At 69.1% G+C, this 56,482-nt stretch carries 54 protein-coding genes and 1 riboswitch (1 of these 55 cut by a window edge); of the genes, 34 read left to right on the top strand and 20 right to left on the bottom strand.

The window, feature by feature from the left end; translation table 11 throughout:
• The 8 genes in view from guaB to Q4P07_RS01745 are tightly spaced (at most 54 nt apart) and all read left to right on the top strand, a layout consistent with a single transcriptional unit that may run on beyond the window.
• Positions 1-718: the 3' end of an IMP dehydrogenase gene (gene guaB, locus Q4P07_RS01780; protein WP_303373176.1), read on the top strand. It extends 803 nt beyond the left edge of the window; only the last 718 of its 1,521 coding nucleotides appear in the window; the start codon falls outside the window, past its left edge; it ends in the stop codon at positions 716-718.
• A 54-nt stretch (positions 719-772) separates the two neighbouring features.
• Positions 773-1,897, top strand: a complete 1,125-nt coding sequence (locus Q4P07_RS01775; protein ID WP_303373208.1) for a GuaB3 family IMP dehydrogenase-related protein — start codon at positions 773-775, stop codon at positions 1,895-1,897.
• The gene (locus Q4P07_RS01770) at positions 1,884-3,344 is read left to right on the top strand and encodes a YncE family protein (RefSeq protein ID WP_303373175.1); all 1,461 of its coding nucleotides are present in this window, start codon (positions 1,884-1,886) and stop codon (positions 3,342-3,344) included. Before Q4P07_RS01775 ends, Q4P07_RS01770 begins: the two co-directional genes overlap by 14 nt.
• A 17-nt stretch (positions 3,345-3,361) precedes the next feature.
• Positions 3,362-4,117, top strand: a complete 756-nt coding sequence (locus Q4P07_RS01765; protein ID WP_303373174.1) for an SURF1 family protein — start codon at positions 3,362-3,364, stop codon at positions 4,115-4,117.
• Positions 4,114-4,446, top strand: coding sequence for a DUF3817 domain-containing protein (locus Q4P07_RS01760; RefSeq protein ID WP_303373173.1), 333 nt, complete (start codon positions 4,114-4,116; stop codon positions 4,444-4,446). Before Q4P07_RS01765 ends, Q4P07_RS01760 begins: the two co-directional genes overlap by 4 nt.
• Positions 4,443-6,056 (top strand): glutamine-hydrolyzing GMP synthase, encoded by a 1,614-nt coding sequence (gene guaA / locus Q4P07_RS01755; RefSeq protein ID WP_303373172.1) that lies wholly within the window; start codon positions 4,443-4,445, stop codon positions 6,054-6,056. Before Q4P07_RS01760 ends, guaA begins: the two co-directional genes overlap by 4 nt.
• A gap of 11 nt (positions 6,057-6,067) precedes the next feature.
• Entirely contained in the window at positions 6,068-7,387 is a 1,320-nt protein-coding gene (locus tag Q4P07_RS01750; RefSeq protein WP_303373171.1) for a Mur ligase family protein, read from the top strand.
• Positions 7,384-8,151, top strand: coding sequence for a type 1 glutamine amidotransferase (locus Q4P07_RS01745; protein ID WP_303373170.1), 768 nt, complete (start codon positions 7,384-7,386; stop codon positions 8,149-8,151). Before Q4P07_RS01750 ends, Q4P07_RS01745 begins: the two co-directional genes overlap by 4 nt.
• A 4-nt stretch (positions 8,152-8,155) precedes the next feature.
• Here the strand turns inward: Q4P07_RS01745 and Q4P07_RS01740 are convergent, their stop codons facing one another.
• Genes Q4P07_RS01740 through Q4P07_RS01725 form a run of 4 tightly spaced genes read right to left on the bottom strand, consistent with a single transcriptional unit; the run spans position 8,156 to position 10,981 of the window.
• Entirely contained in the window at positions 8,156-9,262 is a 1,107-nt protein-coding gene (locus tag Q4P07_RS01740; RefSeq protein ID WP_303373169.1) for a lysylphosphatidylglycerol synthase transmembrane domain-containing protein, read from the bottom strand.
• The gene (locus tag Q4P07_RS01735) at positions 9,259-10,119 is read right to left on the bottom strand and encodes a PIG-L deacetylase family protein (RefSeq protein WP_303373168.1); all 861 of its coding nucleotides are present in this window, start codon (positions 10,117-10,119) and stop codon (positions 9,259-9,261) included. The genes Q4P07_RS01740 and Q4P07_RS01735 overlap by 4 nt, the downstream gene beginning before the upstream one ends.
• The gene (locus Q4P07_RS01730; protein ID WP_303373167.1) at positions 10,116-10,589 is read right to left on the bottom strand and encodes a hypothetical protein; all 474 of its coding nucleotides are present in this window, start codon (positions 10,587-10,589) and stop codon (positions 10,116-10,118) included. Before Q4P07_RS01730 ends, Q4P07_RS01735 begins: the two co-directional genes overlap by 4 nt.
• Positions 10,586-10,981, bottom strand: a complete 396-nt coding sequence (locus Q4P07_RS01725; RefSeq protein ID WP_303373166.1) for a hypothetical protein — start codon at positions 10,979-10,981, stop codon at positions 10,586-10,588. The genes Q4P07_RS01730 and Q4P07_RS01725 overlap by 4 nt, the downstream gene beginning before the upstream one ends.
• A gap of 108 nt (positions 10,982-11,089) precedes the next feature.
• Here Q4P07_RS01725 and pcrA point away from each other — a divergent pair, with 108 nt between their 5' ends.
• From pcrA to purN, 6 genes are all read left to right on the top strand, one after another.
• Entirely contained in the window at positions 11,090-13,612 is a 2,523-nt protein-coding gene (gene pcrA, locus Q4P07_RS01720; RefSeq protein ID WP_303373165.1) for a DNA helicase PcrA, read from the top strand.
• A 53-nt stretch (positions 13,613-13,665) separates the two neighbouring features.
• Positions 13,666-14,088, top strand: a complete 423-nt coding sequence (locus Q4P07_RS01715; protein ID WP_303373164.1) for a cobalamin B12-binding domain-containing protein — start codon at positions 13,666-13,668, stop codon at positions 14,086-14,088.
• A gap of 104 nt (positions 14,089-14,192) precedes the next feature.
• Positions 14,193-15,377, top strand: coding sequence for an ADP-forming succinate--CoA ligase subunit beta (sucC, locus tag Q4P07_RS01710; RefSeq protein WP_303373163.1), 1,185 nt, complete (start codon positions 14,193-14,195; stop codon positions 15,375-15,377).
• Positions 15,378-15,412: 35 nt separating this feature from the next.
• Positions 15,413-16,303: a succinate--CoA ligase subunit alpha gene (sucD, locus tag Q4P07_RS01705; protein ID WP_303373162.1), complete on the top strand. Its 891-nt coding sequence runs from the start codon at positions 15,413-15,415 to the stop codon at positions 16,301-16,303.
• Between the two features lie 166 nt (positions 16,304-16,469).
• On the top strand, positions 16,470-17,798 hold the full coding sequence (locus Q4P07_RS01700) for a DUF6350 family protein (RefSeq protein WP_303373161.1): 1,329 nt from the start codon (positions 16,470-16,472) through the stop codon (positions 17,796-17,798).
• On the top strand, positions 17,782-18,387 hold the full coding sequence (purN, locus tag Q4P07_RS01695) for a phosphoribosylglycinamide formyltransferase (RefSeq protein WP_303373160.1): 606 nt from the start codon (positions 17,782-17,784) through the stop codon (positions 18,385-18,387). The genes Q4P07_RS01700 and purN overlap by 17 nt, the downstream gene beginning before the upstream one ends.
• 1 nt (position 18,388) lies before the next feature.
• Here purN and Q4P07_RS01690 read toward each other — a convergent pair whose 3' ends face one another.
• Positions 18,389-19,000, bottom strand: a complete 612-nt coding sequence (locus Q4P07_RS01690; protein WP_303373159.1) for a class I SAM-dependent methyltransferase — start codon at positions 18,998-19,000, stop codon at positions 18,389-18,391.
• A gap of 33 nt (positions 19,001-19,033) precedes the next feature.
• Positions 19,034-19,111, top strand: a riboswitch (ZMP/ZTP riboswitch).
• A gap of 28 nt (positions 19,112-19,139) precedes the next feature.
• Here Q4P07_RS01690 and purH point away from each other — a divergent pair.
• Genes purH through Q4P07_RS01670 form a run of 4 tightly spaced genes read left to right on the top strand, consistent with a single transcriptional unit; the run spans position 19,140 to position 22,480 of the window.
• Entirely contained in the window at positions 19,140-20,735 is a 1,596-nt protein-coding gene (gene purH / locus Q4P07_RS01685) for a bifunctional phosphoribosylaminoimidazolecarboxamide formyltransferase/IMP cyclohydrolase (protein WP_303373158.1), read from the top strand.
• Between the two features lie 22 nt (positions 20,736-20,757).
• Entirely contained in the window at positions 20,758-21,279 is a 522-nt protein-coding gene (locus Q4P07_RS01680; protein ID WP_303373157.1) for a glycine cleavage system protein R, read from the top strand.
• Positions 21,276-22,142 (top strand): bifunctional methylenetetrahydrofolate dehydrogenase/methenyltetrahydrofolate cyclohydrolase, encoded by an 867-nt coding sequence (locus Q4P07_RS01675; protein WP_303373156.1) that lies wholly within the window; start codon positions 21,276-21,278, stop codon positions 22,140-22,142. Before Q4P07_RS01680 ends, Q4P07_RS01675 begins: the two co-directional genes overlap by 4 nt.
• Complete coding sequence (locus Q4P07_RS01670) at positions 22,139-22,480, top strand: DUF3017 domain-containing protein (protein WP_303373155.1); 342 nt, start codon at positions 22,139-22,141, stop codon at positions 22,478-22,480. Before Q4P07_RS01675 ends, Q4P07_RS01670 begins: the two co-directional genes overlap by 4 nt.
• Positions 22,481-22,519: 39 nt before the next feature.
• Here Q4P07_RS01670 and Q4P07_RS01665 read toward each other — a convergent pair whose 3' ends face one another.
• Positions 22,520-23,512, bottom strand: a complete 993-nt coding sequence (locus Q4P07_RS01665; protein ID WP_303373154.1) for a malate dehydrogenase — start codon at positions 23,510-23,512, stop codon at positions 22,520-22,522.
• Positions 23,513-23,741: 229 nt separating this feature from the next.
• Here Q4P07_RS01665 and Q4P07_RS01660 point away from each other — a divergent pair, with 229 nt between their 5' ends.
• A complete protein-coding gene (locus Q4P07_RS01660; RefSeq protein WP_303373153.1) occupies positions 23,742-24,317 on the top strand; it encodes a LysM domain-containing protein in 576 nt (191 codons plus the stop codon).
• 131 nt (positions 24,318-24,448) lie between these two features.
• Entirely contained in the window at positions 24,449-24,988 is a 540-nt protein-coding gene (locus Q4P07_RS01655; RefSeq protein ID WP_368660237.1) for a 2'-5' RNA ligase family protein, read from the top strand.
• Positions 24,989-25,021: 33 nt separating this feature from the next.
• On the opposite strand, the gene Q4P07_RS01650 is transcribed toward Q4P07_RS01655, so the two are convergent.
• Both Q4P07_RS01650 and Q4P07_RS01645 read right to left on the bottom strand, forming a co-directional pair.
• Positions 25,022-26,182, bottom strand: a complete 1,161-nt coding sequence (locus tag Q4P07_RS01650; RefSeq protein WP_303373152.1) for a glycosyltransferase family 1 protein — start codon at positions 26,180-26,182, stop codon at positions 25,022-25,024.
• A 137-nt stretch (positions 26,183-26,319) separates the two neighbouring features.
• A complete protein-coding gene (locus tag Q4P07_RS01645) occupies positions 26,320-27,432 on the bottom strand; it encodes a mannose-1-phosphate guanylyltransferase (RefSeq protein ID WP_303373151.1) in 1,113 nt (370 codons plus the stop codon).
• Positions 27,433-27,474: 42 nt separating this feature from the next.
• On the opposite strand from Q4P07_RS01645, the gene Q4P07_RS01640 reads away from it, so the two are divergent.
• From Q4P07_RS01640 to Q4P07_RS01605, 8 genes are all read left to right on the top strand, one after another.
• A complete protein-coding gene (locus Q4P07_RS01640; RefSeq protein WP_303373150.1) occupies positions 27,475-28,563 on the top strand; it encodes a quinone-dependent dihydroorotate dehydrogenase in 1,089 nt (362 codons plus the stop codon).
• A 39-nt stretch (positions 28,564-28,602) separates the two neighbouring features.
• On the top strand, positions 28,603-30,186 hold the full coding sequence (locus Q4P07_RS01635; protein WP_303373149.1) for a methylmalonyl-CoA mutase: 1,584 nt from the start codon (positions 28,603-28,605) through the stop codon (positions 30,184-30,186).
• A gap of 48 nt (positions 30,187-30,234) precedes the next feature.
• The gene (locus Q4P07_RS01630) at positions 30,235-31,494 is read left to right on the top strand and encodes an amidohydrolase (protein WP_303373148.1); all 1,260 of its coding nucleotides are present in this window, start codon (positions 30,235-30,237) and stop codon (positions 31,492-31,494) included.
• Positions 31,495-31,658: 164 nt separating this feature from the next.
• Positions 31,659-32,816, top strand: coding sequence for a BMP family protein (locus Q4P07_RS01625; protein WP_303373147.1), 1,158 nt, complete (start codon positions 31,659-31,661; stop codon positions 32,814-32,816).
• A gap of 113 nt (positions 32,817-32,929) precedes the next feature.
• The gene (locus Q4P07_RS01620) at positions 32,930-34,660 is read left to right on the top strand and encodes an ABC transporter ATP-binding protein (protein WP_303373146.1); all 1,731 of its coding nucleotides are present in this window, start codon (positions 32,930-32,932) and stop codon (positions 34,658-34,660) included.
• Entirely contained in the window at positions 34,657-36,003 is a 1,347-nt protein-coding gene (locus Q4P07_RS01615) for an ABC transporter permease (protein ID WP_303373145.1), read from the top strand. The genes Q4P07_RS01620 and Q4P07_RS01615 overlap by 4 nt, the downstream gene beginning before the upstream one ends.
• Entirely contained in the window at positions 36,000-37,310 is a 1,311-nt protein-coding gene (locus tag Q4P07_RS01610; RefSeq protein ID WP_303373144.1) for an ABC transporter permease, read from the top strand. The genes Q4P07_RS01615 and Q4P07_RS01610 overlap by 4 nt, the downstream gene beginning before the upstream one ends.
• Positions 37,311-37,340: 30 nt before the next feature.
• Positions 37,341-37,781, top strand: a complete 441-nt coding sequence (locus tag Q4P07_RS01605) for a cytidine deaminase (RefSeq protein WP_303373143.1) — start codon at positions 37,341-37,343, stop codon at positions 37,779-37,781.
• Positions 37,782-37,794: 13 nt separating this feature from the next.
• Here the strand turns inward: Q4P07_RS01605 and Q4P07_RS01600 are convergent, their stop codons facing one another.
• Positions 37,795-38,442, bottom strand: coding sequence for a hypothetical protein (locus tag Q4P07_RS01600; RefSeq protein ID WP_303373142.1), 648 nt, complete (start codon positions 38,440-38,442; stop codon positions 37,795-37,797).
• A 51-nt stretch (positions 38,443-38,493) separates the two neighbouring features.
• On the opposite strand from Q4P07_RS01600, the gene Q4P07_RS01595 reads away from it, so the two are divergent.
• Both Q4P07_RS01595 and Q4P07_RS01590 read left to right on the top strand, forming a co-directional pair.
• Positions 38,494-39,258, top strand: coding sequence for a hypothetical protein (locus Q4P07_RS01595; RefSeq protein ID WP_303373141.1), 765 nt, complete (start codon positions 38,494-38,496; stop codon positions 39,256-39,258).
• Positions 39,251-40,540 (top strand): thymidine phosphorylase, encoded by a 1,290-nt coding sequence (locus Q4P07_RS01590; protein ID WP_303373140.1) that lies wholly within the window; start codon positions 39,251-39,253, stop codon positions 40,538-40,540. Before Q4P07_RS01595 ends, Q4P07_RS01590 begins: the two co-directional genes overlap by 8 nt.
• Positions 40,541-40,585: 45 nt before the next feature.
• Here the strand turns inward: Q4P07_RS01590 and deoC are convergent, their stop codons facing one another.
• Positions 40,586-41,353 (bottom strand): deoxyribose-phosphate aldolase, encoded by a 768-nt coding sequence (deoC, locus tag Q4P07_RS01585; protein WP_303373139.1) that lies wholly within the window; start codon positions 41,351-41,353, stop codon positions 40,586-40,588.
• A 76-nt stretch (positions 41,354-41,429) separates the two neighbouring features.
• Here deoC and Q4P07_RS01580 point away from each other — a divergent pair, with 76 nt between their 5' ends.
• Entirely contained in the window at positions 41,430-42,590 is a 1,161-nt protein-coding gene (locus tag Q4P07_RS01580) for an adenosine deaminase (RefSeq protein ID WP_303373138.1), read from the top strand.
• Here Q4P07_RS01580 and Q4P07_RS01575 read toward each other — a convergent pair.
• A complete protein-coding gene (locus Q4P07_RS01575; protein ID WP_303373137.1) occupies positions 42,578-43,510 on the bottom strand; it encodes an RDD family protein in 933 nt (310 codons plus the stop codon). The two genes, Q4P07_RS01580 and Q4P07_RS01575, sit on opposite strands and share 13 nt — an antisense overlap.
• Positions 43,511-43,577: 67 nt before the next feature.
• Between Q4P07_RS01575 and Q4P07_RS01570 the strand changes: the two genes are divergently transcribed.
• A complete protein-coding gene (locus tag Q4P07_RS01570) occupies positions 43,578-44,573 on the top strand; it encodes a stage II sporulation protein M (RefSeq protein WP_303373136.1) in 996 nt (331 codons plus the stop codon).
• A gap of 5 nt (positions 44,574-44,578) precedes the next feature.
• Here the strand turns inward: Q4P07_RS01570 and Q4P07_RS01565 are convergent, their stop codons facing one another.
• The 7 genes from Q4P07_RS01565 to Q4P07_RS01535 all read right to left on the bottom strand — a co-directional run bounded on the left by Q4P07_RS01565 (position 44,579) and on the right by Q4P07_RS01535 (position 51,644).
• Complete coding sequence (locus tag Q4P07_RS01565) at positions 44,579-45,511, bottom strand: cation diffusion facilitator family transporter (protein ID WP_303373135.1); 933 nt, start codon at positions 45,509-45,511, stop codon at positions 44,579-44,581.
• A gap of 127 nt (positions 45,512-45,638) precedes the next feature.
• Positions 45,639-46,955 carry a DUF58 domain-containing protein gene (locus Q4P07_RS01560; protein ID WP_303373134.1) on the bottom strand — a complete coding sequence of 439 codons (1,317 nt, stop codon included), beginning with the start codon at positions 46,953-46,955 and terminating at the stop codon, positions 45,639-45,641.
• A 40-nt stretch (positions 46,956-46,995) separates the two neighbouring features.
• Positions 46,996-48,057: a MoxR family ATPase gene (locus tag Q4P07_RS01555; protein ID WP_303373133.1), complete on the bottom strand. Its 1,062-nt coding sequence runs from the start codon at positions 48,055-48,057 to the stop codon at positions 46,996-46,998.
• Positions 48,054-49,205, bottom strand: coding sequence for a DUF4350 domain-containing protein (locus tag Q4P07_RS01550; RefSeq protein ID WP_303373132.1), 1,152 nt, complete (start codon positions 49,203-49,205; stop codon positions 48,054-48,056). Before Q4P07_RS01550 ends, Q4P07_RS01555 begins: the two co-directional genes overlap by 4 nt.
• On the bottom strand, positions 49,202-49,858 hold the full coding sequence (locus tag Q4P07_RS01545) for a DUF4129 domain-containing protein (protein ID WP_303373131.1): 657 nt from the start codon (positions 49,856-49,858) through the stop codon (positions 49,202-49,204). The genes Q4P07_RS01550 and Q4P07_RS01545 overlap by 4 nt, the downstream gene beginning before the upstream one ends.
• Positions 49,855-50,760, bottom strand: coding sequence for a hypothetical protein (locus tag Q4P07_RS01540; RefSeq protein ID WP_303373130.1), 906 nt, complete (start codon positions 50,758-50,760; stop codon positions 49,855-49,857). Before Q4P07_RS01540 ends, Q4P07_RS01545 begins: the two co-directional genes overlap by 4 nt.
• Positions 50,761-50,990: 230 nt before the next feature.
• Entirely contained in the window at positions 50,991-51,644 is a 654-nt protein-coding gene (locus Q4P07_RS01535) for a uridine kinase (RefSeq protein WP_303373129.1), read from the bottom strand.
• Between the two features lie 42 nt (positions 51,645-51,686).
• Between Q4P07_RS01535 and Q4P07_RS01530 the strand changes: the two genes are divergently transcribed.
• Positions 51,687-52,325 carry a hypothetical protein gene (locus tag Q4P07_RS01530; RefSeq protein ID WP_303373128.1) on the top strand — a complete coding sequence of 213 codons (639 nt, stop codon included), beginning with the start codon at positions 51,687-51,689 and terminating at the stop codon, positions 52,323-52,325.
• A 41-nt stretch (positions 52,326-52,366) separates the two neighbouring features.
• Here the strand turns inward: Q4P07_RS01530 and Q4P07_RS01525 are convergent, their stop codons facing one another.
• A complete protein-coding gene (locus tag Q4P07_RS01525; RefSeq protein ID WP_303373127.1) occupies positions 52,367-54,061 on the bottom strand; it encodes a phospho-sugar mutase in 1,695 nt (564 codons plus the stop codon).
• Between the two features lie 13 nt (positions 54,062-54,074).
• Positions 54,075-54,905: a purine-nucleoside phosphorylase gene (locus tag Q4P07_RS01520; protein ID WP_303373126.1), complete on the bottom strand. Its 831-nt coding sequence runs from the start codon at positions 54,903-54,905 to the stop codon at positions 54,075-54,077.
• 49 nt (positions 54,906-54,954) lie between these two features.
• On the opposite strand from Q4P07_RS01520, the gene Q4P07_RS01515 reads away from it, so the two are divergent.
• Positions 54,955-56,421 (top strand): NAD(P)H-quinone dehydrogenase, encoded by a 1,467-nt coding sequence (locus Q4P07_RS01515; protein WP_303373125.1) that lies wholly within the window; start codon positions 54,955-54,957, stop codon positions 56,419-56,421.
• Positions 56,422-56,482 lie beyond the last annotated feature (61 nt).

Raw genomic sequence — 56,482 nt, 5'->3', positions numbered from 1 at the left:
GTTGATCGACATGGTCAAGCGGCTCAAGTCGGATCCAGCGACGCGCCACGTGCAGGTCGTCGGGGGCAACGTCGCGACCGCGGCTGGTGCGCTCGCCTTCGTCGAGGCGGGCTCGGACGCGGTCAAGGTCGGGGTCGGTCCGGGTGCGATCTGCACCACCCGGATCATCACCGGTGTCGGCGTCCCGCAGCTGACCGCTGTGTATGAGTGCGCGCAGGCCACCAAGGCCGCTGGCGTGCCTGTCATCGCGGACGGGGGAATGAAGAACTCGGGCGACATCGCCAAGGCACTCGTGGCCGGGGCCGAGTCAGTGATGATGGGCTCCATGCTCGCGGGCTGCGAGGAGGGCCCGGGCGAGCTGATCTTCGTCAACGGCAAGCAGTACAAGAGCTACCGCGGCATGGGCTCGCTCGGGGCGATGAGCTCACGCGGCAAAAAATCCTTTTCCAGGGACCGCTACTTCCAGGCCGAGGTCACCAGCGACGACCAGCTCATCCCGGAGGGGGTAGAGGGCAAGGTGGCCTACCGCGGAGCAGCCAGCGCGGTGGTGCACCAGATGGTCGGTGGCCTGCGCCAGTCCATGTTCTACATCGGCGCACGCACCGTCCCCGAGCTCGCCGCCAAGGGTCAGTTCGTCCGCATCACCCAGGCGAGCCTGCAGGAGTCCCATGCGCACGACATCGAGATGACTGCCGAGGCCCCCAACTACCACCGGTGAGGCCAGCGCGGGTGTGGCGTGTCGGGATCCGCTCCCCACGCTGGGTAGCCTGTCCTGGTGAGCGAGATCGAGATCGGGCGGGGCAAACGTGGGCGGCGCGCCTACTCCTTCGACGACATCGCGGTGGTGCCCTCCCGGCGCACCCGTGATCCTGAAGACGTCTCTTTGGCCTGGCAGATCGACGCCTACCACTTCGACCTTCCGGTGCTGGCCGCTCCGATGGACTCGGTCATGTCACCGCAGACCGCGATCGAGATGGGACGTCTTGGTGGTCTGGGCGTGCTCGATCTCGAGGGCCTGTGGACCAGATATGACGATCCGACGCAGGCACTCGCCGAGATCGCGGCCCTGCCACTGGACCAGACCATCAGCCGGATGCGGGAGCTGTATGCGGCGCCGGTGCGGCCTGAGCTCATCACCGAACGTCTCCGCCAGATCCGCGAGGCAGGGGTCACCGTCGCTGGTGCGCTCTCGCCGCAGCGCACTCAGCAGTTCTGGAAGGTCGTCGTCGACGCCGGCGTCGACCTCTTCGTGATCCGCGGCACGACCGTCTCGGCCGAGCACGTGTCCGGACGGGCCGAGCCGCTCAACCTCAAGCGCTTCATCTACGAGCTCGACGTCCCGGTCATCGTCGGTGGGGCCGGCACCTACACGGCTGCCCTGCACCTCATGCGCACCGGCGCTGCTGGGGTCCTGGTGGGCTTCGGGGGCGGCTCGGCCCACCGGACACGCGTCACCCTGGGAATTCACACACCCGCCGCGAGCGCGATCGCCGACGCCGCCGCCGCCCGACGCGACTACCTCGACGAATCGGGCGGTCGCTACGTCCACGTCATCGCCGACGGAGGGGCCAGCGTGTCCGGCGAGGTCGTCAAGGCCATCGCCTGCGGCGCCGATGCCGTCATGCTCGGGGCTGCCCTAGCGCGCGCGTCCGAAGCCCCCGGCAACGGCTTTCACTGGGGCTCGGAGGCACACCACCCCGAGTTGCCCCGCGGCGAGCGCGTCGACGTGGGCACGGTCGGGAGCCTGAGGCAGGTCCTGACCGGCCCGGCGGTGACTGCTGACGGCACCACCAACCTCATGGGTGCCTTGCGCAGGGCGATGGCGACGACCGGCTACACGGATGTCAAAGAGTTCCAACGAGTAGAAGTGGTGGTGGCACCCTATGGGTCGCGCTGACAACGACCGGCCCAATGAGCAGGCCGGTGAGGACTGGGACGAGGGTGGAGACCCGCGCCGCCACGCGAGGGACTCCGATCACAGCGAGCGCTCCCGCTACCGCGTGCACGTCCGTCAGGACCCCATCTACATCCGCCGCCGCCGCGCCATCGCGGCCGGGATCGGCGCTTTCCTGGTCCTCGGACTCGTCGTGGTGGCGTTCTGGATGCTAGGCAACCGCGGCGCGGGGGACCAGGTGGCCAACGGCGACAAGCCGGTCGCGGTAGCGCAGGCACCAGGGAAGGACGACGCTGGCAAGCAGAGTGCCGACGGCGCCTCGGGCAGTGAGGCAGACAGCGCCAAGGAGGACGATGCAGCCGTCTCGACCCCGGAGCCCGACCCTGTCTGGCAGCAGGCCCAAACCCCGGTCACGCACGCCAGCGAAAAGACGGCGCTGACCAAGGTCGACTACCTGACCGGTGGGATGACGCCGAAGTCGGTGGTCGCCTCCAACCACGGACTGATGATCGCCAACAACATGATGTATAGCCACACCTCGACGGTCTTCGACTCCTCGACGCGGGAGCAGGTGGTCGTCCTGGACGACGCGGTCGACCTGTCCGAGTTCGGGATCGAAGGACATCCGGGCATCTCCGAGGGGTCGCCGGTCGAGGCAGTCTGGACCGCAGACGGGCGCTACGCCTATGTGTCCCAGTACACGATGTTCGGAGAGAACTTCGGCGTCCAGGGCTTTGACGCGTGCACCCAGGCCAGCGGGGTCGGTCCCTCCTTCCTCTACCGCTTCGACGCGCAGGAGATGGCCTGGGATCAGGTGATCAAGGTCGGCGCCGTGCCGAAGTACGTGGAGATCACGCCTGACCAGTCGACCGTCCTGGTCAGCAACTGGTGCGACGCCAGCATCTCGGTTGTCGACGTCGAGAAGGCCAAGGAAATCAAGGTCATCGATGTCAACGAGGCTCCGCGAGGGATCGCGATCATGCCCGACAGCAACACCGCCTACGTCGTGGCGATGTATGCGCAGTCACTGTTCAAAATCGACATCAAGGCTGGCACCAGCGAGCTGGTCATGAACACCACGCTCCGCCCCCGCCACCTCAACCTCACGGAGGACGGCACGACGCTCTACATGACCGTCAGCTCGGCCAACACGATCTACAAGATCGACACGGCGACCGACGAGATCGTCGATGAGGTCTACCCCGGCCTGGAGCCCCGCAGCGTCACGCTCTCACCCGATGAGTCTGCCCTGTATGTGGTCAATTACAACGAGGCCACCGTCTCCAAGATCCGGACCTCGGACATGACCGTGATCGACACCGTCGGGGTGGATGCGGTGCCCATCGGGATCGACTACGACCCGGTCACCAACACGGTCTGGGTCGCCTGCTACAACGGCGCCATCTACGTCTTCGACGATCAGAGCACCCTGCTTCCCGCCACAGGTTGATCACCTACCCTGACACGGTGATCCGCACTGCCCTGAAGCCGGCCTGGCTGGCACTGCTGGCCCTGCTGGCAGTGGTGGTGGTCGCCTTCTACCAGCTCGGTATGTGGCAGCTGGGCGTCAGCTCCAACAAGGCGGCCAGGGAGCTGGCCCAGACGCAGTCCGCCCTGCAGGTCCAGCCGCTGTCGCAGATCACCGGGCCGCACGAGGCGTTCCCCCCGTACGGCGCGGGCCTGCCCGTCTGGACCGAGGGAGAGTATGTCGTGGCCGACCAGTTCCTGGTGCCGCGCCGCCTCCTGGACGGACAGCCGGGGTACTGGGTCGTCACGCCCCTGCGCACCATGTCGGCAGGGGAGACGGCGCTGCTGCCCGTCGTCCGCGGCTTCGTGACCGACCCGGATCAGGCGGACCGGCCGTCCGAGAGCCACATCCGCGTCAGCGGCAGCCTGGCGCCCAGCGAGCACGCGGGGACTGCTGACCTGCCGAAGGGGCAACGGGGCGGCATCGACACTGCTGACCTCGTCAACGACTGGGACGAGCCGCTCTACAACGGCTTCGTCTTCCTCACCGACGAAGAACCGAGGGTGAGCGGGGAAGCCATCGTGCGCGTCCCCCCGCCGGTCTTCGGCGAGGGCGGCGTCAACCTGCGCAACGTGGGCTATGCCCTGCAGTGGTTCGTCTTCGCTCTCTTCGCCATCTACATGTATTTCCGCTTTTTGCACGAGGCCGCCCGCCCCGCCGCACTCACCAGCACGACCTCAGGAGATCCCGCATGACCCCCCGCGCCAAGCTCACCTTCTTCCGCACCATGGCCTTCGTCGTCGGGGTCGGGCTACTCCTGCTGGTCACGCACATGGTGCTGCGCTACGGCTTCGACAACCACGCCCTCGCGTGGTGGCCGTCGCCGCACGGGTGGGTCTTCATGGTCTACCTGATCGCCACCGCGCTCCTCGGCTTCGAGCTGCGGTGGGGGATGGGCAAGATGGTGCTGGTCATGCTCGCGGGCTGCGTGCCCTTGCTCTCGTTCTGGGTCGAGCACAAGATCGCCACGCAGGCCAAGGCCCAGATCGCGTCCATCAACGACGCCGGTAAGGTGACCGCGTGACTTCGCGGCTCCTCACCTCTGCCCCTGGCACCGGACCGGTGCTCGTCGTCGACTTCGGCGCGCAGTACGCCCAGCTCATCGCCCGCCGGGTCCGAGAGGCGGAGGTCTACAGCGAGGTCGTGCCGCACACGATGCCCGCCGCGCAGATGCTGGCCAAGGATCCGGCCGCCATCATCCTCTCCGGAGGTCCAGCGTCCGTCTATGCGGAGCAGGCGCCGGCGCTGCAGGAGGCCCTGGTCACCTCGGGTGTGCCCGTCCTGGGCATCTGCTACGGCTTCCAGGCGATGGCGCGCGTCCTGGGGGGGCAGGTCGCCCGGACCGGTCAGCGCGAGTATGGCCAGACCACTGCGTCCGTGCAGCCGGAGCACAGCACCCTTTTCGCCGGCCAACCCTCCGAGCAGGTGGTCTGGATGTCGCACGGCGACGCCGTCGACGCCGCGCCCCTCGGGTGCAGGGTCACGGCCAGCACGCCCGGTGCCCAGGTGGCTGCCTTCGAGGACGACGAGCGACGCCTCTACGGCGTGCAGTGGCATCCGGAGGTGCTGCACTCCGAGCACGGGGCGGCGGTCCTGGCGAACTTCCTGCGTCACGGCGCTGGCATCGAGCCGACCTGGACCAGCGGCAACGTGGCTGAGCAGCTGGTCCAAGAGGTCAAGGCCACCGTCGGAGCGGACCGCGTCATCTGCGGCTTGTCCGGCGGCGTCGACTCCTCGGTTGCTGCTGCTCTGGTGCAGCGGGCCGTCGGTAGCCAGCTGACCTGTGTCTTCGTCGACCACGGGCTGCTCCGCGAGGGGGAAGCCGAGCAGGTGGAGAAGGACTTCGTCACGGCGACCGGGGTCGACCTGGTCGTCGTCGACGCGCGCGAGCGTTTCCTCGCCGCGCTGGCCGGGGTGACCGATCCGGAGACCAAGCGCAAGGCCATCGGCCGCGAGTTCATCCGGGTCTTCGAGCAGGCCGCCCGCGACATCGTTCGGGAGCACAGCTCTGGTCCCGGGGCCGCCGGCGAGGATGAGCACCCAGTCAAATGGCTGGTCCAGGGGACCCTCTATCCCGACGTGGTCGAATCGGGTGGCGGCGCGGGCACGGCCAACATCAAGAGCCATCACAACGTCGGTGGCCTTCCCGACGACCTGCAGTTCAAGCTGATCGAGCCACTGCGGATGCTCTTCAAGGACGAGGTCCGCCAGGTCGGGCTGGAGCTCGGCGTGCCCGAGACGATCGTCTGGCGCCAACCCTTCCCGGGCCCAGGGCTGGCGATCCGGATCGTCGGTGAGGTCACCGCCGAAAGGTTGACGACCCTGCGTCAGGCCGACTCCATCGTGCGCGAGGAGCTGACGGCGGCTGGCCTGGACCGGGGGATCTGGCAATGCCCGGTCGTGCTGCTCGCCGACGTGCGTTCGGTCGGGGTGCAGGGCGACGGCCGCACCTACGGTCACCCGATCGTGCTGCGACCGGTGTCTTCCGAGGACGCGATGACGGCGGACTGGACCCGCATCCCCTTTGACGTGCTCGCTGCGATCTCTTCCCGGATCACCAACGAGGTCGAGGATGTCAACCGCGTTGTCCTCGACGTCACCAGCAAGCCGCCGGGCACCATCGAGTGGGAGTGAGGCTGACCGGTATGCCGATCCGTCCGCGGACTATCGTTGCGCTGGCCGCGGGGAAGGTCACCCGCGTCGTGTCCCGGCTCCGAGGCGGCGGCTCGGCGCTGCCGGGGCTGGTCTGCGAAAAGATCGACCCCGGCGTCCTTCGTCATACCCTCGGCAACCTGCCCCTAGGGGTAGTTGTCGTGTCCGGCACCAATGGCAAGACGACCACCACCAAGATGCTCGTCGCGCTGCTGCGTGCGCACGGCTTGCGCGTCTTCACCAACCCGACCGGCTCCAACTTCACCCGAGGAGTGCTCTCCTCGCTGCTCGGCGACGTGAGCCTGGCTGGCACGGTGCGGGCCGATATCGCCGTCGTCGAGTTGGACGAGGCGCACGCCCTGCACTTCGCGGCGCAGGTGCCGCCGACGCACGCCCTTTTGCTCAACGTGGCCCGCGACCAGCTTGACCGGTTTGCTGAGATCGATCAGACGGCGCGGCTGCTCGCCCAGTTGGCTGCGCAGACGACGAGCGGGGTCGTGCTCAACGCGGACGACACCTATATCTCCCGGATCCGCGACGAGGTCGGGGCCGACGTCCGCGTCGGCTGGTTTGGGGTGGACCCTCGCATCGCGGACCGCCTGCCAGAGCTGCAGGAGGCCGACGTCCGCTTCGAGGAGGTCGGCGCCAGGCCTTGCCTGTCCGAGCAGGATGGCTTGCTGCTCCCCGGCGACGATGGCGGCTCCTTCACGGTCCGGTTTGGCGACGGCGCCGACGTCGGTCCGATGACCCTGCGCCAACGCGGGCTCGCGGCCATGATCAACGCCACGGCAGCCACGACGAGCGCCCGGCACCTGCTCGGGGCAGACTTCCAGCCAGCGGTCGCGGCCGCTGCGCTGGCGGCGGTCAACCCGCCCTTCGGTCGCGGTGAGGTGATCGACGCCGACGGGGCGCCGCTGGAGCTGGTCCTCGTCAAGAACCCTGCCGGATTCACCGTTGCCCTGGGCACCTACGGCGCCGAGCCGGTCGCGACCATGATCGCGGTCAACGACGACTACGCCGACGGCCGTGACGTGTCCTGGCTCTACGACGTCTCGTTCACCTCGCTACGCGAGCGTGGCGTCGACGTGACCAGTGGCGTCCGCGGCTATGACATGGCCCTGCGGTTGCGCTACGACGGAGTCGAGGTGGCTGAGGTGGAGTCCGACCTGGACGCGGCCCTCGATCGTTTCCTGCTGACGAACGCGGGGGAGCCGACCCGGATCTTTTGCACCTACACCGCGATGATGCACCTACGACGGCGACTGGCGGACCGCTTCCACCTCGCTCGCTTCGGAGAGGACGCAGAAGCATGACCGTGCTGCCCGAGGCGGTGACGGCGCTGGCCGACGTGCCCGCGGACAAGGGCGAGGTGCACCTCGTCCACCTCTACCCCCGTGAGATGAGCATCTACGGCGATCTCGGCAACACCAGGTGCATCGCCGCGCGCTTGCGCTGGCACGGCTATCGTCCGGTCGTCCACGACCATCATCCCGGTGCAGCCTGGCCGGAACGCGTCGACCTGGTGCTGGGTGGAGGTGGGCAGGACAGTGGTCAGCTGCGCGTCCAGGACGACCTCACTGCCCAGGCCGGACGCCTTCGTGAGCTCGCCGCCGACGGTGTCCCGATGCTGATGGTCTGTGGGATGTACCAGTTGTTCGGGCAGACCTTCATCACCACCGAGGGTGCGCGCCTGCCCGGCCTGGGCATCCTCGACGTGACGACGCAGGGCAACGCCACGAGAATGATCGGGCCGGTCGTGCTCGACACCGCCTTTGGTCAGGTAGTGGGTTATGAGAACCACTCTGGATCTACGGTGCTGGGGCAGTCGCAGTCAGCGTTCGGCACTGTCCGGCACGGGCAGGGCAACAACGGCAAGGACGGCACCGAGGGGGCCCGGGCGGGCAATGTGGTGGGGACCTACCTGCACGGACCGGTGCTGCCGACCAACCCGGCGCTGGCCGACGGGCTGATCCAGATCGCGGCGCGGAGGGCGACCGGAGACTGGACGCCCGGTCAGATCGACGACGACTTCGCGCGCCAGGCGCACGAACTGCAGGTCCGCCGACTGCTGGGCTAGGCAGTCATCGTGCGGGTTCGCCCTCGGCGTCCGGGTCGCTGCCCGGTGGTGAGAGCTGTCCGGAGGCGAGGGCCACTCGGCCTGTCCGCACCCACCACGCGCCCAGGGCCGCGACCCCGAAGGGCACGACCAGCAGGTGCGCGTAGATCGCGTAGAGCAGGGCCGTTGCCGACGCCGCACCGGCACTGCCGCCGAAGAGGATCAGCAGCCCGGCCGTGCCCACCTCGGTCACGCCCAGACCACCGGGGGTGATGGCGATCACCGTCAGCAGCTGACGGAAGGCGTAGGCACAGATCAGCTCGGCCATCGGCACATCGAGCCCGACCACCCGGGCCGCCAACCAGTAGAGACCGAAGAGAAGGAGGAACTGCCCGCTCATGCCGAGCGTCATCGGCAGCCATCCGGCGCGGACCACCTCCTCGACGCGGCGACGCTGGTCGGTGACGAGGTGGTCGATACCCTGCCCCTCCCGGACCCGGCGGCTGAAGGGCGAGAGCACTGCGTGCAGGGCCCGCGAGACCCAGGCGGCGACCCTGTCGGAGAAGATCATCAGCGCGCAGACCACGACGACCGCCGCGCCCACCGTGCCGGCGACGCCGGCTCCGATGACGACCACCCGGGGGGCCTCGATCGGTCCCGCGACGAGCACCAGGCAGCCGATCACCGGCAGGGTGACGCGGGCCAGGACGTTCCAGATGCCGGTCACCAGGATGGAGGTCGAGATGGCGCGCTTGCCGAAACCCCAGGTGCGCCACATCGTCCAGGTCAGCGCGATCCCCACCGCAGCGCCCAACGGGAGCACATTGGACACGACCGCACTGACGGCGTTGGTCTGGAGAGCCTTGAAGTGGCGCAACCCGGGCAGTGACCCGATGAGCACCCACGTGTAGCAGAACCAGCCCGCGAGCAGGAGGGCACCCATGGCGACGGCGGTGCTGGGCCGGACCCTGGACAGCTGGGCCCAGATGTCCTTCCACGAAGTCTCCAGCAGGTGCGGCATACCCCACGCGATCAGGCCGATGACGATGGCGAGCCCGAGCACCGAGCTGAGGACGTCCTTCCACCCCAGGTGGCGCAGGGTCGGCTGGGCAGTCTCCATCCCTTGGCTCACGTCAGCACGTCCCGGATCAGTTCTCGCCGACCGCGCAGCCCAGCAGCCCGGGGCGCCAGCTGTGGGTCGAGGAAGTGCTCGAAGCTGAAGACCAGACGGTAGACCGGCTTCGGCAGCGCGAGCAGGGTGCTCATGGTCCGGGGGAAGGTGCCCGCGGCCTGGGAGACGTGTGCCTGCATGGCGGTCCGTTTGGCGCCCAAGAAGGGGCGGACATCGATGCGGTGCGTGATCTGTGCCATTGGGGAGAAGGCGTCCGTCCAGTCCTTGGCTGCGAAGTTGTTAGGCAGGGTCCGGAACCGCTCGACGATCCGCAGGACGTTCACGATGGGCTCCCGCGGGACCGTCGCCTCCAGGAGACGGACGCCGGTCTGCAGCGCCACCGCGCGGGCGACGTGGTGGATGTGGATGTGGTCGCGATGGTGGTAGCCGCCGTTGTGGTCATAGCCGAGCAGGAGGTCGGCGCGTTCGCTGCGCACGATGGCGGCGACGCGGTCCGCGATCTCCTCGACCGGCACCCGCACCAGACGTCGCTGTCCCGGAGGGTCGGGGGGCACCTCGCCCAGATGGCCAGAATCGGCATACCCCAGAGGTATGACGTCGGCGGCGCCGAGGGCCGCGGCGCTGGTGCGCAGCTCGGCCAGCCGCACCTGTCCGAGGCGTCCGGACGCCATCATGTCCCGTGCGGCCCAGCCGGCACCACCGTCGGTGGCGGTGACCAGGACGACGCGGTGCCCACGGCTGGCGAGCCCGGCGAGCGTCCCACCGGAGAGCAGCGCCTCGTCGTCGGGATGCGCATTGAGCGCCACCACCGTCGCTCTGGTGTGCGCCGCCCTGCGCGTTGGTCCGGCGCCGGTCATCGTTGCTCGCCGAGCGTCCCCGCCGCGGAGCCACGCCTGGCCGCGGTGCACGCTGACGCGCGGGCGCCCCGCTCGGAGAGCAGCCACCACAGGCCCCAGACCGGCAGCAGCACGGGGATGAACAGATAGCCCTGGCCGTAGTGGCTCCAGACGGTCTGGTCCGGGAACACCTCTGGCCTGGCATAGCTCCAGGTCCCGATGGCCAGCACGCCAGCCAGCTCGACGGAGAGCGCGACCACGCTCACCCACCAGGCCCGGCGGCCGGACAGCGACAAGGAGACGAGCGCCACCACATACACGGCGGCGGCGAACGCAGACAGGATGTAGGCGAGGGGCGCGACCTCGAAGTGCGTCAGGATCTGGGCGGCGGATCGGGAAACGGTGCCGATCACGAAGATCAGGTAGATCGTGAGGATGACCCGGCCGGGGCCATGACGACGGTCCCCCCCATCAGCCGCCGGAAGCCTCACGGGAGCATTCCTACCCCATGCCAGATCTGGGCGCAGCGGGCCGCCATCACGGCAGTGGTGAAGGCCGCGACCGCGAGCACGAAGGTGCTCCACCGCGACGGCTCCTCCCGCGCCCAGATCAGCGACAGCGCAGGCAGGACGAGAATGGTGAGCAGATAGGCCCACAACTCCCACAGCGGACCCACGGGCGATTCGCCGCGGACCTGGCGAAGGAGGTAGATCGCGGCGTAGGCCAACGCTCCGGCCTGCAGCAGGGCCATGAGACCCACGGTGATCCGACCGGGCGCCCGGCCGTTGAGGCCTGCGACGAGCGCGACCAGCGCGGTGACCATGCCGCCCACCAGGAGGGCCATGGTGGCGGGGTCGAGGTAGTCGTTGGCGCCCGAGGTCACGGGAGCAGAGGGGTGCTGGCCGGTGGGAAGGTCACGTGGACAGCCTAAGCGGGGATGCTGCCAAGCCGGGGCAGCGTCGTCGGTGGGCGCGCCTAGAATGAGGAGAGGATGAGCAGCCTCTTCGACCACCTCAACTTTGACCTCCCGTTGCCCTCGATGTCGGCGCCTGCTGCGAGCGGCCAGCCGGACGAGGTCGACGAGCGCGGCGTGCCCGCGTGGGCGGTCGAGGGCGCTGCTGCGTCCGCCCGGGCAGGCGGTGGCGCAGGGCCGGTCGCGCGCATCGGGGACGGTCGGACCGTCGAGGAGTTGCTCGCGGGGCTCAACGAGCCACAGCGCGAGGCGGTCATCCACGCGGGGTCGCCCCTGCTCATCGTGGCCGGTGCGGGGTCGGGCAAGACGCGGGTGTTGACCCATCGCATCGCCTATCTGCTCGCCGAGCGTCACGTCCATCCCGGACAGATCCTGGCGATCACCTTCACCAACAAAGCCGCCGCCGAGATGCGCGAGAGGGTGGCGGCACTGGTCGGTCCGCGAGCCAAGGTGATGTGGGTGTCCACCTTCCACTCCGCCTGCGTGCGGATCCTGCGCAGGGAGGCCCAGACGGTGGGCCTGAAGTCGAGCTTCTCCATCTATGACGCAGCCGACAGCCAACGTCTGATGGGCATGGTTATCCGTGATCTCGATCTGGACCCCAAGCGCTATCCGGCACGAGCCTTCTGCGCCAAGGTGTCCAATGCCAAGAACGACCTGATCGATGAGGAGACGTTTGCCTCCGGCGTCGGCAACAACCCCTACGAGCAGAAGGTCGCGGAGGCTTACACGCTTTACCAACGTCGGCTGCGGGCGGCCAACGCGCTCGACTTCGACGACATCATCAGCATCACGGTCCACCTGCTCCAGGCGTTCCCGGCCGTGCGCGAGCACTATCGCCGCCGCTTCCGGCACATCATGGTGGATGAGTACCAGGACACCAACCACGCGCAGTACTCCCTGATCCGCGAGCTGGTCGGCCACGAAGGCGACATCGTCGACGGCGCAGACCACCCGCTCCCGCCGGCCGAGCTGTGCGTCGTCGGCGACGCGGACCAGTCCATCTACGCCTTCCGGGGCGCCACGATCCGCAACATTGTGGAGTTCGAGCAGGACTATCCACAGGCACGCACGATCCTGCTCGAGCAGAACTACCGCTCCACCTCGACCATCCTCACCGCCGCCAACGCCGTCATCGCCCGCAACCCGCGCCGGCGCGAGAAGCGGTTGTGGACCGATGCCGGGCAGGGGGCTGCGATCGTCGGTTACGTCGCTGACAACGAGCATGATGAAGCCTCCTTCGTGGCCCGCCGGATCGACGAGCTGGCTGACCAGCGGGGAGTCCGCCCGGGTGACGTCGCCGTCTTCTACCGGACCAACGCCCAGAGCCGCGCGCTGGAGGAGGTGCTGGTCCGCACGGGGCTGCCCTACAAAGTGGTCGGCGGCACCCGGTTCTATGAGCGCCGGGAGATCAAGGACGTCCTGGCCTACCTGCGCGTGATCGCCAACCCGGCCGACGACGTCAACCTGCGACGCATCCTCAACACGCCCAAGCGCGGTATCGGTGACCGGGCGGTCGGTGCGGTGCAGGCGCTGGCCGAGCGCGAACGCATCCCCTTTGTCGCGGCCCTGGGCCGCGCGCAGGACGCCCCCGCCATCGCGACCCGCTCGGCCGTCGCGATCCGCGGCTTCACCTCCCTCCTGGAAGGTCTGGGCGCGGTCGCCGGGGATGCGGAGGCGGGCGTGGCCGACCTGGTCGAGGCCATCGTGGAGCGCACCGGCTATCTCGCCGAGCTCCGCGCCTCCAGCGACCCCCAGGACGAGACGCGGGTCGAAAATCTCGCCGAGCTGGCTGCCGTCGCCCACGAGTTCGACGAGAACTACCCCGAGGGTGGGCTCGTCGACTTCCTCGAGCAGGTGTCGCTCGTCGCGGACGCTGATCAGATCCCCGACGACGCCGAGCAGGAGTCCAGGGGCGTGGTGACCCTGATGACCCTGCACACTGCCAAGGGCCTGGAGTTCCCCGTCGTCTTCCTCACCGGGCTGGAGGACGGCACCTTCCCCCACTCGCGCAGCCTGGACGACCCCGACGAGCTCGAGGAGGAGCGCCGGTTGGCCTACGTCGGCATCACCAGAGCGCGCGAGGAGCTGCACCTTTCCCGCGCCGGGAGCCGGGCCGCCTTCGGTGCGCCGATGTTCTTTCCCGCCTCGCGCTTCCTCGACGAGATCCCCGAGGAGTTGGTCACCTGGGAGCGCACCGATGCCGACCGCTCCAGCTTCGGTGGGCGACCTTCGGCGGCGGAGGGCTTTGGCTGGTCCGGAGGGTATGGCCAACGGCGCGCTGGTGGCTACGCCGAACGGCCCGAGGCGGTGCGACTCAACCCGCGCGGCAGCGCACCCAGGCGCGAGCGGTCGTCGGAGGAAGAGGGTGCTCTGGAGCGGCTGTCGGCCGGGGACCGGGTCAGTCACGACACCTTCGGGATGGGCACGGTCGTCCGGGTGGAGGGGACCGGTCGGCACACGATGGCCCACGTCGACTTCGGTGGCGAGGTGGGCGTCAAACGACTCCTCGTGCGCGTGGCACCGCTCGTCAAGCTCTGAACATTGACCGGGCCCACCGCACCACGCGTCATCGCTGCGATATCCTGCGGTCCATGACCTCATCACCGCTGCGCGTGGTCGTGGCCAAACCTGGTCTCGACGGGCACGACCGCGGCGCCAAGGTCGTCGCACGCGCCCTCCGGGACGCCGGAGTCGAAGTGATCTACACCGGGCTGCACCAGACTCCCGAGCAGATCGTGGCCGCAGCCATCGCCGAGGACGCAGACGCCGTGGGCCTGTCGGTCCTCTCCGGTGCTCACCTGACGTTGTTCAGACGGGTCCTGGAACTGCTCAAGGAGCAGGACGCCAGCGACATCGTGGTCTTCGGAGGCGGGATCATCCCCGACGACGACGTCACGGCGCTGCGCGAGATGGGCGTCTCTGCGGTGTTCACCCCTGGCGCCTCCACCAGTGACATCACCACCTGGGTGCGAGAGCACCTGGGCGCCCCCGATGAGCCGGCGTCCGCCAGTTAATCCCCGGCGGCTGACTCATCGCCTCGTCGCCGCATCAGATGATGAGCTCACGGCATATCGAGTCCCCCTTCACCACCCTCACAATCACGATGGGAAACTGACCTGTGGATCTGTTCGAGTACCAAGCACGTGACCTCTTCGAGGCGCACGGCGTCCCGGTCCTGGCGGCCGAGGTCGTCACCGAGGCTGCGGACGCCGGCCCGGCTGCCGAGCGCATCGGCGCCGACAGCGGCGGCGTCGTCGTCGTCAAAGCGCAGGTCAAGGTCGGTGGTCGCGGCAAGGCCGGTGGCGTGAAGCTGGCCAAGTCTCCGGCCGAGGCTGTCGAGGCTGCCGAGCAGATCCTGGGGCTGGACATCAAGGGCCACACCGTCGGCGCCGTGATGATCGCCCAGGGCGCGCGCATCGCGGAGGAGTACTACTTCTCTTTGCTGCTCGACCGGGCCAACCGCTCCCTGCTGGCGATGTGCAGCAAGGAGGGTGGCATGGACATCGAGACCCTCGCCGTCGAGCAACCCGACGCGCTGGCCAAGGTCGCGGTTGACGCCAACACCGGCATCGACGAGGCGAAGGCTGAGCAGATCCTCACCGAGGCTGGCTTCGACCCCGAGCAGGTCACCGCCATCACCCCAACGCTCATCAGCCTGTGGGACGTCTACAAGGGTGAGGACGCGACCCTGGTCGAGGTCAACCCGCTGGTCAAGACCGAGGACGGCACGATCCTGGCGCTGGACGGCAAGGTGACCCTGGACGCCAACGCAGACTTCCGGCACCCTGACCATGCGGCGCTGGAGGACGAGTCCTCCGCCGACCCGCTGGAGGCCAAGGCCAAGGAACTCGGCCTCAACTACGTCAAGCTCGACGGCAACGTCGGCATCATCGGCAACGGGGCTGGCCTCGTCATGTCCACCCTCGACGTCGTCGCCTACGCCGGCGAGGACTTCACCGGGGGGCAGGCCTCCCCAGCTAACTTCCTTGACATCGGTGGCGGTGCCTCCGCGGAGGTGATGGCCAACGGCCTCGACGTCATCCTGGGGGATGAGCAGGTCAAGTCTGTCTTCGTCAACGTGTTCGGGGGCATCACGGCCTGCGAAGAGGTCGCCAACGGCATCGTCTCGGCACTGCAGATCCTCGGTGACAGCGCGTCCAAGCCGCTCGTCGTCCGCCTCGACGGCAACAACGTCGAGGAAGGCCGCCGGATCCTCGCCGAGGCAGCGCACCCCCTGGTGACCGTTGAGGCCACCATGGATGGCGCCGCCCGCAAGGCCGCCGAGCTCGCCGCCGCCAACTGACCGACCCGACCTAGCTAAGGAACCAAGAGACCACCATGGCGATATTTTTGACATCTGACTCCAAGGTCATCGTGCAGGGCATGACCGGCTCGGAGGGGATGAAGCACAGCCAGTTCATGCTCCGCGCCGGCACCACGATCGTCGGCGGCGTCAACCCCCGCAAGGCGGGCACCACCGTCGACTTCGAGGACGGAGCCGCGATCCCCGTCTTCGGCACCGTCGCCGATGCGATGGAGGCCACCGGCGCTGACGTCTCCGTGGTTTTCGTCCCACCGGCCTTCACCAAGGACGCGGTCGTGGAGGCGGTGGATGCCGGTATGCCGCTGGTCATCGTCATCACCGAGGGGGTGCCGGTGCAAGACACCGCCGAGTTCTTCGCCTACGCCCAGAGCAAGGGCACCACCGCGATCATCGGTCCGAACTGCCCAGGCGTGATCAGCCCCGGGCAGTCCAACGTCGGCATCATCCCGGCCACCATCGCCGGGGCCGGTCGGGTCGGGCTCGTGTCCAAGTCGGGCACCCTGACCTACCAGATGATGCACGAACTGCGTGAGATCGGCTTCTCCACCGCAGTGGGCATCGGCGGTGACCCGATCATCGGCACCACTCACATCGACTGTCTCCGGGCCTTCCAGGAGGACCCCGAGACGGACGCGATCGTGATGATCGGCGAAATCGGTGGCGATGCGGAGGAAAGGGCTGCGGCCTACATCAAGGAGCACGTCACCAAGCCGGTCGTCGGCTATGTCGCGGGCTTCACCGCACCGGAGGGCAAGACGATGGGCCATGCGGGCGCCATCGTGTCCGGGTCCTCGGGCACCGCGCAAGCCAAGAAGGAGGCCCTGGAGGCCGCCGGCGTCAAGGTCGGCAAGACGCCGTCCCAGACCGCTGCCCTGATGAAGGAGATCATCGCTGGGATGGCCTGAGTTTCTTTCTCCAAGGGCGGCAACCCAGAGCGGGTTGCCGCCCTTCGACGTCCGGGGTGAGGTGAGGCGAGTCTGGTCCTGACAGTGCGTGCGGCTCGGCCCGACCCGTTGCTTCCCGGCGCGCCTCCGTGCGCGGGCCCGCGAGACGTCTGAGGATAGAAAAGCCATGACTGTGCTGCAACGACCTGACACCACCGAGGGCGCGGATCGCGCCCAGGCTCCCTCGACCCGTGACCCGGGAGTGAGCCTGGGTCGGCTCCTCAAGTTGGCGACCGCGGCGTTCGCCGGAGCCGTGTGCGTCCTGCTCGGGACGCTCGCCATCGCGGTGCCAACCGTGATCACGTGGCTCGCCGAGGAGCGCAGCACCGCCTCCTTCTGGCAGTCGATCGGCGCCGCTATCGACCTCTGGGCACTGGCGCACCGCGCCCAGGTCCAGGTGCCCGGTGCCGATGTGGTGCTCGCACCCCTGCTGCTGACGGCGCTGATGGTGGGGATCTGCTGGTATGCCGCGAGCCAGGTAGTGGTCAACCGGGACGACCTCGTGGCCCGGGTGCCGATCATCGGAGGGTGGCGCTCTGCGTGGCACGCCCTGGGTGGCCAGGCTGCGTCCGCCTTCGTGGTCGGCTATCTCCTCGCCGGGCTGCTCCTCGCGCACACCGCCAGTTTCGGCCTGGCGCCGGTCCGACTGGTCAGCCTTGTCCCCGGTGCGGTCCTGGTGCCCTCGGTCGGCATCGTGCTGGTCTGGTGGGCGCTGCACCGCAAGGACCAGCACCCCGCGGTGGACGCCGGGTTGCGGTGGGCCAAGGCGCACACGCCAGTCCTCGTCAGCCGGGGGATCCCCGCCGCACTCCACGTGCTGGTCGGTCTGAGTGTCGCCTGCTTCCTGCTCGTCTTCGGCCTGCTCCTCATCCGCGGCGAACGCGTGCTGAGCCTCTACGCCACCCTCGACGCCGGCATCGTCGGCACCACCGTCCTGACCGGCACCCAACTCCTCGCGCTGCCCAACTACCTCGTCTGGGCGCTGTCCTGGTTGACCGGCGCCGGACTGAGCGTCGGCACCGTGCACATCGGCTGGACCGGGTCGACCGCTGGAGACCTGCCGCTCTTGCCCGTCCTCGGTGCCCTGCCCGAGCCCGGCGCCATGCCGCCCGGACTGTTCGGACTGGCCTTGATCCCGGTGCTGGCGGGATGCTGGCTGGGCTATCAGGCAGTCCGATCCACCTCCCGCCTGTCCAACTGGTGGACCAAGGCAAAGGTGGCGTTGTTTGCGACACTCGTCGTCGGCCTGGCCGCACTGCTGCTGGGCTGGCTGGCGACCGGAGGGCTCACTCCCGGCCTGCTCGGCACCATCGGCGTCAACCCGTGGCTGATGGCCAGCCTGCTCAGCCTCGAGGTCGGCGCAGGAGCGCTCCTGACCGTCAGCGTCCTGCACCTGACCGGCGCCCGGGTCGGATTCGGCGGTCGACGGGCCATGCTGCGTGGACAACAAGACTGACGGCGGGGGAGGCCGACCCCGCCTCCGGGTGGTGGTCCTCGTCTCGGGCTCCGGCACGCTGCTGCAGGCGGTGCTCGACGCGAGCGATGAGCCTGGATATGGCGTCGAGGTCGTCGCCGTCGGTGCCGACCGGGACGAGATCGCGGGGCTGGACCGGGCGCGGGGAAGGGAGATCCCCACTTTCGTGGTGTCCCTGGCCGACCACCCGGACCGCGCTTCCTGGGACCTGGCCCTGAGCGCCGCCCTGGATGAGCACCACCCGGACCTGGTTCTCTCGGCCGGCTTCATGAAAATCCTGGGGCCGAGGGTGCTGGCGGCGCACCGGGTGATCAACACGCATCCGGCACTGCTGCCCAGCTTCCCCGGCACGCACGGCGTCCGCGACGCACTCGCCCACGGCGTGAAGGTGACCGGATGCACGCTCCACGAGGTGGACGCCGGCGTCGACACCGGCACCATCCTGGCCCAACGGGCCGTCGACGTCTTAGACGGTGACACGCAGCAAACTCTCCACGAGCGCATCAAGGTAGCCGAGCGCGAGCTTCTGGTGGCGTGGCTTCCCACGGTCCGACCGGACTGCAGCGTCTAGCTCAGCCGGTGGCTCTGGCGTGGATGCGCTCCATGGCCCCCAGGGTGGTTCGGGTGGTCTCGAGCACCTCGAGGCCCAGCTCGTGGACGATCGGCAGCGGGCGGCGCCCGAGGTGCTCGCCCTGCAGCGGGACGGTCACCACGTCCACGAGCCGCTGAGCACCGCGCAGCCACCACCGGTCCGAAGCGACGTGGTCGGCCAGGAGCAACGATCCGCCCGGTGCCAGCACCCTGACCATCTCGCGCAGTGCACGCTCCTCATCAGGAACGCAACACAGCACGAAAGTGCTCAGCACGCTGTCGAAGGAGGCGTCCTCGAAGGGCAGGAGGCCGGCGTCGCCTTCCTGCAGCGTCACGTCCATCCCCAGCCGGGACGCCTTGGCGTGTGCCTCGATGAGCATGGATGGGCTGCGTTCAATCCCGGTGAGCTCGGTGTTGGGCGCGTAATAAGGGAAATTGAGTCCGGTGCCCACCCCCACCTCCAGCACCCGCCCGTGGGCACGGCTGGTCACCCACGGACGGCTGGATGCCAGGAGACGACGCTCGAATCCCGCCGACATCTCCTCATACCGAGAGGCCACCTGGTCCCAGTGCCGAGCGTGCCGGGAGGTCATGCCCCGATGGTAGTGCCACCCTGCCCTCGTAGACTGGGGGCACACGACTGGCGCGGGTGGGTCACCACCGGGAAGTGAGGTTCGTGGGTATCGACCGCCTGGGTGCCCACTCCGCCGTCCCGCACCCCAGGAGCACCTCGTGACCACGCCCCCCGCCGCCCAGCAGCGCCGCCCGCTGCACCGTGCCCTCGTCTCCGTCTATGACAAGACCGGACTGCCCGACCTGGCCCGCAGCCTCCATGAGGCCGGAGTCTCGATCGTCTCCACTGGCGGCTCCGCTGCCCTGATCGAAGGGCTCGGCCTGCCCGTCACGCGGGTTGAGGAGCTCACCGGCTTTCCGGAGTGCCTCGACGGACGCGTCAAGACCCTCCACCCGAGGGTCCACGCCGGACTGCTCGCCGACACCACCAACCCGGACCACCTCCGCCAGCTTGCCGAGCTGCAGATCGAGGGCTTCGACCTCGTCGTGTGCAACCTCTATCCGTTCGTGCAGACCGTGAGGTCGGGGGCGGCGCAGGACGACGTGATCGAGCAGATCGACATCGGCGGACCGAGCATGGTGCGCGCCGCGGCAAAGAACCACCGCAGCGTCGCCGTGGTGACCAGCCCCACGGCATACCCGCAGATCCTTCAGGCGCTCCAGTCCGGCGGGTTCACGCTCGCACAGCGGCAGCAGTTGGCCGCGGAGGCGTTCGTGCACACCGCGAGCTATGACGTGCAGGTCGCCTCCTGGTTCGGCGAGGTCGTCAGCGACACCGGAGACGGGACCACCTTCCCGGCGTGGGTCGGCGCCACCTGGGACAAGGCTGCGGTCCTGCGCTACGGCGAGAACCCCCACCAGCGCGCCGCTCTTTACACCGAGGGTGCTGCGCCGACCCCGGGTCTGGCCCAGGCCGAACAGCTCGGCGGCAAAGAGATGTCCTTCAACAACTACGTCGACGCCGACGCGGCTCGACGCGCCGCGCACGACCACGGTGACCAGCCGACGGTGGCGGTCATCAAGCACGCCAACCCGTGCGGGATCGCGGTCGGTGCCGACATCGCGCAGGCCCACCGCAAGGCGCACGCCTGTGACCCGGTCTCGGCCTTCGGCGGGATCATCGCGACCAATATGTCGGTCACCCTCGCCATGGCCGAGCAGGTCAAGGACATTTTCACCGAGGTCGTCATCGCCCCCGGCTTCGACGACGATGCGCTTGAGCTCCTCCGCAGCAAGAAGAACCTCCGGTTGCTCAAGGCCGCGTCGCCCCTGCGGGGCGGCGTAGAGAAGCGCGAGATCTCCGGCGGGATGCTGATGCAGGCTACCGATGCGGTCGACGCCGAGGTGGAGGGGGGCGGGGACGCCGCCGCGCGGTGGCGTCTGGTCGCCGGAGCGCCCGTGGACGAAGCGACGTTGGCAGACCTGCAGTTCGCCTGGCGGGCGGTCCGCGCGACCAAGTCCAATGCGATCCTGCTCGCGCACGACGGCGCCAGCGTCGGGATCGGTATGGGGCAGGTCAACAGGGTCGACTCGTGCCACCTGGCGGTCAGCCGGGCAGGGGAGCGCGCCAAGGGCTCCGTGGCCGCCTCGGACGCCTTCTTCCCCTTCGCCGACGGTCTGCAGGTGCTGCTTGACGCGGGCGTGCGCGCCGTCGTGGCCCCCGGGGGGTCGATCCGCGACGAGGAGGTCGTGGCGGCGGCGGTGGCGGCCGGGATCTCGCTGTACTCCACCGGCACCCGCCACTTCGCCCACTGACGTCCTCGCTAGAGTCGTCGACATGGCTACCCTTGTGCTGACTGTCATCGGTGACGATCGAGCTGGACTGGTCAGTGCGCTGGCCGACGTCATCGCCGAACACGGAGGCGGTTGGGGGCGCAGCCAGCTGACCGAACTCGCCGGCAAATTCGCTGGCATCGTCCTGGTCGACGTCCCGCAGAGCAACGTCGCAGCACTGACGGCGGCGCTCGAGCCGCTCGAAGGAGTGCTGGACACGACGGTCCACGAGGTCGCCGAGCCCAAGGCTGGGGTCGCCCTCGCGCCGCTGCACTTGGAGCTGGTCGGCAACGACCGGCCCGGGATCATCCGGGAGATCAGCACGGTGCTCGCCGACCACGAGGTCAGCATCGGCGAACTGGACAGCCGCACCACCTCAGCGCCGATGGCTGGCGGGCAGCTCTTCGAGGTGTCCGCCACCGTGCACCCGTCCGCCGACACCGAGCTGGACTCTCTGCGCAGCGCGCTGGAAGAGCTCGCCGGAGAGCTCATGGTCGATATCAGCCTGGAAGGAACGCAGCGATGAGCGCCACGATCCTGGACGGACGGGTCGTCCTGGCCACGATCAAGGACGAGCTGCGGGCGCGGCTCGCGGTCCTGGCGGAGCGTGGGATCGTGCCCGGACTGGCCACTGTGCTCGTCGGCGACAACCCCGCCAGCACCTGGTATGTGGGTGCCAAGCACAAGGACTGCGCCGAGATTGGGATCACCAGTTTCCGTCACGACCTGCCCACTGACGCCACCCTCGAGGAGGTGCTGGCGCTCGTCGATGCCCTCAACGCCGACTCGGCGTGCACGGCCTACCTGGTGCAGCAACCCACGGGCCTGGACGAGTTCGCCATCCTCTCTCGCGTCGACCCGCGCAAGGACGTCGACGGCCTGCACCCCTTCAACCTGGGGTGCCTGGTGATGGGGGAGCCGGCGCCGCTGCCGTGCACGCCGGTAGGGGCGGTCGAGCTGCTGCGCAGATATGGCGTGCCGCTGGCCGGGGCGGAGGTGGTGGTCGTTGGTCGCGGCCTGACGGTGGGACGGCCGCTCGGTCTGATCCTGACCCGACGCAGCGAGAACGCGACGGTCACCATGTGCCACACCGGGACTCGCGACCTGGCGGCCGCTACCCGCCGGGCCGATGTCGTGATCGCGGCCGCCGGTGTCCCCGATCTGATCACGCCCGACATGGTCAAGCCAGGTGCCGCCGTGCTCGATGTCGGGGTGGCGCGCCGGGACGGCAAGATCGCTGGCGACGTCCACCCGGACGTCGCCGAGGTGGCCGGCTGGATCTCGCCCAACCCGGGCGGCGTCGGCCCCATGACGCGCGCCATGCTCCTGGCCAACGTCGTCGAGGCTGCAGAACGGGAGGCGGGCCTGTCCGCGGCCCGTGGCGCGTGACCGATCCCCTGTCCGGTGAGGGCGGCGCCTCCCGTGCTGGGGCATCCGATGCCGATGCCGAACGTGCGGCTGCGCGCCCCTGGCAACCGCTGGGTCCCTGGTGGGTCGGCGTGGCCGGGCTCATGATGGCCACCGTTCTGTTGATGGCCGAGAACCTGCGGTTCTTCGGCTATGCCGTCGGTGTCACCATGGGCGTGCTGGCGCTGCTTCGAGCGGTGCTGCCCGAGCGGCGTGCCGGCGGTCTGCGGGTGAGGGGCAAGGCTTTTGACGTCCTCACCCTGACCCTGCTCGGACTGGCCATCGCGGTGCTGGCCAGCAGTCTGCGTCTGGGCGCCTGACCGCCCTCTCGACCATCGAGAGGGCGGTTGTCGATTAGGTCAGCTGATCAGGCCGAGCTCGGTGACTGCCGTGCGCTCGTCCTCCAGCTCGGCGACCGTGGCGTCGATCTTGCCGCGTGAGAAATCGTCGATCTCCAGACCCTGGACGATCTGCCAGTTGCCGCCGTCGGTGGTCGTCACCGGGAAGGAGCTGATCAAGCCTTCGGGCACGCCGTAGGAACCGTCGGAGCTGACCGCCATGGAGACCCAGTCGCCCTCGGGCGAGCCAGTCAGCCAGTCGCGGGTGTGGTCGATGGTCGCGGACGCGGCGGAGGCTGCCGAGGACGAACCTCGTGCTTCGATGATCGCGGCGCCACGCTTGGCGACGGTGGGGATGAAGGTGTTCTCGATCCAGTCCTGGTCACTGATGACCTCGACGGCATTCTGGCCGCGCACCTGGGCGTGGAAGAGGTCGGGGTACTGCGTCGCCGAGTGGTTGCCCCAGATCGTCATGTGCGAGATGTCGCTGACTGGTGCCCCGACCTTGGCGGCAAGCTGGGCGATCGCCCTGTTGTGGTCGAGCCGGGTGAGAGCGACGAAGCGTTCGGAGGGGATGTCCGGGGCGTTGCTCATGGCGATGAGGGCATTGGTGTTGGCGGGGTTGCCGGTCACGGAGATGCGGACGTCGTCGGCTGCGTGGTCGTTGAGAGCACGCCCCTGTGCGGTGAAGATCGCGCCGTTGGCTGCGAGCAGATCGCTGCGCTCCATGCCTTTGCCGCGGGGGCGGGCCCCGACGAGCAGGGCGATGTTGACGCCGTCGAACATGATGTTGGGGTCATCGCCGATCTGGACGTTCGCCAGCGTGGGGAAGGCGCAGTCGTCCAGTTCCATGACCACACCCTCGAGGGCCTTGAGGGCGGGGGTGATCTCCAGCAGCCGCAGCTCGATGGGGGTGTCCTTGCCCAGGAGAGCCCCGGAGGCGATCCGGAAGAGGAGGCTGTAACCGATCTGGCCGGCCGCGCCGGTGACAGCGACCTTGACGGGGGTGTTCACAACGGGGGTCCCTTCGGTGGGAGGTGCGGGCTGGACGGTCCGCGTGTGTTCCACTGACGCAGGGGCCGCTGCGTCCGACGCTAGCACTGCACCGGCGCGTCTTCGTCTCGGGGACGCGGGGCCGCCGAGTAGCCGATACCGCTGAGCCGGGTTAACGTCTCCTAGGACCAGGCTCGGACACCCGAGGGTGGACTCACCCCGTCCGCGCCGGCCAGAAGGAGATTTGCCGATGGGTTTCTTTGACAAGGTCAAGGATGCGCTCACCACATCCGACAAGGAGCGCGCCACCAAGGCCGCCAAGGATGCTGCCGAGGCCAAGTCCGACGCTGCGACCGCTGCCACGCAGGCTCGCGAGAAGGCGGACAAGGTCGCTGCCGACGCGCAGCAGCGCGCCGACGAAGCTGCGCGTAAGGCGGAAGAGGCCGCGCGCAAGGCTGCGGACCCGTCCGATAGCACCACCGTCGAGGATGCCGCCAAGGCCAAGGAGGACGCCGTAAAGGCAGACGCCGAGGCTGCGGAGAAGAAGGCGAAGGCCCAGGAGGACGCCGCCGAGAAGACCGCCAAGGCCGAGCGCGAGGCTGCGGAGAAGAAGGAAGCCCCGGAGAAGAAGGAAGCCGCCGCCAAGAAGGAGGCCGCAGCGAAAAAGGCCGACGAGCACCGCACCGTGACGGTGGTCTCCGGGGACACCCTCTCCGGCATCGCCGCCCGCCACGGGGTGGACTGGCGTGAGATGGCCAAGCTGAACAACCTGGACAACCCGGACCTGATCTACCCCGGCCAGGTTTTCAAGATCCCGCACAACTAGATCCTTGCTTGACCAGATCGGGCCTTGCCGCACATGTGGCGAGGCCCGATCTGTGACTCCTTTCTGGGTGGGGTAGCCGCTCCCCGCCCAAGGGAGGCCACCGCAGCGATGGCACAGGTAGGCTGGCCCGCGTGACTTTCGCCGCTCCCTCTCGCGCCACCCCGGTGGTCGGGGTGGCGATCCCGGTCCCCGAGCCGTGGGGGAGCTTTCTGCACAAGACGCGGATGGGTTATGGGGAGGAGCGGGCCCGCAACATCCCCACCCACATCACTTTGCTACCGCCCACGCCAGTGGAGCCCGAGCAGGTGTGTCCTTTGCGCCGGCACCTGGCCTCGGTCGCGGCCGGCCACAGCGCGTTTACCGTGCAGTTGCGCGGCACGGGGACCTTTCGGCCCCTTTCTGACGTGGTCTTCATCCAGCTCGCCCAGGGGGTGAGCAGCTGCGAACGGTTAGAGCAGGCGATCCGCAACGGACCGGTCCACCGTGATCTGCTCTTTCCCTACCACCCCCACGTGACGCTGCTGCATGACGAGCCGGCGGCCATGCTGGATGGGGCGTTTTCCGACCTCGCGGCCTTCACCTGCCGGTTCCCGGCAACCAGCTTCCGGCTCTACCTGCACGGCGGCGACGGCGTGTGGCAGGTTGTCGAGGAGTTTGTGCTCCAGGCGTGAGGGCCGTGCAGTCGGGGCCTGATGGACCCGCTCTCAGGCCACCGACTCGGAGAAGGCCGCGATCGCCATCGAGTAATGGTCGATGAGCTGATCGACCAGGGCGGGCCATGACCGGGCCTTGACCCTCTCCCGACCGGCGAGCCCCATCGCGTGACGGCGCTGGGCCGCTGCTTCCGTGGTGGCCGCCAGTGGACGCACCGTGGCCGCCAGGTCGCCGGGCACGTCCGGGTCGAAGAGGTCCCCGGTGATATTCACCGCCACGATGTCGAGCGGACCTCCACGCGCGGGCGCGACGACCGGCAGACCAGCCGCGGCCGCTTCCTGCAAGGTCTGACCGAACGTCTCGCGGGTCCCGGTGTGCACGAAAAGGTCGAACACCCCATAGGCCTGTGCGAGCTGCAGTCCCTCGCGCCGCCCCAAGAAGGCGGCGCCCGGCAACTGTGCCTCGAGCATTTCCCGACTCGGCCCCTCACCCACCAACACCAGGCGCGTCCCCGGCATCCTGGCCAGTTCGGAGAGCCGGTGCAGCTCCTTCTCCGGAGCCAACCGTCCGACATACCCGAGCAGCGTCTCGCCGTTGGGTGCAAGCCGCGCGCGCAGGGCGCGAGTCTCCGGGTCGGCGCGTCGGTCGGGGGTGAAGAGGTCGGAGTCCACGCCGCGTCCCCATAGCCCGATCCGAGGCACGTCGTGAGCGGCCAGATCTGCCAGGGCTGCCTGGGACGGCGCCAGCGTCAGGTCGGCCTGCTGGTGGATCCGCCGGATCCAGCGCCAGGCCGCGCGGGCCGTCAGGTCGCCGGCCGGGCCCATGTGCTGCTTGATGTAGGAAGGCATATCGGTCTGATAGATCGCCACGGATGGGATCGCGAGCGCCCTCGCCGCCGTCAGTCCGCGCACCCCGAGCACGAACGGCGAAGCGACGTGCATGACGTCAGGGCGGAACCGGTGCAGCACCGTCTCGATCTCATAGGAGGGCAGCCCGACCCGGAACTGTCGGACCGGGACGCTGGTCACGCTGTGCACGGGGTAGCCGGCGTAGTGCTCCGGCGTCATCGTGGGGCTCCACGGGCTGGTGCCCGGCGCGATCACGAGCGCGTCGTGACCAAGGTCTCGCAGGCATTCCAGCACCTTGCAGACGCTGGTCGTGACGCCATTGAGCGCCGGGAGGAATGACTCGGTGACGATGACGACCCGCACATGCTCGAGTCTCTCCACGGCAGCGGACGGGCCGGTGATCGCAGGGGAGTGATCGACTGAACGTCGGGTGAGGAGCGGATGGCCAAGACCGTCCCGCAGACGGCGGGTGGGGCCAAGGAGGTCTGGGGTATGACGACTCAGGTCAGGTCCTCCCGCCCGACGCTCTGCAGCGTCTCCACGACCTGCTTGACGTCCTGGCAGTGCTCACGGGTGGTCACGAGCAGGGCGTCGGGGGTGTCGATCACCACGATGTCGCGGACCCCGAGCGTGACCACGGTCCGCCCGCTTCCTGCGGCGACCACGCCGGTGGCGCCCCGGTTGACGACGAGGGCGGGGTCGCCGAGGATGCGCAGCCCCGGTTGTTCGGCGGACTCGGACAGGATCGTGCTGAGGGAGGCGAAGTCGCCGACGTCGTCCCAGGCGAAGGACGCCGGCACCACGACGAGGAAGCCCGCGGCTGCCGCGGGCTCGGCGACGGCATGGTCGATGGAGATCTTGGCCAGTGACCCCCACAGCTCGGAGAGGCGCTCGGGCGCGGCAGCGATCGCGCGGAGCACCTGCACCATCTTCGGGTGCTGGGTGGCGAGGAGATCAAGGAGCACGGTCGCCTTCACGATGAACATCCCGGCGTTCCACAAGTACTGCCCGGAGTCGAGGTAGGTGGTGGCGCGTGCTGCGTCCGGCTTCTCCACGAAGGCGTCGACATGGCGCAGGCCCGGGGCCCCGGGCACGCGCCGGGGGTCGCCGACCTTGATATAGCCGAACGCGGTGGAGGGATAGGTCGGGGTGATGCCGAGCGTCACCAGCGAGCCCTGCCTCGCCGCGACGACGGCCTGTCGCACGCAGTCGCCGAAGACGTCCAGGTCACTGATGAGGTGGTCGGCGGCGAAGGAGCCCAGCACCGCCTCCGGGTCACGTCGCTCGAGCACGGCGGCGGCCAGCCCGATCGCGGGCATGGAGTCCCGTGGCGCCGGCTCGACCAGGAAGTTGTCGGCGCTCAGCTGGGGCAACTGCCTTCGCACGGAGTCTTCGTGCCGCGCACCCGTCACGACGATGATCCGATCTCCCACGAGCGTGGCCAGCCGCTCGCTCGTCGCCTGGAGCAAGGATTGGCCAGTCCCGGTCAGGTCCTGCAGGAACTTGGGGGAGGAGGCCCGGCTGAGTGGCCACAGTCGCGTCCCCATCCCCCCGGCCGGGATGACGGCAGTGAAGTCGGCGACGTCATCCTCGACCGGCTCGGGAGTAGGCATGTCGGCAAGTCTAGGCACGCGCCGAGCCGTAGGGTGGTCGCCATGGCGTCCCGAGCCCTCCCCATCAGGCGACTGGCCCGCGACGCGGGAGCCACCGCATACACCCAGTTGGGCAAGCCGCTCCTGTGGCGACTTGACGCCGAGACGGCGCACCACGGCACGGTCGTGGCGGCGGACCTGCTCGGGCGCACCGCGCCGCTGCGAGCGCTCACCGTGCTCGCGGGGTATGCCGTGGGGCCGGCGCACGCCGCGATGAGTGGGCCGATCGAGCTGCTTGGACTGAGCTTCCCGCACCGGATAGGGCTGGCCGCGGGCATGGACAAGGACGGTCGCGGCGTCGCGACCTGGGGGTCGTTGGGTTTCGGGCACGTCGAGCTCGGCACCGTCACCCCGCGGTCGCAGCCCGGCAATCCGCGACCCAGGCTCGTGCGGCTGCCACACTCCCACGCCGTGATCAACAGGATGGGCTTCAACAACCGGGGCGTGCATGCCTTGGCTCACCGGCTGCGAGACGCGCGGGAGGCAGGTCTGGTCCGGATCCCGGTCGGCGTGAGCATCGGTAAGAACAAGGCGACCCCCGTCGAGGAGGCGGTGGCGGACTACCTGGAGTCGGTGACCGCGCTGGCAGGGCTGGCCGACTATCTCGCGGTCAACGTCTCCAGCCCCAACACCCCAGGTCTGCGTTCGCTGCAGGACGCCGGACCGCTGCGCGAGCTGCTCTCTGCGGTGGTCCGTGCCGCGGGGCAGGTCCCCGTCCTGGTCAAGCTCGCTCCGGACCTGAGCGATCCCGCGCTCGAGGAGGCCCTCGAGGTCGCGCTCGAGGCAGGGGTCGGTGGTGTCATCGCGACGAACACGACCCTGTCCCGTGAGTCGGTCGCACCCTCGGAGCGCACGCGGGCGGAGTCCGAGGCGGGCGGCCTCAGCGGTGCCCCGCTCACCCAACGGGCCCGGGAGGTCGTCGCCTACGTCGCGAACCGGACGACCCTGCCCGTGGTAGGCGTCGGCGGCGTCATGACGGGCGCGGACGCGCGGGCCCTCGTCGATGCCGGCGCCAGCCTCGTCCAGCTTTACTCCGGCTTGATCTACGCGGGCCCGACTCTGGTGGCCGATGCGGTCGAGGCCACCGCCTGATGTCGGAGCGCTCGCCGGCCCACCAGTAGGCTGGGAGACATGTCAGAGGTGACGACCGAGTCGGGGCTGCCCATCAAGTCGGTTTACGGGCCGCAGGATCAGTCCGGCTTTGAGCCGGCCACCGCATTGGGGGAGCCGGGATCCTTCCCCTTCACCCGCGGGCCCTACCCGACGATGTACACGGGGCGGCCCTGGACGATGCGCCAGTACGCCGGCTTCGGCACCGCCGCGGAGTCCAACGCCCGCTACCGCGAGCTGGTGGCCAACGGCACCGGGGGCCTGTCCGTCGCCTTCGACCTGCCGACCCAGATGGGTTACGACTCCGATCACACGCTGGCCAGCGGTGAGGTCGGCAAGGTCGGCGTGGCGATCGACTCGGTCGAGGACATGCGGCTGCTCTTCGACGGACTCCCGCTGGACGAGGTCTCCACCTCGATGACGATCAATGCCCCCGCCGCGGTGCTCCTGCTCATGTATCAGCTGGTCGCCGAGGGCAACGGCATCCCCGCCACCAAGCTCACCGGCACCATCCAGAACGACGTGCTCAAGGAGTACATCGCCCGGGGCACCTACATCTACCCGCCGGCGGAGTCGCTGCGGCTGATCTCCAACATCTTCGCCTACTGCCAGGCCGAGATCCCGCGGTGGAACACCATCTCCATCTCTGGCTACCACATGGCCGAGGCCGGTGCCACGCCCGTGCAGGAGATCGCGTTCACCCTGTCCAACGCCAAGGCCTACGTCCAGGCGGCGATCGACGCGGGTCTGCAGGTGGACGACTTCGCCCCGCGACTGTCCTTCTTCTTCGTGGCCCGCACGACGCTGCTGGAGGAGGTCGCCAAGTTCCGTGCGGCACGTCGGATCTGGGCGCGGATCATGAAGGAGGAGTTCGGCGCGCAGAATCCCAAGTCGATGATGCTGCGCTTCCACACCCAGACCGCGGGTGTGCAGCTGACCGCCCAGCAGCCGGAGATCAACCTGGTCCGGGTGGCGTTGCAAGGGCTGGGCGCAGTGCTCGGAGGGACGCAGTCACTGCATACCAACTCCTTCGACGAAGCCCTCGCGTTGCCGTCGGCCAAGGCGGCCCGACTGGCGCTGCGGACCCAGCAGGTCCTCGCCTACGAGACCGACGTCACCAAGACCGTCGACCCGTTCGCCGGTTCGTATGTCGTGGAGTCGATGACCGACGACCTCGAGGAAGCGGTGCTGGCACTGATCCAGGCGGTCGATGACCGCGGGGGAGCGGTGGCCGCCATCGAGCAGGGCTTCCAGAAGGGGGAGATCGAGCAGTCCGCCTACGAGAACGCGCTGCAGATCGACTCCGGCGAGCGCGTCATCGTCGGCCAGAACGCATACACGATCGACGACGAGGAGCACTATGAGCCGCTCCGCGTCGACCCCGCTCTCGAGCAGGCGCAGACGGAGCGGCTGGAGCGGCTGCGCGCCGAGCGCGACGATGGCTCCGTGCAGCGCCATCTGGACGAGGTGCGGGTCGCGGCCTTGGGCTCCGACAACGTCCTTTACCCCATCAAGGACGCGCTGGCGGCCCGGGCGACCGGTGGTGAGGTGGCTGACGCGCTGCGGGAGGTATGGGGCAAGTACGTGCCGAGGGAGACTTTCTAAGGGGTACTCTCAAGTAATCCCCTCCCGCCCTGATACCAGTGATGTGACGTGACCACCGAGACCCCCGGCCAGCTCAAGCCTGCGGCGCGTGCCCCGATCTCCCCAACCGGGCCGAGCCTGCTCCACCGCGTTGCGCAGGAGGTGGACGCCCGCGCGCACGACCTCATCGCGTTGCGACACGACCTGCACGCCCACCCGGAGCTGTCCTGGCATGAGTTGCGCACCACGTCCTTGATCTCCGACGTGCTCGGCGAGGCCGGCCTGCAGGTGTCGACCCTGCCCGGGTCCGGAGCGATCGTCGATCTAGGCGCACCCGAGCCTCGGATCCGGATCGCGCTGCGCAGCGACCTGGACGCCCTCCCGCTGGAGGAGGTCACCGGCCTGCCGTTTGCCTCCCGCACCCCGGGGGTGACCCACGCCTGCGGACACGACATCCACACCATCGGCGTCCTCGGGGCAGGCCTGGTCCTCAAGACACTGGAAGATGAGCTCATCTCCCGCGGAATCGGGGTGCGGCTGATCTTCCAGCCCGCTGAGGAGACGATCCCGGGCGGCGCGCACGCGGTGATGGACCAAGGGGGGATGCACGGCGTCGACCGGCTGCTGGCCCTGCACTGCGACCCCTCGATCGATGTCGGCACGATCGGGCTGCGCGTGGGCGCGATCACCGCAGCCTCGGACTCGGTGCACGTCACGTTGACCGGCCGGGGCGGGCACACCTCGCGGCCGCACCTGACCCAGGACCTCACCTATGCCCTCGGTAAGGTGGTCACCGAGGTGCCGGCCGTGCTCTCCCGTCGCCTCGACCCTCGTTCGGGGACCGCCCTGGTATGGGGTGTGGTCCGGGCCGGCTCGGCACCCAACATCATCCCCACGCACGGTGAGTGCATCGGGACGCTGCGGATGCTCGACTCGGAGACGTGGGACACCACCGGGGCCCTCATCGAAGAGGTGGTGCAGGCCGTCGTGGCGCCCTACGGCGTGCAGGCGACCGTGCGCTACATCAAGGGTGTGCCTCCGGTCGACAACGACAACGCCTCGGTCGTGGCGATGTCGAAGGCCGTGATGACGATGCTAGGAGCGAGCGCGGTCGTGCCCACCAAGCAGTCCATGGGGGGTGAGGACCTCGGCTGGTACCTCACCCAGGTGCCCGGCGCGATGGGTCGGCTGGGCACTCGGACCCCGGGGGGTCCGACCTACGAGCTGCACCAGGGTGATCTCGTCGTCGACGACGCGGCGGTGACGATCGCGGCCAAGGTGCTGGCGGGCAGCGTGTTCACCTCGTTGGGCCCCGACGGCCTCTCCTGATGGTCGGCGGTCTCCGCTCGCCGAAAGTGTGACGCCTGAGGCTGAAGTGGTCGCCCTAGGTCACGACTTCGTTACCTTTTGGTGACAGGCACGCCGCGGACGTGTGACCGGGCGAGAGCCGGGCTACGATTCCTATGCAATCCCCCATAAACAAAGGAGTTCCCGTGCGTCGGGTTCACATGCTTGCGGCCCTTGGTGCGGCCGCTTCCCTCGCCCTGGCCGGTTGCGGCCAGGCGCCCCCCGCGGACACGGCCGCCAGCCCGTCGGCCGACGCTGGCGCCACCGCGTCTTCCGATGCCGGCGCAAGCGCATCCTCCGCGCCCGCGGACGCGGCTGCTGACTTCAAGGCCTGCATGGTCTCTGACTCCGGTGGTTTCGATGACCAGTCCTTCAACCAGTCCGGCAAGGAGGGCATGGACGCCGCCAAGGCGGACCTCGGCATCGAGACCGTCGAGGTCGAGTCGCAGGCCGACACTGACTACGCCACGAACGTGGACAACATGGTGAGCCAGGGCTGCAACCTGACGATCGGGGTCGGCTTCCTCCTGGAGGACGCCATCGAGAAGGCAGCCAACGACAACCCCGACAGCAACTTCGCGCTGGTCGACTCCGCCTTCTCCGACGAGACCTTCGCGCCCATCCAGATCGACAACGCCAAGCCGATCCTCTTCAACACCGCCGAGGCGTCGTTCCTGGCTGGCTATCTCGCTGCCGGGATGAGCGAGTCCGGCACGGTCGCCACCTTCGGCGGTCTGCAGATCCCCTCGGTCGCAATCTTCATGGACGGCTTTGCCGACGGCATCAAGAAGTACAACGAAGACAACAGCTCCGACGTCAAGCTCCTGGGCTGGGACAAGGACAAGCAGGAGGGCGCCTTCTCCGGCGACTTCGAGAACCAGTCACAGGGCAAGACCCTGACGGAGCAGTTCATCGCCCAGGGCGCTGACATCGTCATGCCCGTCGCCGGCCCGGTCGGCCTGGGTGCTGCCTCCGCCGCTGCTGGCGCCGACGGCGTCCGCCTCATCTGGGTCGACTCTGACGGCTACGAGACCGCCGTCGAGTACAAGGACCTGATGCTGACCTCCGTGGTGAAGAAGATCGGCGAGGCCGTCGAAGGCACCATCTCCGACACCCTCGAGGGCGGCTTCACCAATGAGCCCTACGTCGGCACCTTGGAGAACGACGGTGTCAGCCTGGCGCCGTTCCACGACTTCGACGGTGACGTGTCGCAGGAGTTGAAGGACAAGATCGAGGAATACAAGCAGCAGATCATCTCCGGCGACCTCAAGATCGAGACGCCGAACGCTCCCACCTCGCGCTGATCTACCGGGCTGACGACCCACCGTCCTAGCGGCCTGACCCTTGTGGGTCGGGCCGCTAGGCTGTCCCCACCCTGACCCCCGTGACCCGTCCTGACGACTGAAGGCACCAAGCAATGAAGCTGGAACTACGCGGCATTACCAAGGTGTTTGGCCCGCTCGTGGCGAACGACCACATCGACCTCGTGGTCGAGCCGGGGGAGATCCACGCGCTGCTCGGAGAGAACGGCGCCGGCAAGAGCACGCTGATGAACGTGCTCTACGGCCTCTATGACCCCGACGACGGCCAGATCCTCCTGGACGACGAGCCGGTGACCTTCAAGGGTCCTGGCGACGCTGTCGCGGCTGGCATCGGTATGGTGCACCAGCACTTCATGCTCGTGCCCGTCTTCACGGTCGCGGAGTCGGTCGCTCTCGGTTACGAGCCGACCGGGCTCGGTGGCTCCCTGAAGCTGGACGAGGCCCGGGAGCGGGTCCGGGAGATCTCTGAGCGGTTCAGTTTTCACGTCGACCCGGACACCCTGATCGAGGATCTACCCGTCGGCGTGCAACAGCGCGTCGAGATCATCAAGGCGCTGTCCCGTGACGCCAAGGTCCTCATCCTGGACGAGCCCACCGCGGTGCTCACGCCGCAGGAGACTGACGAACTGATCGGCATCATGGGGGAGCTCAAGGAGGCGGGCACCTCCATCGTCTTCATCACGCACAAGCTCCGGGAGGTGCGTGCCATCGCCGACCGCATCACCGTCATCCGCCGCGGCAAGGTGGTGGGCGAGGCCAGCCCCACGTCGACGGAGACCGAGCTCGCCTCCCTCATGGTCGGCCGTTCGGTCAATCTCTCGGTCGAGAAGACGGTGGCCAGCCCTGGAGCGGCGGTCCTGGAGGTCGAGGGGCTCACGGTCATCGCTCCCAACGGCGCACTCCTGGTCGACGACATCTCTTTTCAGGTCCGCGCAGGCGAGATCATGTGCATCGCTGGGGTGCAGGGCAACGGCCAGACCGAGCTTGCTGAAGTCATCCTCGGCCTGGAGGAGGCTGACGCCGGACGCCTACTGCTCGACGGCCAGGACCTTTTGAGCAAGGGCGTCAAGGAGCGGCTGCGCTCCGGGATCGGGTTCGTCCCTGAGGACCGCTCCACGGACGGCGTGATCGCCAGCTTCAGCATCGCGGAAAACCTCGTCCTCGACCTCTACGACACGGAGCCGTTCGCCCGTGGCATCTCGATGAGCCCTGCGCGCGTCCTGGCCAACGCCGAGATGCGCACGGAGGAGTTCGACGTCCGCTACACCTCCGTCAGCGACCCCCTCTCGACGCTCTCCGGCGGCAACGCCCAGAAAGTGGTCCTCGCGCGGGAAATGTCCCGTCCGCTCAAACTGCTGGTGGCCTCTCAGCCCACCCGCGGTCTCGACGTGGGCTCGATCGAGTTTGTGCACAAACGGATGGTCACCGAACGTGACCACGGCACCCCTGTGCTCATCGTGTCCACCGAGCTCGACGAGGTGCTCAACCTCGCCGACCGCATCGCGGTCATGTATCGCGGACGCATCGTCGGCATCGTCGATGCCGCGCAGGAGGCTGGAGGCGTGTCGCGGGACATGCTCGGTCTGATGATGGCCGGAGTGCCCATGGAAGAGGCCAGGGCCCAAGCTGCCGAGCACGTCTCGATCTTGGGTCAGGCCGACCTCGACGGGGACGGCATCCCCGATGCCCTGCAGCACCACGGACCCACCGAGCAGGACGAGCCAGCAGATCGCCATACCTTGCAGCCACCGGGGCAGTTATCCGGACCTGAGCTGTCCGCTCCCCCCGCCCCGACTGCCCCGACGACTCCGGAGGAGGCGCCGTGACTGGACAGCCCGACCCCATCAGCCAGCCGAGCGGGTCCGACGCGGGCAACGAGCAAGCCGTCGTCGCCGCACCGCCGGGACAGGTTGGTGTTGAGCCGACTCCTGGCGGACCCACGCACCGCGACGAGGAGCGGCCCTCGGTCCTGCACCAGATCTTGTCCGGCAGCGCCCTGATGTCAGTGCTGGCCATCGTGCTGGCCCTCTTCCTTGGTGGGCTGCTGATCGCCTTCGCCAACGAGGAAACTCGAGCTGCTTCCGGCTACTTCTTCTCTCGTCCCCTGGACACCTTCGGCGCCGCGTGGACGGCGATGAGCGACGCCTACGTCGCGATGTTCCGGGGATCGGTCTTCGACTGGCGGGCCACCACCTTCGCCGGGATGATCAAGCCGCTGACCGAGTCGATGGTCTTCGCGGTCCCCCTGATCCTGGCCGGCCTCGGCATCGCGGTCGGCTTCCGCGCCGGACTGTTCAACATCGGCGCCCAGGGCCAGCTCATCGTCGGGGCGATCGTCGCGGCCTGGCTCGGGTTTGCGTTCGATCTGCCTCCGGTCGTCCACCTGCTGGTGGCGATCCTGGGAGGCTTGATCGGTGGCGCCATCTGGGGTGGCATGGCTGGTTGGCTCAAGGCGCAGTTCGGCGCCAACGAGGTCATCACCACGATCATGCTCAACTACATCGCGCTCTATCTCATCAGCTACGTCCTGAAGACCGCGTCGTTTAATCCGGGCCGGACCGGTCAACGCAGCCCACAGGTCGGTGCCGACGCGATGTATCCGAAGCTGATCCCGCAGTGGCTCCTGCCCGACAACGGCTTCCGGCTGCACTGGGGATTCGTCGTCGCGATCCTGGCGACCATCTTCGTGTGGTGGCTCCTGGAGAGGTCGACGATCGGCTTCGAGATCCGTGCCACCGGCGCCAACCCGGCAGCTTCCCGCACGGCCGGCATGTCCGTCGGCAGGATCACGATCATCACCATGACCCTGGCCGGTGCCCTGGCGGGTCTGGCGGCCACGGGTCAGGTGTTGGGCACCGAACGTTCGCTCACGGCCGGTGTCGCTGCCTCCTACGGCTTCGACGCGATCACGGTCGCGCTCCTGGGGCGGTCCAAGCCGTGGGGCACGTTCTTTGCCGGACTCCTGTTCGGGGCGCTCAAGGCAGGCGGCTTCCTGATGCAGTCCTTGACGCAGACCCCGATCGACATCGTGCTCGTCGTCCAGTCCCTAATCGTGCTGCTGATCGCGGCCCCGCCGTTGGTCCGGTCCGTCTTCCGGCTGCCTGCCCCTGGCGCCCGACCCCGCAAGCGGCGACCTGCACGCCCCACCACGACGGAGGTGACCGCATGAGCACGCCGGTCGACACCCAGAGGAGGACCCCGTCGACGCCCACGGGAGCTGCCGAGCCCGCGCTGGCACGCCCCAAGGTCAGTTTCAAGACGCCGATCGTCTACGTGCTCTCCGCCCTGATCTTGCTCGCCCTGCTGCGAGGGATCCCCGCGGATGCCAAGACGACGTTCCAGTTCAGCTCCCGGTCCGAGTGGTTCACCATCCCGAACCTCCCGGTTCCCTCGCTGATGACGGCGGTGCTGCTCACCGTCCTCATCGCGGCGGCCGCCGTATGGGGCTTCCTGCTGGTCCGGCAGCGGATCAACCCGCCCGCCTGGCTGCACATCCTCGTCGGCGTCGGCTTCGTCGTCGGCTTCCTCACCTACGCCGGTGCGGGCAGGACCTCGGTGATCCCGATGGTCTCGCTGCTGGCTGGGGCACTGGCGCTGTCCGTGCCCCTGGTGTTCGGCTCGCTGTCCGGCGTGATCTGCGAACGCTCGGGCATCATCAACATCGCGATCGAGGGTCAGCTGCTCTTCGGGGCGTTCGCCGCCGCGGTCGTCGCGTCCGCGACCGGCAACGCCTATGCGGGCCTGCTGGCGGCCCCGATCGCGGGGGCTGCCGTCGGCGCGGTCCTGGCGTGGTTCTCGGTGACCTACCGGGTCAACCAGATCATCACCGGCGTCGTGCTCAACACCTTGATCATCGGGTTGACCGGGTTCCTCTTCTCCACCGTGCTGTCCGACAACAAGGCGGTGTGGAACTCCCGCGTGCCACTGCCCAAGCTGCGGATCCCGGTCTTGGCGGAGATCCCGGTCCTAGGCCCGGTGCTCTTCAACCAGACAATCCTGGTCTACATGATGTTCGCGATGATCTTCCTGCTCCAGTTCATGCTCTTCCGAAGCCGCTGGGGCCTACGCACCCGCGCGGTGGGCGAGCACCCCAAGGCAGCCGACACGGTGGGCATCAAGGTCAACGTGCGCCGAGTCTGGAACACCATCCTCGGTGGTGCTGTCGCCGGACTGGGCGGTGCCTTCTTCACCGTCGGCTCCGGGTTGGCGTTCGGTCGAGAGATGTCTGCCGGCAACGGCTTCATCGCGCTGGCGGCGATGATCCTGGGCAAGTGGAACCCCTGGGGCGCCGTCGCCGCCGCGCTGCTGTTCGGCTTCTCCAAGAACCTCGGCAATGTGCTGTCGACGATCGGCAGCGGGGTCCCCTCGGAACTGTTGCTGATGCTGCCCTACATCATCACGATCTTCGCGGTCGCCGGGTTCGTCGGGCGGGTGCGCCCACCGGCTGCGGAGGGCATCCCCTACACCAAGGGCTGAGTCGTCCCCGATCCTGCTTGAAGGGCCCAGGTGCCCGCTGACACTGAAGAGTTGAGGTATGTCGTGGAGGATCGCGAGATCGACTGGGACGGGCTGCGTGCTGCCGCCGTGGAGGTGATGGAGAGGGCCTATGCGCCCTACTCGCACTATCCCGTCGGAGTGGCCGGCCTCGTCGACGACGGCCGCGTGGTGCGCGGCTGCAACGTGGAGAACGCTGCCTACGGGGTGACGCTGTGCGCCGAGTGCGGCATGGTCTCCGACCTCGTCGCCGGTGGCGGAGGCCGTCTCGTCGCGGTGTGGTGCGTTGATGGGCGGGGCGCCACGATCATGCCCTGCGGTCGCTGCCGCCAGCTCCTCTGGGAGCACGGCGGCGCTTCCTGCTTGCTGCAGACTCCGACCGGCGTGCTCGCGATGGACGAGGTCCTACCCCAGGCTTTCGGGCCGCAGGACCTCGCTACTGCCGGGTCCTGATGCTCGGCGCGGGTCAGTCTCCGAGCAGGCATCGACGGGGCAGGCCGGCCTCGAGCGCGAGTTTGGCCGCCTCTGGGCTGCGCGCCACATAGAGCGCTTGACCGCCGATCTGGTCGACCCGTTCCTGCAGTGTCTTGATGGTCCCGGCGTCGACCACGACGCGACCGTGCTCTGGCGTCAGGAAGGCCCGGTCGCCGAAGGTGCCGCCTTTGTCCTTGCGGAGCACGGTAGTGACGTCCATCGGTGGCTGGCCGACGGCCTGCGCCAGGGCTGTGAAGATCGTCGGGTCCGGTGGTTCACCGCCATCGATCGGTGTGGAAAACTGCACGTCCGCGCCCTCATCGTGCACCTGCTGCAGGACGAACTTAGCCTGACGTTCCCGTGTCATCACGGAGTAGGCCAGCGCACGTGACCCGGAGATGCCTGCCTCCGCCGCCAGCACCAGGGCTTGCGTGTCCAACCCCACGGCCAACGTCTGGGCGCAGCTCAGGGTGGCGGCCATGCGGGGTGAGGAGACCGCGGCGACCACTCTGTCGTTGCGGATTGCGATGATGGTCGGGAACATCGGCTGCGGCTGGAGCGTCCCATCTCCGGACTGCGCGCGGCGCAGCAGTTGCGTCACAGGAGGGACAATAAGAGCCATGATGTCAGCGATGAGCACGCGGCACAGGATGTCACACCACGCTCGACGACGATGCAACGGAGGTTCACGATGAAGCGCAACCTGCCCCAGTTGCCGTGGTGGGTGTGGGTGGCCGGCATCTACTTCCTGCTTCAGGTCGGCGGCCGCGGCCTCGGCTCTATCGCGCCGCTGCTCATGATGGGGTTCATCTTCTACGTGATCTTCGGCAGGTCGGCAAGGCTGAGGCAGCCCCGTCCCCGGCCCGGGGAAGCCATTGACCCGATGAGCACGGCCCGCCCCCCGACCAGCCTGCCGCCGCAGGGCCCTCCGACGCAGGGCCGTCCGGTGCCGCCGCAGGTGGGCAAGGGCATGCCGCGGATCGACGTCCCCACTTACCCTGGCAGCCCCAGACAGAGCGGCACTCCAGCCGCCATGGGGTCTGCCGGGCGGCCCGCGCTGCCGGCACCCTCGGGGCAACCGGCCCTCTCGCCATACGCCGTCACGCCTCCGGTGCTGCCACCGGCCTTCGGCACCGCGTCGATGGATCCCGCAGTGACTCTGGGTCGGATGCAGATCGCGCAAGCTGGGCGAGACCTGGTCGAGGCGCGCGACGGGGACAACCAACAACGGGTGGGGCAGGTGCTGACCCGCCTGAGCCTGGCAGTGGATCAGGTCCGCCAGTCGCTCGCGGTCTCGTCGGCGGGCGACCGGGCCTCGCGGTCGGCCGTCGACAAGTTGCGCAGCGACGTCGCCAAGGCTCTCGATCAGGGACGTCGAGGCACCGTCGACGCGGCCCTCGCCGCGCGAATCGCCGCAGCGTGCGACGCGATGGGCCAGACTGGGCGCCATGAGTGAGGCTTTCGACACCGTCGACATCATCCGGACCAAGCGCGATCGGGGTGAACTCTCACCGCAGCAGATCGCCTGGGTGATCGACGCCTACACCCACGGGGTCGTCGCGGACGAGCAGATGGCCGCGCTCGCGATGGCGATCCTGCTCAACGGCATGTCGCGACGGGAGATCAGCGACTGGACCGGGGCAATGATCGCCTCGGGTGAGCGAATGGACTTCTCCTCGCTGTCCCGACCGACCGCTGACAAGCATTCCACCGGTGGGGTGGGCGACAAGATCACCCTGCCGCTGGCGCCGCTGGTCGCCGCCTGCGGTGTCGCCGTGCCTCAGCTGTCGGGCCGCGGGCTGGGCCACACGGGTGGCACTCTGGACAAGCTCGAAGCGATCCCGGGCTGGCGCGCGGCGCTGTCCAACGAGGAGATGCTCGACCAGCTCGAGGATGTCGGTGCCGTCATCTGCGCTGCCGGCTCGGGCCTGGCACCGGCCGACAAGCGGCTCTACTCGCTGCGCGACGTCACGGGCACCGTCGAGGCGATCCCGTTGATCGCCTCCTCGATCATGAGCAAGAAGATTGCCGAAGGCACCGGTGTGCTGGTGCTGGACGTCAAGGTCGGTTCGGGAGCCTTCATGAAGACGCAGGCCGACGCCCGGGAGCTGGCCGAGACGATGGTGGCCCTCGGCCAGGACGCGGGCGTGCACACCGTGGCGCTGCTGACTGACATGTCGACTCCACTGGGCCTGACCGCAGGCAACGGACTGGAGGTCCGCGAGAGCGTGGAGGTGCTCGCCGGTGGCGGCCCCCAGGACGTCATCGATCTCACCCTGGCTCTGGCTCGCGAAATGCTCGCCGGTGCCGGCGTGACCGATGTCGACCCGGCCGATGCGCTCCAGGACGGACGCGCCATGGATGTGTGGCGCGCGATGATCCAGGCTCAGGATGGTGACCCGGACGCACCGCTGCCGACGGCGAAAGAGACCGAGGAGATCGTCGCCAGTGCCGACGGTGTGCTGACCAGGCTCGATGCCTTCGCCGTCGGGGTGTCGGCGTGGCGTCTGGGGGCCGGTCGGGCACGCAAGGAGGACCGGGTGCAGGCCGCAGCCGGCATTGAGCTGCACGCCAAGCCAGGAGACACCGTGACCAAGGGCCAGCCGTTGATGACCCTGCACACGGACACCCCAGGACGCTTCGGACGCGCCCTTGAGGCACTGGAGGGCTCCTGGAGCATCGGAGCCGCCAGCGAGCTGACCGCCCCGGGGTCGATCGTCATCGACCACGTCCGGTGAGGGTCGCCTTGACCGTCCGTCAGTAGGCCACGTCCTCTGCCCGCGTCAGTAGCCGTTGCCGTGGTTCGGCGCTGGGTCGCCACCCGCCTCCGGCACGACCAACGTCCCGGCAGCCGCTCGCTCGCGAGCACCCTGGAGCAGCGCCTCCGTCGACGAGGTGCCGATGCGGGTCACGCCCTCGGCGCACATCGCGAGCAGGGCGTCGATCGTCCGGACCCCCCCGGAGGCCTTGACCTGCATCGTCGGGTCGGTGTTGGCGCGCATGAGCCGCACGTCAGGGATCGTCGCGCCCCCGCCGGCGAAGCCCGTCGAGGTCTTGACGAAGTCGGCTCCCGCCGCCTGGCTCGCCCGGCAGGCCGCGATCTTCTGCTCGTCGTCGAGCAGCGCGGTCTCAAAGATGACCTTGACGATGGCGCCCTCCTCGTGGCCGACCTCGACGACCGCGGCGATGTCCTCGCGGACCGCGTCAAGATCACCGCCGCGCAACCGCCCGATGTTGAGCACCATGTCTAGCTCGGTCGCCCCGTCGGTGAGGGCCTGCTTGGCTTCGGCGACCTTGGCAGCCGTCGAGGTCGTGCCGTGGGGGAAACCGATCACCGTGCAGACCTGCGTCTTGTGCCCCTCGATCGCGGAGAGCGCGAGCGCGACGTCACAAGGCCGGACGCAGACCGACCAGATCTCGGATTGCGCGAGCTCACGGCAGGACTCCTCAACCTCCTGCGGAGTCAGCTCCGGCTTGAGCAACGCGTGGTCGATCAGGTCCGCGACGTCCTGGACGGTCAGAGTGCTCCCGGGAGCGTAGATGTTCGACATAGCGTGATTCTAGGCCGGTGGCGGCGCAGACCACGGTGCCACCGGCGCGCCATACCTGGTCCCTATGATCGAGCACATGCCCACGTCTTCCCCGCCCTCTCCTGGTGTAGGCGACGCGTCGTCCGCCCTCGATGTCGCCGCGCTGCCCAAGGTCCTGCTCCACGACCACCTTGACGGAGGGCTGCGCCCCTCGACCGTGCTCGCCCTCGCGCAGGAGCAGGGGTATGAGGCATTGCCGGCGGGAGAGATCGGTGCGTTGTCGAGATGGTTTGCCGAGTCGGCGGACTCGGGGTCGCTGGTGCGCTACCTGCAGACCTTCGACCACACGGTGGGGGTGATGCAGACTGTCGATGCACTCACCCGCGTCGCTCGGGAGTGCGCTGTCGACCTGGCCGAGGACGCAGTGGTCTACGCCGAGGTCCGCTATGCGCCTGAGCAGCACCTCACCGCCGGGCTCACGCTGGATCAGGTCGTGGAGGCCGTCAACCGTGGCTTCCGTGAAGGGGAGGAGGAGGCGGCGGGATCGGGGATGCGGATCACCGTGCGCGCCATCCTCACCGCTATGCGTCATGCCGCGCGCTCCACGGAGATCGCGGAGCTGACCGTCCGGCACCTGGGCGCGGAGGTCTGCGGCTTCGATATCGCCGGCGCCGAGGACGGCTTCCCACCCACGCGACACCTTCCGGCGTTTGACTATCTGCGCCAGCACAACGCCCACTTCACGATCCACGCCGGTGAGGCGTTTGGGTTGCCCAGCATCTGGGAGGCGATCCAGTGGTGCGGTACCGAACGTTTGGGTCACGGAGTCCGGATCGTCGACGACATCACCCTCGATGGGGTTGCGGTGACCGAGGATCTGCCTGCCGCGCTGGCCCGTTCCGCGCACGATCCTTCAGCCTTCCAGCTCGGACCGCTCGCGGCCTACGTCAAGGACCGGCGGATCCCGCTGGAGATGTGTCCTAGCAGCAACGTCCAGACGGGAGCCGCGCCCTCCATCGAAGCGCACCCCATCAGCCTGCTCAAGGACCTGCATTTCCGGGTGACTCTCAACACGGACAACCGGCTGATGAGCGCTACCTCAATGACCCGCGAGGCGCAGCTGCTCGTGGACAGGGCCGGTTGGGACCTCGCAGACCTGCGCCGGATGGCGGTCAACGCGATGAAGTCGGCCTTCCTGCCGTTCGACGAGCGTCTGCAGATGATTGAAGACGTGCTCAAGCCCGCCTACGACCGCTGACGCGAGGCACGGCACGGCACTCCGGTGTGGCCGGGGGGACCGCCCGGTGTGGCACGAACGACCGTCCGGTGTGGCTGGGGCAACCGTCGGGTGTGTCGGGGGCGACGGGCGGGGGGGGGGGGGGAGGGGAGGAGGCGGGCGCGGAGGCGGTCGTCCCGGGCCAGGCGGAGCTCGTCGCGGCGGCGGCGTTCAGCCAGGACGGCGGCCAGGACCTGGTCAGCCGGTGCCGCGGGTGGGGGCGCGGGGGCGACCCGGTCCAGCAGCGCTAGATAGAGCTCGTTGCCGGTCTCGGTGCGGGCGGCGGGGGAGAGGCTGTCGGCGCGGGTGAGGAACTGCCGGGCCGCCACGACCAGGGTGTCCGGCAACACGCCGATGTCAGCCTGCTGCGCCCATCCGGCCAGGCCCTCGGGCATGCCGGGCGCCGCCGGGATGGACAACCGGACCCGGTCCCGGACCACATAGGTGCCGGCCAGGAAGTCACCCAGCCGCTTGCCGCGCTCGTTGGTCGCGGCCACGATGAGCGCCACGGCGCCCAGGGTTAGCCACAGCTCGAACGTGCCCGCGAGGGCACGGATCGTCGCGTGCCGCAGACCGATCGGTCCGGTGTCGTCCCGGACGGTGCGCAGCCCCAGGGCGAGCTTGCCCAGCGTGCGCCCGTGCAGCGTGGTCTCCAGGGTGATCGGCAGTGCGGCCATCACGACCACCATGAGCACGATCGCGAAGACTTGTCCCAGCGCGGCGTCCTGGAGGAAAAGTTGCGCGGGCAGCAGCCACACCAGCAGCAGCACCCCGACGGCGGCCACCAACAGATCGATCAGCCCGGACACCATGCGCAGCGGCAGACTCGCGGCCGGAAGCTCGATCTCTACCGCCTCGCTGGTCACGAACCGCTGGGTCGCGAAGATCCCACTGCTCGCCATACCCAGATCCTAGGTGCGATCCACGGACGGTCCGCACCGTCGGTGGCGCACCGCCTACAGTGACCCTGTGGATCTGGACGCGCTGGTGGGACGTCGGGCGGCAGCCTGGCAACGGCTCGACCTGCTTTCTCGGCGTCGAAGCCTCTCCGGAGCGCAGGCCGATGAGCTGTTGGACGGCTACCAGCGGGCCGCGACAGACCTGTCAATCGTCCGCTCGAGCGCCCCGGACGCGACGGTCGTCAGCTATCTCTCGGCTCTGATCTCGCGGGCCCGCGGGCGGGCCTCGCGGGTGCCCACCACGTCCTGGGCCGGCATCGGTCGGTTCTTCGCCGAGGACTTCCCCGCCGCGCTCTACCGGCTGCGGTGGTGGTGGGGCCTCACCGCCCTCGCCAACGTCGTGGTGGGACTCGTGCTCGGTTGGTGGCTCTACCACCACCCCGTGGTGGAGAACTCCCTGCTCACCCCGCAGCAGGTCCAGCTCCTGGTCAACGTCCAGTTCGAGTCGTACTACCACGAGCACGCGGCGAGCAGTTTTTCCACCCTGGTCTGGGTGAACAACGCGTGGGTGGCGGCCCGCTGCATCGGCATGGGCGTGCTCGGCGTGCCCGTCCTCTGGCTGCTGTGGCAGAACATCGCCAACCTTGCCGTCATCGGCTCCCTCATGCACCTGCACGGTCGCGCCGATGTCTTCTGGGGGATGATCACGCCGCACGGGCTGCTGGAGTTGATGGCCATCTTCGTCGCCGCCGGGGTGGGTCTAAAACTGTGCTGGGCGTGGGTGGCGCCTGGGCAGCGGACCAGGGTCGCCAACCTCGCCGCCGAAGGTCGCACCGCGGCCGGGGTGGCGATCGGGCTGGTCTTCGTGCTGCTCCTGTCGGGAGCTATCGAAGGTTTCGTGACGCCCTCACCGCTGCCGACGTGGGCCCGGGTGGGCATCGGGGTGCTGGCGCTGCTGCTCTTCTTCGTCTATGTCTTCACGCTGGGGCGTCGGGCAGCCTTGGCCGGCGTGACTGGCGACGTGGACGAGGCGCTGCAGGCGGACGTCGCGCCGACCGCGGGCTGACGCTTTCAGATCCCGATGTCCTCATAGGACCGGGGATCCTCGATGGGCTCGAGGTGGCAGTTGACGCGTAAGTCGGGATACTCCGCCAGCAGTGCGTCAGTGATGTCCTCGCTCAGGTCGTGACCGCGCTGCACCGTCCAGCGGCCAGGCACGAGCAGGTGCATCTCCATGAAGCGCCGGTGCCCGGACTCGCGCGTGCGGAAGGCGTGGAAGTCGATATCGTCCGCAGTGAAGCCCTCGATGATCGCCTTGATCCGTTCGTTGTCCTCCTCCGGCAAGCTCACGTCCATCAGGCCCGCGGTGGAGACCCGCATCAGACCCCAGCCAGTGACCAAGATGTTGATGCCGACGGCGAAGGCGATGATCGGGTCCAGGCGTTCCCATCCGGTCAGCCACACCAGCAGGACACCGAGCACGACTCCCACGGACGTCCACACGTCGGTCACCAGGTGCTTGCCATCGGCGGTGAGCGTGATGGACCGATGCTTCTTGCCCCCGCGCAGCAGCACGAAGGCGACGCCCCCGTTGATCACCGAGGCCACCACCGAGATGAGCAGGCCGACACCGAGGTTGTCCAGGGGTGCAGGGTGCAGGAAACGGTCGATCGAGGCGACCAGGATGACTGCTGCGGCGACGAAGATCATCAGGCCCTCGAGGGCAGCGGAGAAGTACTCCGCCTTGCTGTGGCCGTAGTTGTGTTTGCGGTCCGGCGGGCGCAGCGCTACCCGGAGGGCGACCAGCGCCACCACGGCAGCGACCAGGTTGACGATCGACTCGGCCGCGTCCGAGAGCAGTCCGACCGAGCCGGTAATGAGCCAGGCCGTGCTCTTCAGAGCGATCGTGGTCACGGCCGCCGCGATGGACAGCCAGGCAAACCTGGTGAGGTCTACGGGCTGGGGGTGGCGGGTGCTCGCGGTCGGCTGGTCGGGGGTGGTCACCGGCCTGCCGCCAGCACGAGGAGGGGGGTGGCCATGGTGTCGATTCTACGGGTATGGTCCGACGCTGCCGCCCTCGTGCAGAGTCGTCGCCGGACCACCGGGCGGTCTGGGGCGTCACGCTGCACGCCTACAGGAGACCTCGTGCCTTCAGCGCGAGATAGTGGTCGGCGAGCGCGACGGGCAGATGTTGCGGGGTCTCGTCCAGGACCGTGACCCCGAGCTGGGCCAACGCGGTCGCGGTGCGTTGTCGCAGCGCCTCCGTGCGCTCGGCCGCAGCGGCGTCGTAGACCGCCTCCAGCGTGGAGGTGTCGGCCCGGAGCTCTCCGAGAGCCGGGTCGGCGACCGAGGCGAGGATGACGCGGTGCCGGCTGGTCAGCACCGGGAGCACGGGGAGCAGACCCTCCTCGACGGCGGCTGGCTCCAGCGGCGTCAGCAGGACGACCAGGGCGCGACGCCGCGTCAGCCGGGAGACGGCGCCCGCCAGGTGCGTCCAGTCGGCCTCCACGAGCACCGGCTCCAGCGGTGCCAGGGCGGTAACCAGCTGATGCAGGAGAGCGGTGCGCCCGGCGGCTGCACCACTGCTCCCGGAGCCGACGCGGGCGCGGATCAGCCGGTCGCCGGCGATCAGGTCCACCCGGTCGCCGGCGTGGGCGGCCAGCGCCGACAACAGCAGCGCCGCGTCCATGGCAGCGTCGAGACGGGGTTCGTCACCGACTCGGGCGGCGCTCGTGCGGGAGGTGTCCAGCACGATCACGACCCGACGATCACGCTCGGGTTGCCAGGTGCGCACGACCACGTGCTGGCGCCGCGCGGTGGCGCGCCAGTCGATCGATCGCACGTCGTCGCCGTCGACATAGTCACGCAGCGAGTCGAACTCGGTCCCTTGGCCACGGGTGCGCACCGCTGACCGGCCGTCGAGCTGCCGCAGCTGCGCAAGTTTGCTGGGCAGGTGTCGCCGCGAGCGGAAGGGCGGCAGCGAACGCACCGCGCCCGGCACCATCCTCGTGCGCTGCCGCCCGGCCAGCCCTAGCGGACCCACGCTCCGCACGGTCACCCCCGCCGCGGGTCGATCACCACGACGTGTCGGGCGCAGGGTGGTGGTGACGCGGCGCCGCTCTCCCGCGGGCAGGTCCACGGTATGACGAGGGCTCGCCGCACCTGCCGACGGCACCCAGGCGTCGCGCACCACGGCCCGAACATGCTGACGTCCGCCATTGGTCAACGTCAGGGTGGTGGCTGCCTCCTCGTGGAGGCGGACCACCGGGGTGGTGGACCGGGTGATCTGGACCACGGAGGGTGCGGGGGTGAGCAGCACGTCGATCAGGACGACGAGAGCGACGAACCCCAGCCAGGCGGGGGCGATCCACTGCGACTGTCCCGGCCAGAGGGCAGCCGGGACCAGCCCCAGCAGCGCCAGGGCCACGACGGGACCGCGGAGGATCATCGACGCTCCGACCGGGGCAGTGTCACGGCAGCGTCACCGATCAGCGGGGGACCGGGACGGCGGTGAGCACCGAGGCCAGCACGGAGTCGGCGCTCACGCCCTCGAGCTCGGCTTCCGGACGGAGGGAGACCCGGTGGACCAAGGTCGCCGTGGCGAGCGCCTTGACGTCGTCAGGGGTGACGAAGTCACGGCCGGAGAGCCAGGCCCACGCGCGGGCAGTGTTCATCAGCGCGGTAGCCCCTCGCGGGCTGACGCCTAGGGAGAGGGAGGGAGAGTGACGGGTCGCGCGGGCCAGGTCCACGACATACCCGAGGATCTCCGGGGACACCTGCACCCGTCGGACGGCGGCGGCTCCGGCAGCCAGATCGGCGGCATTCGCGACCGGGCGGACACCGGCAGCCGCCAGGTCACGCGGGTCGAAGCCTGCTGCGTGTCGGCCGACGACCTCGATCTCGTCGACCCGCTGGGGCAGGGGCAGGGTCACCTTCATCAGGAAACGGTCCAGCTGGGCTTCCGGCAGCGGGTAGGTGCCTTCATACTCGATCGGGTTCTGCGTAGCGGCGACCAGGAACGGCGCGGCCAGCGGGTGACTGGTCCCGTCGACGGTGACCTGGCGCTCCTCCATCGCCTCCAGCAGCGCCGACTGCGTCTTGGGTGGGGTGCGGTTGATCTCGTCCGCCAGGAACAGGTTGGTAAAGACCGGGCCGGGACGGAAGGCGAAGTCGCTGCGGCCGGCGTCGTAGACCATCGAGCCAGTGATGTCGCCGGGCATGAGGTCCGGGGTGAACTGGACACGCTTGGTCGAGATGTCCAGGGCCGCGGCCAGCGAGCGGACGAGCAGCGTCTTGGCAACGCCAGGAACGCCCTCGAGAAGGATGTGGCCGCCTGCCAAGAGCGCGATGATCAGGCCGGACACCGCCTGCTGCTGCCCGACGACCGCTTTGCCGACCTCGTCGGTCACTGCGCGCAAGGCAGCCCGGGCACGCTCGCTGTCGGCCTCGTCCGAGGCAGTGCCAGCGGTGCGGGCGACGTCAGCAGCTGCTGCTGGGATGTCGGCTGCGCAGTCACCGGAGGTGTCGAAGGGGCCAGCGGGATAGGTCATGGGTGCAGTCCTTCCTCCAGGGAGCGCAGCTCCCGGGCGGTCGTCACGAAGGTGTGGTCGTCGGCGGTGTGCGGGTCCGTGAGCAGTTTCTCGATCTCCACCTGCGGTCGACCAGTGGCATCGGAGACGGCGCGCACGAGGTCGCTGGGCCGCGATCCCCGCGGGAGGCCCAGGCGGGGAGCCAGGCGGCGCAAAGTGCCGGCCTGCAGGGCCGCGAGGGCGTGGTCGCGGTCGTGCGCCTGGCGGTAGAGCCGGCCTCGGCTACGGGTGGTCTGGGCGGCCTGGACCACGGCGGGCAGCGGTTCGACGATCACGGGCCCTAGCCGGCGTCCGCGCCAGCACGCCAACACCAGCAGCGCCCCGCTGAGGATCACCACCGAGGGGGTCATGTTGCGGGGCAGCACGTCCCAGAGGCTAGCCGCACCTTGGGCGCCAGCATCCCCCGGCTGCGGGATGAGCCAGACCAGACGCGGGCTGTCGCCGAGCAGGCGCAACGCCAGTGCCGCGTGGGCGTCCTGCGTGATGTGGGCATTGGTCAGGGCGGAGGGAAAGCCCACCACGATAATCTGCGGCTGGTCACCGGTCGCGGCGAAGGTCAGCAGCGCACCGGCCTTCGCGCCGCCGGCGTTGTGGCCGGGGGTCGGCGGATAGCAGGCCGAGACGTCCGCCCTTCCCGGCGCGGTCTGGAGCGAGACGTCCCAGCGGGAGAGCTGGTCGCCGTCGCGGACGAACGGGCTGGTGCACTCGGCGGACAGCTGCGCGCCGGTGCCAGGGGACGCCAAGAGGTCGAGCCCGAGCGCGCGCCCGGGCTGTTCGGTTGCGTCGGCGACGAGCACGACGAGCCGGTCGGCGCCCCGCACCCGATCGAGGAGGCGTTGGCCGGCATCGGGGCCCAGGTAGGAGGTGTGCGCCAGGAGGACAGTCGTGCCGGGGCCGGTCGGTCGGTCGGTCAGTCCGGTCAGCCCCCGCACGACGTCGACCTGTACGCCCTGCTCCCGCAGGACGCTGGCCAGGGCTTGCGTGCCGTCGGGGCCCGGGTTGACCGGATCCAGAGGCTCGCCGGTCTGCGTGCCGGCCAGCAGCGCGCTGAGCAGCGCGGTGGCCAGCACCAGCAGCAGCCAGGGGGCCCAGGTGCGGACCCGGGTCACGGCAGAGCCCCGAACGCGGGTCGGCTTCGGCTGATCTGCTCCTCCAGTGCCAGGACCGCACTGGCTTGCTCCCGGCTCGCGTCGTGCGCGCCATACCGAACCTCGTCGAAGTGCTCGGCGGCCCTGGCGAGGTCCAGGGCTGCGTCGGGGAAGACCGAGCTCAGGTCGACGGCGACCTCGTGGGCGGTCCGCCCCGGGCGGTCATCGAGGAGGCTGCGCTCGATGGAGCTCGCGGTCAGTGCCCGGTAGGCGTCCACGAGCGCTGCACCAGGCTGGCCGGCGAGCAGGGCGGCGACGGCCCGCGCCCGGTAGTCGGTGGCGCGCAGCCCCTCCTCCTCTAAGACGGCGCCAGTCGCAGGCTGAAGGGACAGCGAGGCGCGCCGCCACCGGTCGCGGGAGACGAAGGTGATCACCGCGAGCCCCGCGAGGAGGATCAGCGCCAGGGCCGCCCATGCGGCCCACGGGGGCAGGGTGCCCGGGAGGTCAAGACTGGGCAGGTGGCCGGTGATCCACTCCCAGACCCGGGAGACGAAGGACCGCTCGACGCTGTAGCCGGGACGGTCCAGCTCGGACTGGAGCCACTGGCGGGCCTGGTCGCGGTCGGGGTCGACGGGGACCCCGCAGTGCCATACCGGCATCAGGGTGCCCGTCAACGCTGCGGTGGGGACGTGCGAGCCTGCGCCGCTCGGAAGAGGATGATGTCCAGGCCCTCGCGACGGATGCGCTGATCGAGGTAGAGCAGCGCGGTGAGACCGGCGGTGAACGGGATCACGAAGGCCTGGACGACCAGCTGGACGAGGTGGTCGGTGACGGTGAGCAGGGGATGGGTCGAGTCCAGGCCGCCGACCATCCCGTCGAGGGCGAAGAAGAGGAACCCGGTCACGGGCAGCTGCACCAGCCCGGTGAAGAGGCTGGTGACCACCGCGGCCAGCATGGTGATGCCGACGATGCGCCAGGCCTGCGCGCCCTTGGTCAGCGACCAGACGCGGCCGATCGCCCGCCAGGGGCCGGCCTTCTCCAGGACCACGGGCGCCGGGGCCAGGGACAGCCGGCACCCGACCCACAGCAGCAGCACGAGGAGGCCGAGCATGGCCACCACGGACAGGATGATCGCAGGGACGGCCATGCCCTGATCGCCGGCCACAAGCAGAGCGGCCAGGAGCAGGACGAAACCGATGACGATGCCGAGGTAGATGACCGCGATGAGCAGGACGGCCCCGATCAGCGCTGGGAGTCGGCCACGCACCGCCTGCCAGGTCCGCGCCAGGTCGACCCGGTCGCCCAGGACGGCTTCGCTCACGACATACACGATCATGCCGGTCAGCGCGATCGAGGCCAGTCCGCTGAAGACGAGGTTGACCAGCGTCGATAGCGCCGCTTTGTCGTCGACAGCCACGCCCACGAGGGTGTTGATACCCAGGGAGATCAGCAGGGAGGGCACCAGAAAGATGGCCAGGACGATCAGGCCCATGCCGATGGTGGCGCCAGGATTGCGCCGCATCGTCTGCAGAGAGCCGTTGAACATGTCCCCCATGGTCAGCGGGCGAAGCGGCACGATGCCCGGCTGCTGCAGGTGTGCCAGGTGCTCAGGGGGGAGCTGGCGCCAGTCGGGTGGCCCAGTGGGGTGCTGGCCCTGGCCGGGCAGCGGGGGAGTCGGGGGTGGTAATGCGCCCGGCTGGGGCGGGGGGCGCAGCGATCCTGGTGGCGGTCCGTAGCCGGGTGTCTCCGAGGGGCCGAAACCACCGAATCCGCGTGGTCGGTCTGGTCCAGATGGTGCCGAGAAGGTCATCCCCCTGCTCCCTTCGTTGCCTGATCCCGCGTGGCCAGGAGGCCGACGAGTCGTCGTTCGGCTTCCTTGGCCGTCAGCGGCCGTGCCCCTAACGCCTCCTGCCGGGCCACGATACCTGGCTCGGCGCGGCGCAGGAGGAGCCCTCGCCTCCACAGGGTCAAGGGCGGCTTGCGGTGCTCGGCGAGGTCACGGGCAAGCCGACGCAGAAAGGTCTTCCAGGCGCCATTGCGCACGCACCACGCCTCGGCGAGGAGGCCGCGCGCACGCAGACCAGCAATGGTGTGCGCGGCGAAGATGCCCTCGGCGACCACGATCGGATGACCGTCGAGCTCGACCGCCGCGCGGCCGGTGACCCGCGAGGTGGAGATGTCATAGACCGGGACAGTGGCGTGGCCTCGGGTGCACAGTGACTCCATCGCTTCCAGCGCAGCGTCCAGGTCCCAGGAGCCGACGTGGTCCCAGTCGACCAGACCGAGCGGGCTCATGGGCAGACCCGGGTCGTTGAGCTCTCGGTAGAAGTCGTCCATCGGGAGCAGTGGCCAGCCGTGCGCCGCGTGGATGCGGCGGGCGAGGCGAGACTTGCCCGAACCGCTGGGTCCGGTGATCACCAGGACGCGTGCAGCGGCTGGAAGTCCCGGGGGTTGATCCATGGATCGAGAGTCTAAGCGTGGCGTTCCGTAGACTCGGGCAGCGTGTCGACCAATCCTTCTCCAACAGGTGCGGCCCCCCTGCGGGTCTACCGGACCCTGCCCGCCCGCGTCATCGGCGGGGGGTTGCTGGCCGCTGCGCTCGTCCTGACCGTGATGACCGTTATCGATGTCTTGGACGGGCACCGGCAGGGGGTGATCGCGCCAGTGGCGTTCATCGCCGGCGTGGCCGCGATCGCCTGGGTGCTCTTCCTCCGACCCAAGGCCGAGCTGTATGCCGACCGCGTCGAACTGACCAATATCCTCACCCACTCCGTGGTCCCCTTCAGTGAGATCCAGGACGTGACCCACCGCTGGTCGCTCGAGCTGAACGACACGGCAGGCCACCGCCACAGCGCGTGGGCGGTGCCGGTCCGGCGGGAGATGACGCGACGGCGCAACATCGACGACTTCGCTGAGACCACCCGCAAGCGTGGCAGCGAAAGAATGACTGCCCAGGGCGCAGCCGATGAGGTGCTGCGCGCGATCGACCGGTGGGAACTGGGCGGTGGCCAGCGGTCCACGGCGGCGACAGCCGGGGGTGCTTCGGCGACCAGACCGGCAGTGACTCAGCGTCTCTCCTGGCTGGCCGTGGTCGCGATCGCCGTCGCCTGCTCCCTCGCCATGATCGCGATCGTCACCTGAGCTGACCGGCCGCAGGCGACCTGAAACGACGGCCCGGCACGTCAGAGCGCGGTGAGGACCTCCATGCTCTCCCGCACCGCCGCGAGTCGTCGGAATGCTTCATCGCGCGCGGCGGGCAGCCCCTCGCGCGAAGCGACCCGGACGATCGCCTCGAGATAGACCTTGATCTTGGGCTCGGTGCCGCTGGGTCGCACGATGGCGCGGGTCTGGTCGGTCAGGACGAATCGCAGACCGTCGGTCGGCGGCAGCCCGTGCGCACCTTCGGACAGGTCTTCTGCCGTCGCGATCGGCACCCCACCAAGCTCGGTCGGCGTCTCGTTGCGCAACCGCGTCATGACCGGGGGGATCTGCGCCAGGTCATCGACGCGCACCGAGAAGGCATCACTTTGATGGACTCCGTGGGCCAGGGCCAGATCGTCGAGCACGTCGAGCAGGGTGCGCCCCTGGGCCTTCAACGTCGCGGCCAACTCGGCCGCCAGCAGCGCCGCAGTGACACCGTCCTTGTCCGGCACCGTGGCGGGATCCACGCAGTAGCCCAGCGCCTCTTCATACCCGAACAGCAACCCAGGGACCCGACCGATCCACTTGAAGCCCGTCAACGTCTCCTCGGGCACCAGTCCGGCCGCCTGCGCCATCGCACCGAGCAGCCGTGAGGAGACGATCGAGCGGGCCAGGACGCGACGCTGCGCCGTCGCGCGTCCGCGGTTGATGACGTGCTGCCCGAGCAGGGCACCGACCTCGTCGCCTCGCAGCATCCGCCACTGCCCGTCGTCCAGCACGGCGAGTGCGCAACGGTCGGCATCGGGGTCGTTGGCGATCACGAGGTCGGGGTGGACCTGCGCCGCGAGGGCGAGCGCCTCGTCGATGGCACCCTTCTCCTCGGGGTTGGGGAAGGGCACCGTCGGGAAGTCGGGGTCGGGCTGCTCCTGGCTGAGGACCGCAGACGGTGCGGCGAAGCCGGCCTGCGCGAAAGCACGCTGCACCACCTCCGACCCGACACCGTGCAACGCCGTGTGCACGACCGCCAGGTCTCGCGGGCTGTCCGGGTCGAGCACCGCGACGGCGGCGTCGAGGTAGGCCTGGACGACGTCGTCGTCGAGGGTCGCCCAGCCCTCGTCGGCGCGTGGGACCGCGGCGGCCGCGGTGTGCCGCGCGATCTGGGCGGAGATGTCGGTGTCGGCTGGCGGGACGATCTGCGAGCCGTCGCCCAGATAGACCTTGTAGCCGTTGTCCTCGGGTGGGTTGTGGCTGGCCGTCACCATCACGCCGGCGTCGGCGCCCAGATGGGTGATCGCAAACGCCAGCACGGGGGTGGGCAGCGTGCGCGGCAGGAGCAGGGCGCGACCACCGGCAGCGACCACGACGGCGGCGGTGTCGCGCGCAAAGGCGTCGGACTGGTGGCGCGCGTCGAAGCCGATGACCACCACCGGACCGCGCCGCTCACCAGCGGCGTCAAGGCGATGCTGGAGGTATGACGTGAGGCCGGCAGCGGTGCGGATGACCACCGCGCGGTTCATCCGGTGCGGACCGGCGCCCAGGGCTCCTCGCAGACCTGCGGTGCCGAACTCCAGGAAGCCGCTGAAGCGATCGGCGAGCTCGTCCTGGGCGGCCTCGTCGCCGGCTTCGACCCTGGTCAGCAGCTCGGAGAGTTGCTCGCGGGTCGCCTCGTCCGGGTCGTCCGCCTGCCAGGCCTTGGCCGTGGCCACGAGTCCTGCGGTGTCCTGCGTGCTCGCCATACCGGATGCTCCTTTAGATGCGTTCGACGATGCTGGCCAGCAGTGCGCCGCATCGCTGCGCCGCCGCCTGCCCTGCCTCGATGACCTCTTTGTGGTCCAGGGGGGTGGGGCTGATGCCGGCTGCCGGGTTGGTGACCAGGGAGATGCCGAGCACGTCCATGCCGGCCTCGCGAGCGGCGATCGCCTCGAGCGTGGTCGACATACCGACGAGATCGCCACCGATGATCCGGGCCATCGCCACCTCTGCCGGGGTCTCGTAGTGCGGCCCGCGGAACTGGACGTAGACGCCCTCGTCGAGGCTCGGGTCGATGTCGCGGGCGAGGTCACGCAGACGTGGGGTGTAGACGTCGGTGAGGTCGATGAAGGTCGCGCCCTCCAGGGGGGAGGCGGCGGTGAGATTGATGTGGTCACGGATCAGCACGGGGGTCCCTGGCACCCACTCGGGCCGCAGCCCACCGCAGCCGTTGGTGAGCACGATGGTGGAGGCGCCGGCCGCGGCCGCGGTGCGGACCGCATGGACGACTGCGCGGACGCCACGGTCCTCGTAGAAGTGGGTGCGGGTGCCGTAGACGAGCACGTGCTTGCCGTGAGCCAGGGGGATCGATCGCATGGTGCCGCGGTGTCCGGCAACCGCGGCGGCCGCGAAGCCTGGGACGTCCGCGTTGTCGATCTCCGCAGTGGCTTCGCCGAGCAGGTCAGCGGCCGGTTTCCAGCCGCTGCCGAGGACGAGGGCGATGTCGTGGCGTGGCACTCCGGTGCGCTCGGCGATGGTGGCTGCAGCGGCCTCCGCGACGACGAGGGGGTCGGTGCTGGGCAGGGACAGGTCGAGGGAAGGGTCGCTCACGCGCCGATCCTAACCGGGCCGGAGGCGCGCAGGTGGTTGGATAGGGGCCGTGAGCGCAGCAAACAAGTCGGTCGTCGTCATCGGTGGTGGTCCTGGCGGCTACGAAGCAGCATTGGGTGCCGCCCAGCTGGGGGCTGAGGTGACGGTGGTGGAGCGATCCGGCCTGGGCGGGGCGGCGGTGCTGACCGACTGCGTGCCGAGCAAGGCGCTGATCGCGACCGCGGACTTCATGGACCGCTTCAGTGCCGCCAAGCGGATCGGTGTCCACTTCGACGGTGCACAGGTGCCGGGCGACCAGGGCGTCACGGCGCACATCGTCGACGTCAATACGCGGATCATGGACCTGGCCCGGACGCAGAGCCGGGACATCGCCGAACGGCTCGAGTCAGCGGGCGTCGAGGTGATCCGCGGTGCCGGTCGACTGGCCGGTGAGGGGGTCGTCGAGGTTGTCCAGGGCGTGGACGAGATCGAATCCGGGGAGGATCCCGCCCCCCACGCGTGGGACGAGGTGGCGTCGACGGGGACGCGCGAACTCCACGCCGACCTGATCCTGATCGCCACTGGTGCGCGCCCCCGGGTGATGGACTCCGCGCAGCCCGACGGCGAACGCATCCTCACCTGGCAGCAGATCTGGGACCTGACCGAGCTGCCCGAGCACCTCATCGTGATCGGCTCCGGGGTGACCGGGGCCGAGTTGGCGCACGCCTACCTTGGCCTGGGCTGCCAGGTGACGCTGATCTCCTCGCGCGACCGAGTGCTGCCCGGCGAGGACGGTGATGCGGCAACCGTCGTCGAGGAGGTCTTCCGCCGACGCGGCATGACGGTCCTGAACCGCTCTCGCGCGGCCGGGGTCATCCGGGCGGACGACCATGTCGTCGTCACCCTCGAGGACGGTCGGGAGGTCACCGGCTCGCACGCCCTGCTCGCGGTCGGCTCGATCCCCAATACGACAGCGATGGGGCTGGAGGAGGTCGGGGTCCGGCTGGCGACGTCGGGCCATATCGAGGTCGACCGGGTCTCCCGGACGAGCGTCCCCGGCGTGTATGCCGCGGGAGACTGCACCGGGGTGCTGCCGTTGGCGTCGGTGGCGGCGATGCAGGGCCGGATTGCGGTCGCGCACGCGCTGGGCGACGCTGTCGCGCCGCTGGCGCTGGGCAAGGTCAGCTCCAACATCTTCACCGACCCGGAGATCGCGACGGTCGGCGTGACCCAGGCTGACGTCGATGAGGGACGGGTGGATGCCACCGCGGTCATGCTGCCGCTGAGCAAGAATCCGCGCGCCAAGATGCAGAACGTCAAGGACGGCTTCGTCAAGATCTTCGCCAAGAAGGGCAGCAGCACCATCGTCGGGGGCGTCGTCGTCGGACCGCGCGCCAGCGAGCTGATCTTCCCGATCGCCCTCGCCGTCGCCAACCGGCTCAACGTCGACCAGTTCTCGGCGACCTTCACGGTCTATCCGTCCCTGTCCGGGTCGCTGTCCGAGGCGGCTCGCCAGCTGCACTCCTTCAGCGACTGACCGGGCGGTCGGTGCTGTCAGTCCGGGCGGTCCGCCGTGCCAGTCCGGACGGTCGTCCCTG

The organism is Ornithinimicrobium sp. (assembly GCF_030537745.1).
GTDB lineage: Bacteria > Actinomycetota > Actinomycetes > Actinomycetales > Dermatophilaceae > Ornithinicoccus.
This window is presented reverse-complemented; position numbering and strand designations above follow the sequence as displayed.

Excerpts from the sequence above, each read along its gene's own strand:
- Q4P07_RS01770 (WP_303373175.1), top strand. The coding sequence starts at position 1,884 with ATGGGTCGCGCTGACAACGACCGGCCCAATGAGCAGGCCGGTGAGGAC.
- Q4P07_RS01760 (WP_303373173.1), top strand. The coding sequence starts at position 4,114 with ATGACCCCCCGCGCCAAGCTCACCTTCTTCCGCACCATGGCCTTCGTC.
- Q4P07_RS01750 (WP_303373171.1), top strand. The coding sequence starts at position 6,068 with ATGCCGATCCGTCCGCGGACTATCGTTGCGCTGGCCGCGGGGAAGGTC.
- Q4P07_RS01745 (WP_303373170.1), top strand. The coding sequence starts at position 7,384 with ATGACCGTGCTGCCCGAGGCGGTGACGGCGCTGGCCGACGTGCCCGCG.
- Q4P07_RS01735 (WP_303373168.1), bottom strand. The coding sequence starts at position 10,119 with ATGACCGGCGCCGGACCAACGCGCAGGGCGGCGCACACCAGAGCGACG.
- pcrA (WP_303373165.1), top strand. The coding sequence starts at position 11,090 with ATGAGCAGCCTCTTCGACCACCTCAACTTTGACCTCCCGTTGCCCTCG.
- Q4P07_RS01715 (WP_303373164.1), top strand. The coding sequence starts at position 13,666 with ATGACCTCATCACCGCTGCGCGTGGTCGTGGCCAAACCTGGTCTCGAC.
- sucD (WP_303373162.1), top strand. The coding sequence starts at position 15,413 with ATGGCGATATTTTTGACATCTGACTCCAAGGTCATCGTGCAGGGCATG.
- Q4P07_RS01700 (WP_303373161.1), top strand. The coding sequence starts at position 16,470 with ATGACTGTGCTGCAACGACCTGACACCACCGAGGGCGCGGATCGCGCC.
- Q4P07_RS01690 (WP_303373159.1), bottom strand. The coding sequence starts at position 19,000 with ATGACCTCCCGGCACGCTCGGCACTGGGACCAGGTGGCCTCTCGGTAT.
- Q4P07_RS01680 (WP_303373157.1), top strand. The coding sequence starts at position 20,758 with ATGGCTACCCTTGTGCTGACTGTCATCGGTGACGATCGAGCTGGACTG.
- Q4P07_RS01675 (WP_303373156.1), top strand. The coding sequence starts at position 21,276 with ATGAGCGCCACGATCCTGGACGGACGGGTCGTCCTGGCCACGATCAAG.
- Q4P07_RS01660 (WP_303373153.1), top strand. The coding sequence starts at position 23,742 with ATGGGTTTCTTTGACAAGGTCAAGGATGCGCTCACCACATCCGACAAG.
- Q4P07_RS01645 (WP_303373151.1), bottom strand. The coding sequence starts at position 27,432 with ATGCCTACTCCCGAGCCGGTCGAGGATGACGTCGCCGACTTCACTGCC.
- Q4P07_RS01640 (WP_303373150.1), top strand. The coding sequence starts at position 27,475 with ATGGCGTCCCGAGCCCTCCCCATCAGGCGACTGGCCCGCGACGCGGGA.
- Q4P07_RS01635 (WP_303373149.1), top strand. The coding sequence starts at position 28,603 with ATGTCAGAGGTGACGACCGAGTCGGGGCTGCCCATCAAGTCGGTTTAC.
- Q4P07_RS01620 (WP_303373146.1), top strand. The coding sequence starts at position 32,930 with ATGAAGCTGGAACTACGCGGCATTACCAAGGTGTTTGGCCCGCTCGTG.
- Q4P07_RS01610 (WP_303373144.1), top strand. The coding sequence starts at position 36,000 with ATGAGCACGCCGGTCGACACCCAGAGGAGGACCCCGTCGACGCCCACG.
- Q4P07_RS01595 (WP_303373141.1), top strand. The coding sequence starts at position 38,494 with ATGAAGCGCAACCTGCCCCAGTTGCCGTGGTGGGTGTGGGTGGCCGGC.
- Q4P07_RS01590 (WP_303373140.1), top strand. The coding sequence starts at position 39,251 with ATGAGTGAGGCTTTCGACACCGTCGACATCATCCGGACCAAGCGCGAT.
- deoC (WP_303373139.1), bottom strand. The coding sequence starts at position 41,353 with ATGTCGAACATCTACGCTCCCGGGAGCACTCTGACCGTCCAGGACGTC.
- Q4P07_RS01580 (WP_303373138.1), top strand. The coding sequence starts at position 41,430 with ATGCCCACGTCTTCCCCGCCCTCTCCTGGTGTAGGCGACGCGTCGTCC.
- Q4P07_RS01575 (WP_303373137.1), bottom strand. The coding sequence starts at position 43,510 with ATGGCGAGCAGTGGGATCTTCGCGACCCAGCGGTTCGTGACCAGCGAG.
- Q4P07_RS01560 (WP_303373134.1), bottom strand. The coding sequence starts at position 46,955 with ATGATCCTCCGCGGTCCCGTCGTGGCCCTGGCGCTGCTGGGGCTGGTC.
- Q4P07_RS01555 (WP_303373133.1), bottom strand. The coding sequence starts at position 48,057 with ATGACCTATCCCGCTGGCCCCTTCGACACCTCCGGTGACTGCGCAGCC.
- Q4P07_RS01535 (WP_303373129.1), bottom strand. The coding sequence starts at position 51,644 with ATGGATCAACCCCCGGGACTTCCAGCCGCTGCACGCGTCCTGGTGATC.
- Q4P07_RS01525 (WP_303373127.1), bottom strand. The coding sequence starts at position 54,061 with ATGGCGAGCACGCAGGACACCGCAGGACTCGTGGCCACGGCCAAGGCC.